General features: G+C 61.4%; 41 protein-coding genes and 2 pseudogenes (1 of these 43 running past the window's edge). 18 read left to right on the plus strand and 25 right to left on the minus strand.

The genetic code is table 11. The features are described from left to right. Positions 1 to 793: nitrogenase iron protein (nifH, locus tag MESCI2_RS0122550; protein ID WP_027038414.1), on the minus strand; the 793-nt coding region annotated here is incomplete at its 3' end. A 995-nt stretch (positions 794 to 1,788) separates the two neighbouring features. Further along, on the minus strand, positions 1,789 to 2,733 hold the full coding sequence (locus MESCI2_RS0122555; protein ID WP_027038543.1) for a LysR family transcriptional regulator: 945 nt from the start codon (positions 2,731 to 2,733) through the stop codon (positions 1,789 to 1,791). 347 nt (positions 2,734 to 3,080) lie between these two features. Here MESCI2_RS0122555 and MESCI2_RS0122560 point away from each other — a divergent pair, with 347 nt between their 5' ends. Together MESCI2_RS0122560 and MESCI2_RS0122570 are read left to right on the plus strand one after the other, a co-directional pair. Then, positions 3,081 to 4,070 carry a nodulation protein NodZ gene (locus MESCI2_RS0122560; protein ID WP_027038544.1) on the plus strand — a complete coding sequence of 330 codons (990 nt, stop codon included), beginning with the start codon at positions 3,081 to 3,083 and terminating at the stop codon, positions 4,068 to 4,070. Between the two features lie 759 nt (positions 4,071 to 4,829). After that, complete coding sequence (locus tag MESCI2_RS0122570) at positions 4,830 to 5,783, plus strand: GDP-L-fucose synthase family protein (protein ID WP_027038545.1); 954 nt, start codon at positions 4,830 to 4,832, stop codon at positions 5,781 to 5,783. Positions 5,784 to 6,745: 962 nt separating this feature from the next. Here MESCI2_RS0122570 and MESCI2_RS01000000135150 read toward each other — a convergent pair. The 6 genes and pseudogenes from MESCI2_RS01000000135150 to fabG form a co-directional block, all read right to left on the minus strand. After that, entirely contained in the window at positions 6,746 to 7,420 is a 675-nt protein-coding gene (locus MESCI2_RS01000000135150) for a glutathione S-transferase family protein (RefSeq protein ID WP_081738852.1), read from the minus strand. Between the two features lie 5 nt (positions 7,421 to 7,425). Continuing rightward, a pseudogene (locus MESCI2_RS1000000138045) lies at positions 7,426 to 7,705 on the minus strand (transposase); the annotation flags it as partial. Between the two features lie 188 nt (positions 7,706 to 7,893). Beyond that, complete coding sequence (locus MESCI2_RS0122585) at positions 7,894 to 9,102, minus strand: beta-ketoacyl-[acyl-carrier-protein] synthase family protein (RefSeq protein ID WP_027038546.1); 1,209 nt, start codon at positions 9,100 to 9,102, stop codon at positions 7,894 to 7,896. After that, the gene (locus MESCI2_RS0122590) at positions 9,103 to 9,384 is read right to left on the minus strand and encodes an acyl carrier protein (RefSeq protein WP_027038547.1); all 282 of its coding nucleotides are present in this window, start codon (positions 9,382 to 9,384) and stop codon (positions 9,103 to 9,105) included. A 288-nt stretch (positions 9,385 to 9,672) separates the two neighbouring features. Beyond that, a complete protein-coding gene (locus MESCI2_RS0122595) occupies positions 9,673 to 10,263 on the minus strand; it encodes a NodA family N-acyltransferase (protein ID WP_027038548.1) in 591 nt (196 codons plus the stop codon). A 1,001-nt stretch (positions 10,264 to 11,264) separates the two neighbouring features. After that, a complete protein-coding gene (gene fabG, locus MESCI2_RS0122605; RefSeq protein ID WP_027038549.1) occupies positions 11,265 to 12,002 on the minus strand; it encodes a 3-oxoacyl-[acyl-carrier-protein] reductase in 738 nt (245 codons plus the stop codon). A gap of 475 nt (positions 12,003 to 12,477) precedes the next feature. Here fabG and istA point away from each other — a divergent pair. Both istA and istB read left to right on the plus strand, forming a co-directional pair. Then, positions 12,478 to 14,044: pseudogene (istA, locus tag MESCI2_RS0122610) on the plus strand (IS21 family transposase). Beyond that, complete coding sequence (gene istB, locus MESCI2_RS0122615; protein ID WP_027038551.1) at positions 13,977 to 14,705, plus strand: IS21-like element helper ATPase IstB; 729 nt, start codon at positions 13,977 to 13,979, stop codon at positions 14,703 to 14,705. The pseudogene istA and the gene istB overlap by 68 nt, the downstream one beginning before the upstream one ends. 980 nt (positions 14,706 to 15,685) lie before the next feature. On the opposite strand, the gene MESCI2_RS0122625 is transcribed toward istB, so the two are convergent. Beyond that, positions 15,686 to 21,256, minus strand: coding sequence for a DUF3320 domain-containing protein (locus MESCI2_RS0122625; protein ID WP_027038552.1), 5,571 nt, complete (start codon positions 21,254 to 21,256; stop codon positions 15,686 to 15,688). 640 nt (positions 21,257 to 21,896) lie between these two features. Between MESCI2_RS0122625 and MESCI2_RS1000000137220 the strand changes: the two genes are divergently transcribed. Both MESCI2_RS1000000137220 and MESCI2_RS1000000137225 read left to right on the plus strand, forming a co-directional pair. Next, positions 21,897 to 22,346, plus strand: a complete 450-nt coding sequence (locus MESCI2_RS1000000137220) for a MucR family transcriptional regulator (protein WP_081738855.1) — start codon at positions 21,897 to 21,899, stop codon at positions 22,344 to 22,346. 219 nt (positions 22,347 to 22,565) lie between these two features. Continuing rightward, positions 22,566 to 23,216, plus strand: coding sequence for a thermonuclease family protein (locus MESCI2_RS1000000137225; protein ID WP_245270428.1), 651 nt, complete (start codon positions 22,566 to 22,568; stop codon positions 23,214 to 23,216). A gap of 35 nt (positions 23,217 to 23,251) precedes the next feature. Here the strand turns inward: MESCI2_RS1000000137225 and MESCI2_RS01000000135160 are convergent, their stop codons facing one another. From MESCI2_RS01000000135160 to MESCI2_RS0122650, 5 genes are read right to left on the minus strand one after another with little or no spacing between them, the layout of a single operon-like run. Continuing rightward, positions 23,252 to 24,412 (minus strand): DUF4236 domain-containing protein, encoded by a 1,161-nt coding sequence (locus tag MESCI2_RS01000000135160; protein WP_050596638.1) that lies wholly within the window; start codon positions 24,410 to 24,412, stop codon positions 23,252 to 23,254. A 57-nt stretch (positions 24,413 to 24,469) separates the two neighbouring features. After that, positions 24,470 to 25,525: a hypothetical protein gene (locus tag MESCI2_RS0122635; protein WP_245270430.1), complete on the minus strand. Its 1,056-nt coding sequence runs from the start codon at positions 25,523 to 25,525 to the stop codon at positions 24,470 to 24,472. Next, the gene (locus tag MESCI2_RS1000000136240) at positions 25,513 to 26,826 is read right to left on the minus strand and encodes a hypothetical protein (protein ID WP_050596639.1); all 1,314 of its coding nucleotides are present in this window, start codon (positions 26,824 to 26,826) and stop codon (positions 25,513 to 25,515) included. The genes MESCI2_RS0122635 and MESCI2_RS1000000136240 overlap by 13 nt, the downstream gene beginning before the upstream one ends. Next, entirely contained in the window at positions 26,826 to 27,644 is an 819-nt protein-coding gene (locus MESCI2_RS0122645) for a hypothetical protein (protein WP_027038554.1), read from the minus strand. The genes MESCI2_RS1000000136240 and MESCI2_RS0122645 overlap by 1 nt, the downstream gene beginning before the upstream one ends. Beyond that, positions 27,637 to 29,076, minus strand: coding sequence for a hypothetical protein (locus tag MESCI2_RS0122650; RefSeq protein ID WP_027038555.1), 1,440 nt, complete (start codon positions 29,074 to 29,076; stop codon positions 27,637 to 27,639). Before MESCI2_RS0122650 ends, MESCI2_RS0122645 begins: the two co-directional genes overlap by 8 nt. A gap of 932 nt (positions 29,077 to 30,008) precedes the next feature. Here MESCI2_RS0122650 and MESCI2_RS0122655 point away from each other — a divergent pair. Continuing rightward, entirely contained in the window at positions 30,009 to 30,449 is a 441-nt protein-coding gene (locus MESCI2_RS0122655; RefSeq protein ID WP_027038556.1) for a hypothetical protein, read from the plus strand. A 378-nt stretch (positions 30,450 to 30,827) separates the two neighbouring features. Next, on the plus strand, positions 30,828 to 31,166 hold the full coding sequence (locus tag MESCI2_RS0122660) for a hypothetical protein (protein WP_081738853.1): 339 nt from the start codon (positions 30,828 to 30,830) through the stop codon (positions 31,164 to 31,166). Positions 31,167 to 31,199: 33 nt separating this feature from the next. Here MESCI2_RS0122660 and MESCI2_RS0122665 read toward each other — a convergent pair whose 3' ends face one another. From MESCI2_RS0122665 to MESCI2_RS0122675, 3 genes are read right to left on the minus strand one after another with little or no spacing between them, the layout of a single operon-like run. Beyond that, a complete protein-coding gene (locus MESCI2_RS0122665) occupies positions 31,200 to 32,099 on the minus strand; it encodes an alpha/beta hydrolase (RefSeq protein ID WP_027038558.1) in 900 nt (299 codons plus the stop codon). 23 nt (positions 32,100 to 32,122) lie between these two features. Next, positions 32,123 to 34,174 carry a Fe(3+)-hydroxamate ABC transporter permease FhuB gene (fhuB, locus tag MESCI2_RS0122670; protein ID WP_027038559.1) on the minus strand — a complete coding sequence of 684 codons (2,052 nt, stop codon included), beginning with the start codon at positions 34,172 to 34,174 and terminating at the stop codon, positions 32,123 to 32,125. Continuing rightward, positions 34,167 to 35,042, minus strand: a complete 876-nt coding sequence (locus MESCI2_RS0122675) for an ABC transporter substrate-binding protein (RefSeq protein ID WP_032901213.1) — start codon at positions 35,040 to 35,042, stop codon at positions 34,167 to 34,169. The genes fhuB and MESCI2_RS0122675 overlap by 8 nt, the downstream gene beginning before the upstream one ends. Before the next feature lie 500 nt (positions 35,043 to 35,542). Here MESCI2_RS0122675 and MESCI2_RS01000000135170 point away from each other — a divergent pair, with 500 nt between their 5' ends. Then, positions 35,543 to 35,890, plus strand: coding sequence for a hypothetical protein (locus MESCI2_RS01000000135170; protein ID WP_032808338.1), 348 nt, complete (start codon positions 35,543 to 35,545; stop codon positions 35,888 to 35,890). Positions 35,891 to 35,976: 86 nt separating this feature from the next. On the opposite strand, the gene ggt is transcribed toward MESCI2_RS01000000135170, so the two are convergent. From ggt to MESCI2_RS0122695, 3 genes are all read right to left on the minus strand, one after another. Further along, positions 35,977 to 37,716 carry a gamma-glutamyltransferase gene (gene ggt, locus MESCI2_RS0122685; protein WP_027038562.1) on the minus strand — a complete coding sequence of 580 codons (1,740 nt, stop codon included), beginning with the start codon at positions 37,714 to 37,716 and terminating at the stop codon, positions 35,977 to 35,979. Positions 37,717 to 38,027: 311 nt separating this feature from the next. Continuing rightward, positions 38,028 to 39,317 carry an L-rhamnose catabolism isomerase gene (gene rhaI / locus MESCI2_RS0122690; protein ID WP_027038563.1) on the minus strand — a complete coding sequence of 430 codons (1,290 nt, stop codon included), beginning with the start codon at positions 39,315 to 39,317 and terminating at the stop codon, positions 38,028 to 38,030. 12 nt (positions 39,318 to 39,329) lie between these two features. Beyond that, on the minus strand, positions 39,330 to 41,432 hold the full coding sequence (locus MESCI2_RS0122695; protein ID WP_027038564.1) for a bifunctional rhamnulose-1-phosphate aldolase/short-chain dehydrogenase: 2,103 nt from the start codon (positions 41,430 to 41,432) through the stop codon (positions 39,330 to 39,332). Between the two features lie 185 nt (positions 41,433 to 41,617). Here MESCI2_RS0122695 and MESCI2_RS0122700 point away from each other — a divergent pair, with 185 nt between their 5' ends. The 7 genes from MESCI2_RS0122700 to MESCI2_RS0122730 all read left to right on the plus strand — a co-directional run bounded on the left by MESCI2_RS0122700 (position 41,618) and on the right by MESCI2_RS0122730 (position 48,757). Beyond that, a complete protein-coding gene (locus MESCI2_RS0122700; protein WP_027038565.1) occupies positions 41,618 to 42,427 on the plus strand; it encodes a DeoR/GlpR family DNA-binding transcription regulator in 810 nt (269 codons plus the stop codon). A 55-nt stretch (positions 42,428 to 42,482) separates the two neighbouring features. After that, positions 42,483 to 43,478 carry a rhamnose ABC transporter substrate-binding protein gene (gene rhaS / locus MESCI2_RS0122705; RefSeq protein ID WP_013533599.1) on the plus strand — a complete coding sequence of 332 codons (996 nt, stop codon included), beginning with the start codon at positions 42,483 to 42,485 and terminating at the stop codon, positions 43,476 to 43,478. An 84-nt stretch (positions 43,479 to 43,562) separates the two neighbouring features. Next, a complete protein-coding gene (locus MESCI2_RS0122710; RefSeq protein WP_027038566.1) occupies positions 43,563 to 45,104 on the plus strand; it encodes a sugar ABC transporter ATP-binding protein in 1,542 nt (513 codons plus the stop codon). Continuing rightward, complete coding sequence (locus tag MESCI2_RS0122715) at positions 45,101 to 46,075, plus strand: ABC transporter permease (RefSeq protein ID WP_027038567.1); 975 nt, start codon at positions 45,101 to 45,103, stop codon at positions 46,073 to 46,075. Before MESCI2_RS0122710 ends, MESCI2_RS0122715 begins: the two co-directional genes overlap by 4 nt. After that, the gene (locus MESCI2_RS0122720; RefSeq protein ID WP_027038568.1) at positions 46,072 to 47,067 is read left to right on the plus strand and encodes an ABC transporter permease; all 996 of its coding nucleotides are present in this window, start codon (positions 46,072 to 46,074) and stop codon (positions 47,065 to 47,067) included. The genes MESCI2_RS0122715 and MESCI2_RS0122720 overlap by 4 nt, the downstream gene beginning before the upstream one ends. After that, a complete protein-coding gene (gene rhaM, locus MESCI2_RS0122725) occupies positions 47,067 to 47,384 on the plus strand; it encodes an L-rhamnose mutarotase (RefSeq protein ID WP_027038569.1) in 318 nt (105 codons plus the stop codon). Before MESCI2_RS0122720 ends, rhaM begins: the two co-directional genes overlap by 1 nt. Then, positions 47,381 to 48,757 carry an FGGY-family carbohydrate kinase gene (locus MESCI2_RS0122730; RefSeq protein ID WP_027038570.1) on the plus strand — a complete coding sequence of 459 codons (1,377 nt, stop codon included), beginning with the start codon at positions 47,381 to 47,383 and terminating at the stop codon, positions 48,755 to 48,757. Before rhaM ends, MESCI2_RS0122730 begins: the two co-directional genes overlap by 4 nt. On the opposite strand, the gene MESCI2_RS0122735 is transcribed toward MESCI2_RS0122730, so the two are convergent. From MESCI2_RS0122735 to galE, 3 genes are all read right to left on the minus strand, one after another. Further along, positions 48,758 to 50,584, minus strand: a complete 1,827-nt coding sequence (locus MESCI2_RS0122735) for an alanine racemase (RefSeq protein WP_027038571.1) — start codon at positions 50,582 to 50,584, stop codon at positions 48,758 to 48,760. Position 50,585: 1 nt separating this feature from the next. After that, on the minus strand, positions 50,586 to 51,836 hold the full coding sequence (locus MESCI2_RS0122740) for a D-amino acid dehydrogenase (RefSeq protein ID WP_027038572.1): 1,251 nt from the start codon (positions 51,834 to 51,836) through the stop codon (positions 50,586 to 50,588). Between the two features lie 310 nt (positions 51,837 to 52,146). After that, complete coding sequence (gene galE, locus MESCI2_RS0122745) at positions 52,147 to 53,142, minus strand: UDP-glucose 4-epimerase GalE (RefSeq protein ID WP_027038573.1); 996 nt, start codon at positions 53,140 to 53,142, stop codon at positions 52,147 to 52,149. A 268-nt stretch (positions 53,143 to 53,410) separates the two neighbouring features. Here galE and hemA point away from each other — a divergent pair, with 268 nt between their 5' ends. Continuing rightward, the gene (gene hemA / locus MESCI2_RS0122750; protein WP_027038574.1) at positions 53,411 to 54,688 is read left to right on the plus strand and encodes a 5-aminolevulinate synthase; all 1,278 of its coding nucleotides are present in this window, start codon (positions 53,411 to 53,413) and stop codon (positions 54,686 to 54,688) included. Positions 54,689 to 54,761: 73 nt separating this feature from the next. Here the strand turns inward: hemA and MESCI2_RS0122755 are convergent, their stop codons facing one another. Next, on the minus strand, positions 54,762 to 55,928 hold the full coding sequence (locus tag MESCI2_RS0122755; RefSeq protein WP_027038575.1) for a pyridoxal phosphate-dependent aminotransferase: 1,167 nt from the start codon (positions 55,926 to 55,928) through the stop codon (positions 54,762 to 54,764). A gap of 110 nt (positions 55,929 to 56,038) precedes the next feature. Beyond that, the gene (gene mscL / locus MESCI2_RS0122760; protein WP_027038576.1) at positions 56,039 to 56,461 is read right to left on the minus strand and encodes a large conductance mechanosensitive channel protein MscL; all 423 of its coding nucleotides are present in this window, start codon (positions 56,459 to 56,461) and stop codon (positions 56,039 to 56,041) included. A gap of 277 nt (positions 56,462 to 56,738) precedes the next feature. Between mscL and MESCI2_RS0122765 the strand changes: the two genes are divergently transcribed. Then, positions 56,739 to 57,671: the start of a PAS domain-containing hybrid sensor histidine kinase/response regulator gene (locus tag MESCI2_RS0122765; protein ID WP_027038577.1), read on the plus strand. 2,556 nt of this gene lie beyond the right edge of the window; the window shows 933 of its 3,489 coding nt (coding positions 1–933); the start codon lies at positions 56,739 to 56,741; its stop codon lies beyond the right edge, outside the window.

Here is a 57,671-nt window from a genome sequence, read left to right on the forward strand (position 1 = left end):
CCTCCATGGTGATCGGCGTCGGCACGGTGCCCTGCCCCGAATTGGCATGGATCTTCTCGGCCAGCGCGCGGTATTCGCCGGCCTGCTTGGAGTCCGGCGCATACTGGATCACCGACATCTTCCTGAGCTCGGCGTGCTGGACGATGTTGTCGCGCGGCACGAAGTGGANGAGCTTGGAATTGAGCCNNGAGGCCAGCGCTTCGGCGAGGTCGAGCTCGCGGTCGGTCTGGCGCTCGTTGCAGATCAGCCCGCCCAGCCGCACGCCGCCCGAATGGGCATATTTGAGGATGCCCTTGGCGATGTTGTTGGCCGCGTAAAGCGCCATCATCTCGCCCGACATGACGATGTAGATCTCCTGCGCCTTGCCCTCGCGGATCGGCATGGCGAAGCCGCCGCAGACCACGTCGCCGAGCACGTCGTAGGAGACATAGTCGACATCGTCATAGGCGCCGTTCTCCTCGAGGAAGTTGATCGAGGTGATGACGCCGCGCCCGGCGCAGCCGACCCCCGGCTCCGGACCGCCGGACTCCACGCATTTGATGCCCTTGTAGCCGATCTTGAGCACGTCCTGCAGCTCGAGGTCTTCCACCGAACCCTGCTCGGCCGCAAGGTGCAGCACGGTGTCCTGCGCCTTCGAGTTCAGGATCAGCCTTGTGGAATCGGCCTTGGGGTCGCAGCCGACGATGAGGATCTTCTGGCCGAGGTCGACAAGGGCGGCCAGCGTGTTTTGCGAGGTGGTGGACTTGCCGATGCCGCCCTTGCCGTAAAAGGCGATCTGACGCAGACCTGCCATAGTGCTTTCCTTCCTTCGTTCCTGCAATCGCGGTCGCCCGCCACATCAATGCCGTCGGCAGCTCTCGCCGCCTCACAGCCGAAGGACCTCAAGATCCATGCCAACTCGCCCGAGCCAGCCCGAGGAAAAACCAAGCGTTGCTCCTCAACGGCTTGGCTCGCCATCCGACAGCCATTGTCGGACGACCCATGTAGCGGAACCGACAAAGGGCGACAGATCGCGTGGGTCCCTTTATCTGCGACAGCATGGTCGAGCGGCACGGCGCACTGCGATCCCCACGCGCCGACATCGGCCCACTCGCAGTTCGCGGGCGGCTATCAGAGCGTGGCCATACGGTCGGCAGACGCCTCAGGAGCGGCTCGGGCGCGTTGTCGGCCGGCTGGAGCGCTCGAAACGCCCGCCCCGCGCTCGCGGAATAGTCGCACCTACGCAGCCCCACCCCCCTACACCACTCTCTCCTAAGTTCTCGGGATGTGGCGGTCGCGCGGAGTAAAACGTAGCGGAACGAACCCTGACCAGCGCAATGACGACCCGAATGGCGTGTCTTCCGCACCAAATTCGTTGGCAACAAACAGCGCCGGTGATGCATGTCTGGGATGGCGCACGTTGCCTCCAAGAAGTGGTCATTCCAGAGCTGGGCGTCAATCGAGAACTGAAGGACTAGGCCATTGCCGCGGTTGAAGTGTCACTGCATTTTCCGCGTGGTGTGCGACATGTTCCACCACACACTCGCAGGAGACGTTCTCCTTGTGCGAATTGACCGGTGTCGAACACATTCAAATCCGACGTTCTGGATTTATCCGGGTCCCCTCCCGCGAAGTTAGAACAACGACAGCCAGGTCCAGGCGTGTTGGACACAGCCTATGCGGAACCGTTTCCCGTTCGAGTTGGTCGAGGAAGCCCACGCGCTAGATGAGCTCGCAGGCGCAATTGCCACCAGCATCAATTTCGGGGCGGGCTATTGAGGAGAGAGCCGATGTGGGCGTTCAGCAAATCTAGGAGCGCCCGCCAGATGCTGGCATCTTGCTTGGAATGGCCATCCGCGACGTCTCCTGCAGCATTATTTCTCGCAACCAGATGCTTGCTGGATCACTGTTATGAATGGTGGGCCATTGGACTACCTCGGTGAATGCGGGCAGCGGGGTCGGAAGATCAAAGATCTGCAAGGGGATCGATTTTTCGAAATGATTGACCAGCCGGAAGGGCATGACCGCCAAGCGATCTGTGCCTGTCACCACGGGCGGGATCATGCTAAAGCCCTGCACGAGGACCTCTACCCTTCTCTTAAAGCCATGCTCATGCAAATACCAGTCCTCGATGGTAGGCTTCTGCGCTTGCCCGAACTTTACCGCCACGTGCTTCATCGATAGGTATCTCTCGAATGTAAGCTGCCGTGGCATCTGCTTGTTTGAGGGGCAGCCTACGCACACGAGTCTGTCGTCGAACAGCGGCACCCGCGAATGCGAGCTCGACATGAACATTTCCGGGACAATTAGAAAATCGACGTCACCGCGCCGCAGAAGTTCAGGGGTGTCATCGTCGATAGGCAGCAATTCGAAGCTGACGGCGGGTGCTACCCGCGCGACACGCTCCACGACCTTTTCAAAAAACACGAATATGACGAAATCGGAAAGAACGATCCTGAAATGGCGATCGGACCGAGCCGGGTCGAACGGTTCCAAAGATATGATCGAACGCTGAATCTGCCCGAGGACGGCGCGAACTGCGGGGGCGAGTGTTTCGGCGCGCGGCGTTAGAAAACGCTCGCGGCCGCTCATCGTATAAAGCTCATCGCGGAAGTAATCGCGCAGCCGGACAACGGCCGCGCTCATGGCCGGCTGACTCAGATTGATGCGCCGTGCAGCCGCCGTCAGATTATGCTCCGTCAGCAGCGCGTCGAGAACGACAAGAAGATTCAAATCAAGGCCGTTCAAACGCATGTCACGTCCACAGCCTCAAGCCATCCGCAGCGTGGATGCGCTTCATCGAAACAATTGATTTTACCAACTAAAACGCCGTCGTATAGGAGAACTCAATGACTAAGCCTGACGCAAATTATCGATTTGGCTTGGGCGCCGGGGGTGAACGCGGTTTGCGTCTAACATCAAGAGAGCCGCAAATCCAACCCTTCAAACGCTGAATGCGGACTCCGAGCAAATGGCCTCACAATTCCAGTGCGGCAAACGAAGAGTTCAACCTGGCCTGACTGGGGATTCTGATGGTTCAATCGGGCCAGGCTTTAGTAGCCCCTTCCTCCTAGACCCTGCGGTATTCCGGAACGATGCACATGCTTGTTGGTGACTCAGTGAACGATCGATTCGTTGTCTCTCGACGGCGCACTGGTTTCGGTGACTGCCTGTGGTCGCTCGCGGCAGCTTGGTCCTACGCACACCGGACAGGGCGGAGGCTAGTGATAGATTGGCGTGGCTCGAGTTACCTCACTGAACCCCTCACGAACGCCTTTCCGGTGTTCTTCGAGCCAATTCAGGACATCGCCGGCGTACCGGTCATTTGCGACGATCAGATAAACCAGCTCGCATTTCCTGGGCCTTTCTTCCCGCCGTGGTGGAATAAGCCGTCGGTCGACTGCGTCTACCGACCGGACGAGCAGATCTTCCGGGAACGCGACGAGCTGAGGGAGCTTTTCGAAGGCGGAAATGACACTGAAGCCAATACCGTAGTGTGTGATGCTTGCTTGATGTGGCGTTGTGGGGAAGATGCCGAACGACAAGTTTTTAAAAGTATCAAACCTAAGCCTGAAATCTCGTCCCGAATTGAAGCCATTTACGAGGAGCATTTCCAGGGGAACAGCGTAATCGGGGTTCATGTCCGGCACGGCAACGGCGAAAATATCATGGAGCACGCGCCCTACTGGGCTGATTCAGAGTCCGCCTTGCAGCAGGTATGCAATGCTATCCATAAAGCCAAAGCGCTCCCGCATCAAAGACCTACAAGGGTGTTCCTGTCTACCGACAGCGCGGAGGTGCTCAACAAGTTGTCAGGCGTCTTTCCCGACCTTTTTACAATCCCGAAACGCCTTCTGCCGGATCGCGCCGGGCCGCTACATATAGGAGCACTAGGGGCTGAGGGCGGCTTTTCTGCTCTCGTGGAGATGTATCTGCTTGGGCGCTGCGATACGGTTATTCGTTTTCCGCCCACTAGCGCCTTCTCACGATATGCCCGCCTGTTCGTGCCACGCATTGTCGAGTTCGATTTGAACAATCCGGGCCGTTTGATCGTGATTGATAACTCGTCCAAACCTCTCCCGGTTTCGTAAGGACACCGGTTAACCTCACCGGGAAGGTCCTTATTGCGCGCACAGCCTGCTCGTTAGAAGCAAGAGGCGAACGCCACCAATCTGATCGGCCATCATTACCATCCGGATCTGACGGGGGATCGCCTCAATCGATGGCCGGTCGAGAGCGATGGCCGGACCGATCCGCAAGCGGCAGGCGAAGAGGCACTCGGGGCGCCGGATTCAGGCGGAGCCATATCCATCGGTTTGGCCACTCGGCAAGTCTGGTGCCACGTCCCAGCCGACCGAAACCGCTGCGCACCTGGCAATGCTCGATTAGATTCGTGTGAGGTGGCATATATCGGCGCCCAGCGGGCCGAGCCGCCTCGGGGCCGGTGCATGCGCGGCGCCTCCCCGGTATCAGCGAAAACGCTTCCCGAAAATAGGACGCAGTATCGAACGTCTTGAGGCCCTCTTTCCCCGGCGAGGTTAAGATGATGCTGCCAGAAATTAGCATGCATCCACGGCGCGGATGTGTTTCATCGAAACAAACAATTTCACCACTGTAGCGCAACGTTGCATAGAGCGGAGGCGCAAGCCGCAAGAACGCGAACTGACGCGCAAGTGGACTCGGCCGGCTGTTGCGCGATCAGCGGACTACATCGGGTGGGCCGGATGGCGATGAGCCTCCCAAAATTGCGCAGGTCTAGCCGTCATCCAATTGCAGCCGACGCTACTCCGCGCATCGGATGAGTAATTCCGCCCGCAAGATCTTGGACGCAAGTAGATGAGAATTAAGGCATGAAAAAAGTCTATGTAGCAGGTCATCGTGGTCTCGTTGGATCCGCCACCGTGAAGGCGCTCGCCGCCGCAGGTTCGTATGAGATCGTAACGCGCACTCACGACGAACTGGATCTCTGCGACAGGAAGGCGACACGCGAATTCTTTATGTCTGAACGACCGGACTATGTTGTCATGTGCGCGGCAAAGGTTGGTGGCATTCTTGCGAACGCAAGCTTGCCAGTCGACTTTCTTCACAACAATCTTGCGATTCAAATTAGCGTCTTTGATGGGGCCCACGCAGCCGGCATCGAGCGTATGATCTTTCTCGGTTCCTCATGCATCTACCCACGCGATTGCCCGCAGCCTATACGAGAGGACTATCTTCTAAGCGGCCCGCTAGAAGCAACAAATCGTCCGTACGCTTTGGCAAAGATTGCGGGTGTGGAATCATGCTGGTCTTTCAACCGGCAGTATCAGACTCGCTATCTCGCGTTGATGCCGACAAACCTGTATGGTCCCGGAGACAATTATCACCCTGACACATCTCACGTTTTGCCCGCTCTGATGCGCCGCTTTCATGTTGCTAAAATGAACCGTGACCCCAGGGTCGTGGCCTGGGGATCCGGGATGCCTAGGCGAGAGTTCATGTACTCGTTGGATATAGGGGATGCCATCGCATTCCTGCTTGGCCTCCCGGCTTCGGATTTTGGGGCGTTGACATCTCCCGACATAGCGCCTCTGATCAATGTTGGCGTTGGAGAGGACATCACCATTCGAGAACTGGCGGAACTGGTTAAAGCCACCGTCTCCTATGAAGGCGATTTGATGTTCGACACCACCAAGCCAGATGGTACACCGCGTAAGCTGCTGGACGTGACGCGCTTGCGTACGCTGGGGTGGGAAGCCAAAACCTCGTTGGGTGTCGGGCTGCAAGCGACCTATGAGCACTTTTTGCGCGATCAGGAAGCTTGACGTTCATGCTGCCTGGTTAGCTCATGTCGGGCGCCACTGGGCGAACCATTGGCGTAGAGTTACCGCAGAGCCCTGTGATCGACGGCCAGACATCGACGAGCTCAAGCCCCCGCCCCGCCGCTATCGGCACTGAGCTGTTTCGCTCAGTAGCGTTGGTCTGCGGGGGTGCCCAGGCGAGGAGACTCGGGCTGTGCCACCAGGTGACTGCCGCCAACAGGGAAACCAGGCCTGAGTGCATATCTCGGCCAGCTACCTTGGTTCGGTAAAGGTGACAGCATCCGCCTGCAGACGGATGCGCGCCGATCACCGCCTGAGCCCATGCGACTGTGTTGAAGGCGGATCTCTTCTGAGAGCGATTGATACTATCGAACAGATTGGTCTTGCCGCCCGCGATTGCTCGTCAGAGGGCTGAGAAAGCGCCAATCGAGAAAATACGGTCGATGCGCCGCATCCGGTCTGCTCGGCCTCAAATCACCAGCAGCAGCCGAACATGCACGTGGTCCGCCAGATATATGAAAATCGCAGTGGGCGCTGCTCGTCCTGCTCCAAGACCCGTCCCCGTTTGCCGGATGACGCAGAGCTGGACTGCGTCGCCAAGTCATTCCGGGGCCGACGACGGAGCTCACATCCTGCCATGACGACCTAGCTATGAGCTTGGCGCGCGGAGCGCGGCGACGACGAGCCCCGTTGCCTAGTTCACGAGGGCTGCGCAATGCCATTCCGCAACATCGGCCCGACCTCCAGCCCTTTGCGCTTGGTCGCGGAGAGTTCCGGCTCCGTAAGTGGATCGAAGGGGAACGCCTGACCGGACAGCGGGCAACGGCTAGATCGCAATCGAGTGGTGAGCAGTCGCCTGCTGTGACCGGCACCAATGACGGCCATGCGGACAAACCAGGAGCCGGCAGGAAACACACTGACGGCGGTCGTTGGTTCGCTCTTGGCCAGAGCCCGCAGCGATGCAATCAGCGCTGATTTCTAATTCTGGAGGCTGCAACGGCTTCGGCGATTTTTCTAGTTCTGGAGGCTGCGATGGCTTCGGCCATTCGCTGCGGGGCCTTGGGACGAGCATACATCCCCTCGAGGTATGCTTTGAGATTTGGAAAGCCGTCAACCAGCCCGTATTCATTGCCCCAGTCCAGGACATAGGCTGTGACGCAATCGGCGATGGTTATGTTGTCGCCAACGATGAACGCACGCCCGTCCATGTGCTGTTCAAGCACCGCTGCCATCACCACGAAGTCTTCCCTGGCGAGGGCAATGTCTTGCGGCAGACGCTTGTCTTTGGGATACAAAAATGTGTGCTTGGCTATCCGCCAAAGCGGCTGTTCGAGTTCGGTAACCGCAAACAGAGACCACCGATATGCCTGCGCCCGCTCCTTTAGGTCGGCGGGCATCAGCCCTTTGGCGCCGTACTTCTCCGCCAAGTACATGACGATCGCGGCAGATTCGGTGAGCACGAAGTCACCGTCGACCAGCACCGGAAGTTTGCCGGCAGGATTGAGGCGAAGGAAGTCGGGGTGACGGTTTTCGCCGCCCGCAATGTTGACGGGCACAATCGCGAATTCCGCATCAAGCTCCTGAAGGGCCCAAACTGCGCGAAGCGCGCGCGTTGGACCTATCCCATACAGTGTCATCATCTTAGTTATCTCCTGCTTCTTCGATCATGCCCACTGGCGTGGCGCAACTGACAGTTTTGGTCGCCCGGCTCTCCGGCATGGTCCGGACTGATCAGCGTGCCCACCGCCGGCAGACTGATGAGCAGATCATCGTGGCTGATGGTTCCGGTGCTATATAGCGGGCCCGCTGCACGGCCCATTCATCGTTGTGCTCGAGCAGCAAGGTGCCGACGAGGCGGACAATGGCATCGTCGTTGGGGAAGATGGCAAGACGTCCGTGCGCCGCTTGATTTCCTGTCTCTTCCTCGCCGCGACTGATCGCCAAGAGCTCGGCTGCGACCTATAATGCTCTATGTAGCCCAAATGGCATTCGATGAGTTGTCCGACCAGTGGCGCTTGTACGGCCGTACCTCAGCAAGGAAGTGCTCATCGGCCCGGTGGAGTGATCCGGAAGCGTCTGGATACGGCAGGGTGATCTTTGCAATGCTTCGCTGCTACACCTGTTTGAATGCTAGAACTGCGTTCAGGCCCCCCATGGCAAAGGCGTTGCTCATGGCTACGCGGACCTTGCGCTCGCGCGCAACATTGGGTGTGACATCGAGATCGCACTGGGGGTCTGGCTCGCGATAGTTGGCGGTCGGCGGCACAACACCCTCGCGGATAGCCATCACACAGGCGATCACTTCAAGCGCACTCGATCCACCGAGACAATGCCCGTGGGTGGACTTGGTGGAAGAGACGGACAGCGAATTAGCATGGTCACCAAAGGCGCGCCTGATCGCCGCGGTTTCGATTTCGTCGTTGGCCTTGGTGCCGGTGCCGTGCGCGTTTAGGTAGTCGACATCCTTGGGATTTAGGCCGGCATCGGCAAGGCAGGCGCGCATCGCCGCCTCCGGCCCGTGGACCGCCGGCGCGGCGATGTGGAAGGCATCGGCGGAAAGGCCGACGCCGGCGATCTCGGCAAGAATCGTTGCACCGCGGGCAGTGGCATGCTCATAGCTTTCCAGCACGAACATGGCCGCACCCTCGCCCAGCACCACGCCCCTCCTGTCGGCGGAGAAGGGCCGGCAAGTATCGGGAGCGAGTACGCGCATCGCTTCCCATGCCTTCACCACAAAAAACACGAATGGTGTGTCGCTGCCACCGGCAAGCATCACGTCGGCCCGCCCGAACCTGATCTGGTCGACGGCCGAGGCGATCGCATGGTTGGCCGAGGCGCAAGCGGAGGTTGCGGCGAAAACCGGCCCGCGCAGGCCTAGGTTCATGCTGACGTGGCAGGCAGCTGCGCTCGGCATCAGCTTTACACCAGTCAAGAGATCCATGCGGGTCGCGCCGCCCAAAAGCAGGGAGCGGTAGGCTTTTTCCGTCGCGTCCCAGCCGCCGAAGCCGACGCCCACTGTCGCGCCGAAGCGGTGGGCGTTTCTCTCATCGCAGGAAAGTCCCGCCTGTCGCATGGCCTCGCGCGCGGCAAGCACGGCAAGCAGGCTGAAGCGGGCCATGGAGACGAGCTGCCTGCGGTCGATGTCGTGCTCAGGCAGCGCCTTAATCTCAGCACCGATCGTACCCTTCAGCTCATGAAGCTCTGCGTTGATTATCGGGCCAATGGCGGAGCGGCCTTCGCGCATCCCCGTCCAGATAGAGGCGGCGTCGGAGCCCAATCCGCAGAGCCCGCCTATTCCGGTGATGACGACGCGCCTGTGCATTCAAGCCACCTGAGCAAGCAAGGCACGCATCGCTTTCACCATGTCGCCGACATTCTGAAGATCCGACCACGCCTCGGCCGAGTTCATTTCGATCTTGATGCCGTAGGCTTGCTCCAGGTCCCAGAGGACGTCCGCTAATCCCAGGGAATCGATACCGAGCGCGGTCAGTTCGGTGGCAGTCGTTATATCACCTGCGATGGATGGGGTCGTCCCTCCACCGTTCTCCGATTCGACGCGCTTCTTGACTATGGCAATAATTTCCGTCGTGAGTTGGTCAGCCATTTTGTACCTTTCCATTTCAGCTTGTTTTGAGCGTGGATGCGGCTCAACTCCTGAGCGGGCAGAGTCGCGGAAGTAGCCATTCAGCTTGTGCAACCGACAAAGCCCAATGGTCATAAGAGCCGAATGAATTTCGGCCGGTCTGCGGGGTAGGAGCCGATGACGAGTAATCTCGCCAGCACCCCGATGTTGCGCCAGCATATCGAGGATCTGCGGTGTCCAAAAATGGATTGGCCTGTCGTCAAAGGTCGCGCCAGTGCACCATTTGGAACTTCACAAATACTTCCCTCTTCATAGTTCCGGGCCGTTTCGGTCGATCAGGGTGCCGGACGGCCACTCGTCCATCGAGCTTCCAATGGGCACAACGAAGAGGAGTACGTCCTCGACGCGGGTGGGGGGCAGGTCGAGATAGATATCTGCGAGGGTCGACCGTATGCGAACGCCTGACACAATCGTCGCCACACCGCCTCGGCAGAACCTCTCCATATGGTTGCGCATCGCGTGCCGAACCGTGCCGAAAGCGAATGGAACCCGAAGCTGCTGCAGCACTGGAAACACACCGCTCAGTGAAAAGCCGATTCCGTGTCGCTCAAGATCCGGACGGACCCCATACAACCCCAATTCGGCCACTAATAGATCGGCCTCGCCAACTTTAATGAACCGGCGCAGTATGCCGACATGAGCCGCTACGCCTTGCGCGTCGTAGCCGATTGCTCGGAATTCCGGCCTCGCACCGGCCCAGCTGCGGCCGCCTTCGAATGGCTTTGCATTGAAGGCCCCAGTCCGCCCATAGCTCTCTCGGAAGAAGTCGGAGAGTTCGGCATGGTCGGTGAGTTGCAAATCATTTTCCCAGCACAACCGCCACCTTACTTCAGAGCGCATGGAACGACCTCGTCTTTATTGCTGTTTTTGAGGTAAGCGCCTTTGCATGAAGAGCTTGTCGCATCAAAATGCTCCTCGGAACTGATGCAGACGTCGACAACTTCCTTCAAGGGCTTCCTTGAATTGCCCCTATGCGACGTTCTGCAAGCCCGGTAAAATCGTTTGTTTCGATTTGACGCATCCACATTATGGATAGCTAAAGGATCGGAATGGACATCAACGAAGCCGCGCGCGCTGGGTCAGCTTCATCCTCCCCGCACCAACGTATCGTCATTGCCAAGCCGTTCTCGCCAAAACGGGCCATCCATACTCGTCCTGCTAGGGGCACATCAGGCGAAGGTCATGTCAGCATTCTGCCGGTCCTTCCTCGAATTGACGCTCTTGTTGTCGGCGAGGCGGAGGCACGCGTTCCGCTGTTGCTTGGTGATATCCGCGCTCGCGAACCAGCGCCAATGGTGGGTGGCCACAGCGCGGTGCCCGCCAGCACGGGAAAATCTGCCTACTGTGCGCGTAATTTGCTCAGGGTCGATTCTAGATTATTTAGATGTGCTCCATCGTCCCTGCGCCTGTTTCTTCGTCACAGCGACGCTTAAACAAGGCCGATCCGGCAAGGTCAAAAAACTATGCCGAGTTTATAGCCCGGTGACCGCTATAGGGACCTACATCGGGGCCACAACTCGCCAGCAAGCAGGGTGAAGCGTCAACGCCATGCTGCCACGCTGCCGGCTCGCCCCCTGCTCAACTGCTGCAGGCAGCTTTTGTGGCCTCTCGTCGCGGCGTTCAAAACCCAACCGAAACCGCTCGCAGCCTGACAAGCTTCATTGTCACGACCGACTATGGACAAATGCCGCGCAACGGTCGGGCGACCTCAATACTGAGCCTGCTGACCGCAGTATTGATCAAGATGATATTGAGCGACACAGCCGCATCTGGCCAAGTGGACGGCGGACATCGTTTCTGGAGTAAGTTCTCCTGCTCCTATTCAGCTGTCTCGCTTAGGTTCAAATCATCGCTATGCCGCCATTGACGTGAATGGTCTGGCCGGTGACGTAAGCCGCCTCGTTGGAGGCGAGGTAGGCGACCGCGGACGCGACCTCGGCGCTGGTGCCCATGCGCCGGGTCGGGATCGCGGCCATGATCGCTTCTTTCTGCTTGTCGTTGAGCTTGTCGGTCATGGCGGATTCGATGAAGCCCGGGGCGACGCAGTTGACGGTGATGTTGCGAGTGGCAATCTCCTGCGCCAACGACTTGGAAAAGCCGATCATGCCGGCCTTGGAGGCACCGTAATTGGCCTGGCCGGGATTGCCGGTGACTCCGGTCACCGAGGTGATGTTGATGATGCGGCCATGGTGGCGGCGCATCATCGGATGGGTCAGTTCGCGGGTCAGCCGGAACACGGCGGTGAGGTTGACCTCGATCACGGAATCCCAGTCGGCATCCGACATGCGCACGAACAGGCCGTCCTTGGTGATGCCGGCATTGTTGACCAGGATATCGACGCCTTCTAGGTCGGCCTCCGCCTTCTGGCCGAGCGCCTTGACTGCATCGCGGTTGGTCAGGTCCGCGGGAAACAGTTTTACCCGATCGCCGAGTTCACTGGCCAGCGTCTCGAGCTTTTCGACGCGGGTGCCGTGCAGGCCAACGATCGCGCCCTGGCTGTGCAGCAACCTGGCGATCGCCTCGCCGATGCCTCCCGATGCGCCGGTGACGAGCGCCTTGCGGCCGGTCAGTTCGAACATTTTTTTGTCTCCTGATTTCAAAGAACACGCTTCACTCGGTGAGGTCAAATTGCCAGCTGGCTGTCCAAGCGCCGCCAGCGCACGCGAGCTAACTACCTGCGCCCGCTTGGCGCCCTTTTCCGTGCACAATCTCGAAGCCAGCCCCAGCGTCGGTTTAGCTTCGGAGATCACCAACTGGCCGCAGACATTGTCGTTAGCGATCTGGCATGAACGATTGCCAGCTGCTTGGCCGGTTTCAGCGCAAGCGATTTCGGCATCGCCCTGCTGCAGTTCGATGAGAGTTGTGGCGCGGCTTTGCCGGCGCGTTTCGTAATCCTTGTTCGCTCGGCCTGCAAGGCACGCGCTACGCGAATGTATTTATGTGAATCGGCGTGCAAAATTGACCCCATAAGCCGGGGAATCGGCGTCCAATTTGACCCCCCTGATGCTTTGATTTGCGACCATCAGCTCGTCGTGGCGAGCGGATGGTGTGGGGATGAAGTCAGTGGATACGATTGCCCGAGTTCGGCGCGCATTCCATGTGCAAGGATGGTCGCTCAAGCGGATTTGCCGCGAACTGCATGTGTCGCGGAACACCGTCCGCAAGATTCTCAGATCCAATGAGACATCGTTCTCCTACGAACGCGAGCGGCAGCCCAAGCCGAAGATCGGTCCGTGGCAGGATCAGCTTGACGGGTTTTTGAATGGCAACCGTGGCAAGGCGGCGCGCGAGCAACTGACACTGATCCGGATTTACGAAGAGCTTTGCAGTCTCGGCTACGAGGGTGGCTATGACGCCGTCCGCCGCTACGCGAAGAGCTGGGCGAAGGCGCAGGGGTCGGCGACGGCGGACGCCTATGTGCCGCTGTTCTTCGCGCCGGGCGAGGCCTACCAGTTCGACTGGAGCCACGAGATCGTCCTGATCAACGGCGTGACGGTGACCGTGAAGGTCGCCCATGTCCGGCTCTGCCACAGCCGCATGATGTTCGTCAGGGCCTATCCGCGCGAGACGCAGGAGATGGTGTTCGACGCCCATGACAGGGCCTTTGCCTTCTTCGGCGGCGCCTGCACGCGCGGCATCTACGACAACATGAAGACGGCGGTGGAAACGATCTTTGTTGGCAAGGACCGCCAATACAATCGCCGCCTCCTGCAGATGTGTAGCCATTATCTGGTGCAGCCGGTCGCCTGCACGCCAGCGTCGGGCTGGGAGAAGGGTCAGGTCGAGAACCAGGTCGGGCTGGTGCGTGAGCGCTTCTTCACGCCCAGGCTGCGCTTCAAGACCTATGAGGAGCTGAACGCCTGGCTGCAGGACAAGTGCGTCGCCTACGCCAAGGCGCACCGTCACGTCGAGCAACCGGAACGAACGATCTGGAACGTGTTCGAGGAAGAGCGCGGCAAACTGGTCGAGTATCGCGGCCCCTTCGACGGATTCCACACGGTGCCGGCTTCGGTGTCGAAGACCTGCACGGTTCGCTTCGACACCAACAAATACTCGGTCCTGTCGACGGCCGTCGGCCGCCCGGTCGAGATCCATGCCTATGCCGACAGGATCGTCATCCGCCAGGATGGCGTGGTCGTCGCCGAACATGCCCGCTCCTTCGGGCGGAACGAGACGGTCTACGATCCCTGGCATTACGTCCCTGTACTTGCCCGCAAGCCCGGTGCGCTGCGCAATGGCGCGCCATTCCGGGACTGGGCTCTGCCACCAGCGATGGAGCGTATCCGACGCAAATTGAAGGCGGCGCATGACGGCGATCGGCAGATGGTGTCAATCCTGGCCACGGTGTTGACCGACGGCATCGATGCCGTGGAGGCTGCCTGCCAGGACGCGCTCGATCAGAATGTCTGCTCATCCGCCGTCATCATCAACATCCTGGCGCGGCAGCGCGATCCGGCGCCGGCAGTCACCATTCTCACCCCGGACGCTCTTCGCCTGCAGCACGAACCGCAAGCCGACTGCGCCCGCTACGACAGCCTCAGGAGGGCAAGCTGATGGAACGCACGCAGGTTCTGGAACTAATGGGCACGCTGAAGCTCTACGGGATGCGGGGCGCCTATGACGAGGTCATGGCGACAGGCATCAAGCGCCAGCACGAGCCGCCGAGGATCGTCGGCGATCTGCTATCGGCCGAGATCGCCGAGAAGCAGGCCCGCTCCATCAAATACCAGCTCACCGTCGCCAAGCTGCCGATCGCCAAGGACATCGATGAGTTCGACTTCGACGGCACGCCAGTCAATGAGGTGCTGGTCCGGGACCTTGCCAACGGCACCTTCGTCGCCGACCAGCGCAACGCCGTGCTCATCGGCGGTACCGGAACCGGCAAGTCGCATCTGGCAATCGCCATTGCCCGCGCCCTGATCCGCAACGGCTCACGTGGCCGCTTCTTCAACGTCGTCGATCTCGTCAACCGGCTCGAGACAGAGCACCGCGGCGGCAAGCAGGGCCGTATCGCCGACTACCTCACCCGGCTCGACTTCGTCGTGCTCGATGAACTCGGCTATCTGCCCTTTGCCCAGGCCGGCGGTCAATTGCTCTTCCACCTGATCAGCAGGCTCTATGAACGGACCTCGATCATCGTCACCACCAACCTGGCGTTCGGAGAATGGCCCGCCGTCTTCGGCGACGCCAAGATGACGACAGCGCTGCTCGACCGTCTCACCCATCATTGCGAGATCATCGAGACCGGAAACGAATCCTGGCGCTTCAAAAACCGCGCCTGATCACCCCATCAAGCTGCCGAGCGCCATCCGCCGCGCATTACATAAAGGGGGTCAAATTTGGACGCCGATCGAGGGTCAGTTTTGGAAGCCGTTTGACAGCTAATGCAGGCGAAGATGGCAAAACAGCGCCTGCCGGCTCGGCGCCGCAGCCGGCGCAGTCAACTGGGCTTCGTGGGAAGCGGCAGCCTCTCGATTCCGATGATGTTGCCCTTATTTCGGGGCTTGAGAAGGCCCTCGAGGGCGGCGGGACCGCCGCGGGCACCGCAAGGAAGCATGCAGGTGTCCTTCGCAACTTTGCCAGCTGGCTCATCGTAAATAAAAAAGATCCCATTCACGGTCGACTCGCTCACGAGTCGACCACCTCGGAGCCGATCGGCAAAGGCTGCGAGAACGGCTGTGGGAGGAGCGCTTGCCGCACGAGCGGTAGGAACGGGAAGCTCGGCGGTAGCGAAGCCGTTCGCGAGCGCGCCCTCAACAGCGCCGTAGCGAGCGATCGGCTTTGCGGTGGTCATCGACAGTTCGCCGGTAGGTTGTTAATCACGCCAACCTGTTTCGAAGGAGGTGACCGACGAGATGATGAGTCTGCGCGCGCTCCCGGGAAGGCTCCAGCTTCCGATCTCCAGGTGCGAGCTCGCAGCTGATCCAATTGATCGACTTGCCCGCACTTGGCGTGCTCCCGGTGCTCCTTTCCCGGATGGTCGCATACGCCGAACATCATCTCCAGCGGGTGAACCGGACGGCACCGTCAGTGATCATACCGGTACGAATCCGTCGAGCCCCTCACCGGCGATAGGAAGCGGCGCGCCTAGGTCGTCGGAATATTCACCAACGACGACACTGTCGTCCGCCTCGCGGGCGCGATCCTGCTCGAACGTAGCGATGAATTGGCCGTGCAGCGCGCCAGATAGATGACGCTGAAACCATCAGCCAAATGAGCGATGATCCTCTCATCAGCCTGCTGGGAGTGGCGCGCTGATGTCTTACTGACCGTTTGCGCCGTCTATCAGCAGCCCGTCTTGGTATCGCAACGATCCCTTGGCTACAGCAGCGGCGACCGCCGTTGAAATCAATTGCCTCAATTGCGCGCTTGCGGCTTTGAAGCCCAGCATCCTGGCAATGCTCGTTCCAATTTCGGCCTCCGTCGCGCCGAGATTGGATCTGACCACCTCGATGGCTCCTTGGGCAACTTCCTCCGACGAGATCATTTCGGGCCTACGCAATCCAGGGGACATGACGCCGCTGCGGTCCCGTAGCTGAATAGGCGCGCCAGGCTTGAAGCAGAAGTCGCCTCGCCGCGCCACCGCTCCCCGCGCTTCGGCGACAACAAGCCCACGCTCAATTGCGTCCTGAATTCGACCGCCGGCCCGCTGTAGGCCCCACGCATCCCGGATACGCGATACGACCTCGTCGAGATGGATTGGCGTCTCCGCAGCCACGACTTGCTCGACCAACCCAGCCAGAAGACCGGTGGGCGTCTCGTGAAGTTCAAACTGGCCGGGCGGTTTCTGTACACTGGCTTCCGCGTAGGCCCGATCGGGTTCCGCGGCTCCGTTCGCGGTTTCCAAGCCGATTTCGGTGACGCTACCTCGGTCGACCGTCACGACTTGTACAGCCGCCGCACGGCTTCTCTGGTTTCCCAACTCCGCCCGTTCAGCAAGTTCTCTCGTTGCAGCCTCGATCGCCGCCACCGTCCGCTCGAGCTGCTCGCGCGGGCGTTGGAACCAATCGGCGCTCCAGATGCGATGTATGATCCAGCCATGGTCTTCGAGCACAGCCTGTCGCAGCCGATCCCGATCTCTGGCGGAGCGCGAGGAGTGATACTCGGCGCCGTCGCATTCGATCCCAATTAGATAGCGCCCTGGCCGCTCCGGATCAGCAACTGCAAGATCGATGAAGAAGCCTGCGATACCCACCTGCGCATGGACCTGATAGCCTCTTTCGATCAATGCGTTGGCCACCTGTTCCTCGAAGATGGAATCCATCTCTCGGGTCGTCGTCTGCGCAAGCGAGATACGTCCGGTCCTCGCGTAGTGCAAAAAGAGCTTGAAGGCGAAGACGCCCTTGCCCTTTGCTCGCTCTAGGTCGATGTCCTCATCTGTTATGGACGCGTACACCTCACAAGCTCGCTTGGCCCGGCTTATGAGGACGTTGAGACGACGCTCGCCGCCTTCCGAACCGAGTGGGCCGAAGCGCATGGCCATGTAACCCTGCGCATTCTTCGCGTACCCTACCGAGATCATGATCACATCCCGCTCGTCACCTTGAACGTTCTCCAGGTTCTTGACGAAAAACGGCTCGCTCGGATGGGCGTGGAAGAATTCTTCCGTATCCGGATTCAACCGCCGCAGCGCTTCGAGCTCATCTTGGATCGCACGGCGTTGGCTGACCGAAAAAGTCGCAACACCAAGAGACTCTTGCGGATTCGACTTCGCATGACGGATGATCGCTTCTGCTACAGCCCGCGCCTCAATCGGGTTCGTCCCTGTCCCGCCTGAATCGAACACTCCGTCCGGCACGTGATGGAACCGCAGCCCCATGCCGGCCTCTTGGGTATACGGACTTGGAACGATGAAGAGCCGGTTCTCGTAGAACTGGCTATTCGACACGGCGATGAGCGATTGATGTCGGCTGCGATAGTGCCAGCGAAGCATGCGCTGTGGCAAACCGCGGGCCGTGAAGAGCCCGAGAATGCTCTCGATGTCAGCAACCTGCGCACCCTCGCCCTCGTCATCTTCTGATTGCGAGCCCGTCATCTTCGCAAAGAATGTCGTCGGCGGCAGCTGGCGTTCATCACCAACGACGACCACCTGGTTCGCTCTGGCAATTGCGCCGAGTGCGTCCACCGGCTGGATCTGAGACGCTTCGTCCATAACCAGGAGGTCGAACGACATTCGACCGGGCGACAAGAACTGCGCCACCGAAAGTGGGCTCATCATAAATACCGGCTTCAACGCCTGGACAGCGGGCCCTGCCCTCAGCATCAACTGCCGGATAGGCATATGGCCTCTTTTGCGCGCCATCTCAGATCGAAGCAAACCGACAGGCCCAGCTCCGCCATCCCTTGACGGGATCTTGCGATGATGCGCGGTTACGACCTCGATGGCGCTAGCCTTGATCCTCTGCCGGTCCAAATCCGCAAAGTCGCGGACAGCCCTCGAATGTAGCTCGCCGTCAAACCTGCCGAGCTCCGGCTCCTTATTCGCCATCGCCGTGAGCATTTTCTCGTAAAAGCTCATGTCGAAGACCGATCGCGCCGATGCGATTGGAACCTGGCCGTTGGCTAGGCCGCCGATCAACTGTCCTAGTCCCGCCTTTTGGGCGCTCTCAGATCGTTCTTCGTAGGCAACCCATTTCGAGAGCTGTTCCTGATGCTCGACCCAGCCCTCCAATCGGGCAATCAACTCGGCAATCACGACCTCAGAGAAATCGCCTACTCCGAACAAAGACGAAGCATCCGCTTTCAAAGCCCCCGCAAGCGCCTTCAACTGCAGCGCCGCGGCTTGGGTCGCTTCTCGCGTCGCACGAGCCGATTTTGCGATCTCGACCCTGTCAGGCAGACGCGCGACCAGATGTCGGAGTGCACTTTTGTTTTTCAACCAGAGTTCAGCCTGCGTAAGCGCGGCCCAGTTGGATCCTCGGCCGAGCCAAGATGAGCCGAATGAGGACCTGCCAAGGCCTTCAGCAGCATCGATCTCTTGAGCAAGCTTCTGCAGCGCGCCCAGGCGCCGTACAAGCTCCAGCCGATGCGACAACTGATCTGGCACTCTGGCCAGAACCACTCGAGACGCTTCGTCCGCTTGAGCCACGGATCGCGCCTTGACCTCCATCAGCTGCAGCGAAGCCCGCTCGGCGGAAGCCACATCACCCAGCACGGACGGCGCGAGGTGGCCGAGATCGTTCCAGAAACCCTCGATCATCGGCCGGCCGATATCGATCACCTTGCGAACCCGGACCGCCCGCGCGCCCGCTTCGGAGCGCTCGGCCATCCGACCAGCAATAAGTCGCGGTTCCGAGCCAAGCCCCCTTAGCGTGCGCATCCATTCCACTAGAGCTAAGAGCGGTGCCGACGAGGATTTCTCACGGCGCCAATCTGCTCCAAAGGCGGAACGACCAAATGCGTCGCCATCACGAACCCTTGCGGCCGCGGCTTGCCCCTTCATCAACAAGTCTAGGAGACGCACTGTCTCCGTCGACGGCGCGTTGGGATCGACCAGAAGGGACCGCAGAAGGGCTTTGGCGCGACGGTAGTCGCCACTCAACGCCTTCAACAGTCCCGTATGGGTGGCGAGGGCTTGCCTTGTCGGTGCTACGTCCGTATTCCAGGCAGCATCGGCAACTTTTCCCTTCAGTTCTGCTTGAACCGCCTCAAGCGCCGCGACGCTCTCGGCAAGCTCCGCCGCTTGTTCAAGTCCTGAGTCCCAAACGGTTGCCGCAAACGCTTCGGGGCTTGCGTCAGGGGCGGCCGCAACTCTCTCCCCAGTCACGATTAGTCTAACGAGACCTGCCAGCGTGTCTGGTACAACCGTTGACCCCAGCTCTTGGTTCAACCGCTCCGCTTCATCCCGCAAGCGCGGGAGCAGAACGGTCAGCTGGTGCGCGCGAACAAAGCCGTCTTTGGGAAAGTCCGATGGCAGTGTTGCAAGCTCTGTCTCGAGATCTTCAATTGGCGTGTCGATCGCCGTCGTCGCCAAATGCTGCGAAAGGTCTTCGAATTTGCGGGCGAAATCCGATCCTGTCCAAAGAAGTGATGCAATCTCCTTAGGATGGTCATCCCACACCGGTGAGACCAACGCGTCGGCGGGGAGCTCTGGTGCGGACGCGAGCAGTTCTGCGCGATCTTCTATGTCGCCGCTGTCGCTGAGAATTCGCGGGGCCTCGGCTTCGATCCGCGCGGCAATGTCGATCAGCTTTGCCTGCACGGCCTTCGCCTGATCGAGCAACGACCCGATGCGCGGGACGAGCCGCTCGACGGTGGTTGGCAGTACGACATCCAAGCCTACCCCTCTCCAGGGGTGGTGGATGGGTAGCCCGATTTCGTTGATCCGTTGAGAGACCTCGTCGAGAAGCTTCCGGCGTGACGAAACGCCTTCACTCGTCCAATCGGTGGCACCTTCGAGCTCGATATCTACGGGCTTTTGCCCGTTCTGCCTCAGCCGGGTTAGCTGGCCGAAAACCTGGTAAGGGGTCAGGGAGGATGCGCCGAACGGAACATGCATCCGGTCGGCATGCGCATTGAGCTTGTCGCGCGCCTGCGACAACTGATCAGTGAGCGCAGACGGGAATTGTCCTCGAGGCGATCCGAGCTGCCAGGTACGACGCAGCTCCTCCAGCATCATGCGCTTGTTCGCCTTGTTGCTGTGGAGCTCCAGACACACGTCCCCTACCCCGGCATTGTCGAGGCGGCGCTTCACGACCTCCAGCGCGGCCATTTTTTCGGCAACGAAAAGCACGGTCTTTCCGTCGGCCACGGCCGACGCGATAACGTTTGCAATTGTCTGCGATTTTCCTGTGCCGGGGGGACCTTGGATCACAAGATCGCGTCCCTTTCTTACGTCGTGGATCGCGAGCGTCTGGGAACTGTCGCTGTCGACGATATGCAACATCTCCGCAGGCGCGATGTGCGGATCAATCGCGATATCATCCGACATCAACGGCTCGCGTGCTTCAAAGCCGTCTGAAAGGAGCGAGCAGATCTTCGGCTGCTCGATGATCTTGGAGCCCTCGGGCCAGATCTCGGGATCAAGGTCCCGGTACATCAAGAACTTCGCGAACGAAAAGAAGCCCAGGACCATGTCGTCCCGGAGCACCTCCCAACCCTCTTTGGTTGAAACCGCTTCGGCCACGGCACTGAGATACTTTGAGGCGTCGAAGTCGTCTCCCGCGTCGAAGCTCGGCATGGCGAGCTTGTGCATCCGATCGAGATAGAGCTCGAGGGAAAGGTTCGCGCTCTGATCCTCTGGCCTGGCGCGTAGCCGGAACTTCTCTCCAGCCGTTCCTCGCTCGAGCCGGACCGGCACCAAAATGAGCGGCGCTTGACGAATGTTTTCTTTGTTGTTGGGATCAATCCACTTCAGCATCCCCAGAGCTAAAAAGAGGATGTTGACGCCCTGCTCCTCTTCTAGAGTCCTGGCATCATGGTAGAGATCAAGAAGTCGACGTTGTAGCCCGGTTGGGGTCATCCGCGTCTGCAGCTTGGTGTCTGAATGTCGCGCAGACACCCCCCTATCGTCGACGTCATCGTCCTCTGGCTGAGCAAGGGAAATGGGGGAGAAATCAATGTCGTCTTCCGTGGCGGTACTTTCTTGGCCTGCCCTCGGTCTATCGGGCTTGCCGGCGAGGAAGGTAAAAACCTTCCCTTCGTTCGCCAGCAAACGATAGACCTCGGATGACCGCTCATCGACGATGTCGATCGTTTTCGCGCTCTTGGAAAACCGCGGCACGTTCAATAGCCGGTTGCGGGCGGAAAGATCGAGCAACTCCATCCTGGCGCGCTCGAGTTTCTCCTTCAGAGGCAGGTCGCTTTGGAAGACCGATTTTTCGACGTCAGACAACTACACCCCCCGCGCAGAACGAAACACATAGAACCTACGCAATGGCAGTCGCAACAAAAAAACCAGCCGCTTCTGAAATTTGTGAATAAAAGGTTTCATGCCGGCTAGGCCTCAATATTTGTGAAACCGATCCGACGGGCTGCCTTCTCCTCAAATCTCAAGCAATAGCTCCACTCCGGACGTATGGAACAATTGCCCAACCCAGAGACGCAATAGCACCACCTCACTTTGGCCCTGCTTGTCTCTCTTTTGTTCCAACCAACAGCACCAACCAACACTGTTTGGAACTTAATGATCTTATTGGAAAACTTTCGGGTTCCGCGGTCGCAAGCTCTGGCGAGCACTCGGCTGCCATCTGACAACACGATCTCTCCCGGGCGCCGTAAGGTTACCAGCGGGCGTGGAAGATTTCACTTTCTGCGCCCCTTACTTGATACCCTTAGTGTAGGATGGTGATATGCCTCTTCTCAAGCCGCGAGCTCGACTGTATACAGAGAAAATTGGCTCTCGCCAGGCTGGCCTCGCATTCCGTCCTCTATTAGTAAAACAATAGTTCGTGCAGGATTGGATTCGGCCGATCGGCCCTTTGAAATATGGTCGGAGACAACTAGCTGCGTTGGGTAATTTGTGGAGCATCGAATTGGCTGACGAAGATCATAACCACTTGGGATCAGTCGTCGAGCTCACGGCCAACATTGTTTCAGCTTATGTCAGCAAAAACGCCGTCCCTGTATCATCGCTGCCGGATCTCATCGAGAGTGTGAATTCGTCGTTGGCACGTATTGGTCGGCCGATCGAACCTGAAAAGCCAACACAGCTCCCTGCCGTTAACCCCAAGCGATCAGTGACGCCAGACTATATAATCTGCCTCGAGGACGGAAAGAAGTTCAGGTCGCTCAAGCGACACCTGACCACTCATTTCGGCCTCACACCCGACGAGTATCGGGAAAAATGGGGGCTGCCGCACAACTATCCGATGGTAGCTCCGAATTATTCGCAGAGCCGTTCGGCTCTCGCCAAATCGATGGGACTTGGACGTAAGGCAGCCGCGGCAGATAAGGCGCCGGCGAAGAAGGGAAAGACACGGTAGGTCAGGCACGCCTTTTCTCGTGCGGGGAGCTAGCAGTTGAAGAACGATCGGCAATCCCACCGACACCGGTCGCGTCTAAGGCGCGGTCGGCGAAGTTTCCTCAGCCACGTTTCCCGCGGCCGGACCGTTGCCATCGTATCCCTAGCAGTCGCTGGCTTGTCTGCTTCAGCCTACGCCCTTTTTTCCCTAACGGGAGGCAACCACAGGGAACTTGGCTCAGTGATCGCCGACTGGACCACTGCAAGCCGACCGACCATCATGGGGACGGCCTCGGTTGTGGATGGTGACACGGTCGAGATCCACGGTCAGCGTATCCGTTTCAACGGTATCGATGCACCCGAAAGCCGGCAGCTGTGCAAAGATGCTAATGGCCTGGATTATCCCTGCGGGCGTCGATCCGCCGAGGCTCTAGACACCTTTTTGGCCGGGTCTCGTCCGGCACAATGCACGTTCGTGGCATGGGACAGGTATCACCGCTTCGTCGGCGATTGTCGCCGGGCCGATGGCGCCAGTGTTGGTTCCTGGATGGTCAAACACGGTCAGGCTCTGGATTGGCCTCGCTACAGCCACGGCGCGTATGCTGAACAGCAGGCGCAAGCGAAAGCAGCGAAAGTCGGATTGTGGACTGGTGAGTTCGAAGCGCCATGGGACTGGCGCGCCGATCATTCTGACGATCCAAAGCCGTCAACGAACCGCAAGTTGGGTGTGATCACCCCAAGTAAGATAGCGCAGAGCTATTCCTGCCAGCCTCGACGCTACTGCTCTCAGATTTCCTCCTGCGAAGAGGCGCATTGGTACCTTAACAATTGCTCATGGGGCAGGAAGCTGGACCGTGATGGCGACGGGATTCCTTGCGAGGGCCTCTGCTAATCTGTCGGGGCGCGGATCGGGCCAGCTTCGCTCGTTTAGAAACCAGCCGTCAGGCTCCGCTGCCCCGCCGAAGGCGACGACGTTCGGGCTGCGCCATGCACTTGGGCCAATGCTAATATAGCCTGACAAAATGGCTGACTGACATTCGTTTTCGAGAATTCAACGAGTTCATTCAGCCCGCTCGCGCTAGACAGACGCAATGCCTCATATCGGCAGATCGGAATCTGCCGATTGTTTTTGAACCGCCTGTCGGGGCCGCCGCTTTTGTTTGGATGTGCCCAAGTATGTCCCACGACCTGAGCATCGGACGGAACTTGGCCGGTCTCGATGAAATTGCTCGGTGCAAATTGAGTTCGAAGGTCGCCATAGCCGACCGCGCCGTACCGGTTTCCGTCCTTTACAAGGACAAGGTCCGGCATGAAATAGAGCACTTGTCGGCCAACGTGAATTGAAGGCGGCGTGACATTGCTGCGAACAACGACCGGTAAGGTGCTTGCAAGTGTCGTCGGCTTTTTATCGACCAGCATGCTAGCGCCGGCGTTGCGCTTCCAAGTCGTCAGATCCTCGATCTTGCCCCCTGCCGCCACATGCCACCTTCCGGCGCAACCGGTGAGCGTCTCGAAAGCGGCCACCAGCCTACCATAGGCAGCCTCGGCGTCTTGTTCCAGATCATAGAAAAGCACGCTCACCCGGCGATAGCCGTCAAACCATTTGCCTATCAGCATGCCCGGTAGAAAGGCACCTGTCCCCAGCACCGGCCCTACACCTCCGATCGCTTTGCCGACGAGGAAGCCTACGATGCCGAATAAGACTGCCAGTATCACGGAGAGCCGCCTTTGGGACTGCCTGGCATTGATTTCGTCCAGCACATCGGAAGAGGTCTCATCGCGCATGTCCATCACGTCGCCGGACTCGATCTCCCTCATCATGACACCATCGGCGACGTGTTCCGGCGCTGACGGTTGCGGCTGTATCTGCGGCGTTTGAGGCGCCGGCTGTCGAGCGATGTTTTTTGCGCCGGCCTTTCCGAGCGTGCCGCGATAATAGAGACCGCCAACGCCGGCATGAATGTAATGGCCCCGTGGCCCTGTCCCGATCCGAAGGCCCTTCACGCCGATGGAGACGCCAACGCCGCCCGATGAAAAGTTGAACCGGAACGGTCCTGCGCTGACCGATTTGCGAAGGTAAAAACCCATCCCCCTGAGCCCCCATCTGATTGCTGTGAACGCTAGGTCACAAGCATTCTTTCCCACTCATGACTTCGATCCCTGAGCCGGCGCGAGGTCCGTTTCGTGGGAACGCTGTCTCACCCTAATTTCAATTCGCCGTCTTGCCTTCACGTCACCAGTCTGCGCTCCGTTCGTCAGATGGTCCCCAGGCAGGATCAACTGCCCCCCCGACATCGGCAGGATCGTGAAACCATCCAGGTCGTGCATCTCGCTGAGTACACGGGTAACCGATATCGCACGCGCAAGTCCAAGGCCCGCATTGTCGGCGGGGCGAAGGGAACCAACCTCAATTTTGCCGGCCAAAACCGACTGCAGCCCCTTGTCCATATTCGATGACTCGCCGGACATTGCCTGCTCGTCCGTGTGACCGATCACTTCGATTACGTCGACACCGTATGATGTTGCGATGCCCGCAATCGTCTTCGAGAGATCGCGCAGCTTCGTTTTGAACCGACCGGAAAGCTCCGCGCTTCCTGTATCAAAGTTATAGCCATCGAGTTCGCTAAGACTGATGATCGGCGGCCAATCGTGTGGTTTTGCAGCCAAGACAGGCTGTTCGGCTTTCTTCAGCGCTTCCGAAAGGTCATTCGATGTCTTGCCAGCGCCGACATAGCCAAACTCCTTCAGCACCTTCATATGCTCGATCATCACGTTGGCTTGCGCGGGGTCGACGTGATTGTCTGTAAGGATTTTGGTGACCCGGGCGTTTTTGGCCACTTCTTGGACCGTAAGGCCTGCCTTTTTGATCGTTTCCACGGCCTCTTTGGCCAGGACCAATTCACGCCATTCCTGGTCGGGCACATTGCCTCCCGTCGCCGGTTTTATCAATGCGTTCAGCTGGGCAAGCAGCCGCTTGTTTTCGTCGTCGAGCTTGCGAACCTTCTCCTCGACGGATTGGACAATCTTTTGCGCCTCCGCAGCCTCTTGCTCCTTCTTGTGTATGATGGCGCCGGCTGCCAACAGAAGGCAGAACACCAAAAGCAGCATTGTCTCGGCCATCGTCAAGCCAAGGATCAGCCCGCGGCCATAGCCCTTGCGCTCGAAAGCGACTGATGTTCCGCCGTCGCTCACCTGCCCCACCAACCGGATCTCCTCGGGGATTCAACCTTCTCTGTCTGGGGCGTGCCGCTCAAAGTTTCGAAGGAATCGTCGTGCGGGGTGTCGGAAATCTTGATTGGCGCCTCTTCGCCGACACTGGCGGGAGGCATCACCGGAGGCGTTGGGTCGATTGCTATTGGGCCGTTGGCGGAGTGGTTCGGGCGCGAGACCTGAAGACTCTTTTCCGCCAGCGTTGCAACGAGTTCACTGGTGTCCGTACTTTGCTTCTGCACTACCGCCGCAAGCGCCTCGGTCAATCGCTGCCCCGCCTGAACAGTCTCTGCGGTCTTCTCTGCCGCGGCTGCCGCCCGCTCCACGCCACTCGCCACCTTGGCGACTGCATCAGCCAGACCTGTCATACGCGCTTGCTGTTCCTGGGAGGCGGTCTCAGTCTTCACCGCATACTGCGCAACAGCGCTGCCCAGAAGCTTCACCATTGGCGCCAGGTCGTTCTTCAGTACCTCGTCCGGGACGACAACCTTCTCTAGTTTCATGGCTACGCTGTCGGCTTGCGCACCAAGCTTGCTCACCGACGAGGACATCGAGCCGTTGGCCTTGTCGAGCAAATCGGCGGCCGCCTCGACACGCTGCGCGATTGACGAGAATTGACTTTCGACCTGACCGAAGTTGTCCTTGAGCGCATCGCTCAGTTTGCCTGACGCCTCCTGGACCGGTTTGATGGATTCCATCGCAATCTTGTCGAGGGCGGATCTAATATGCTCGCCGTTCCGCTCGGCCTGAACGGCAATCTCCGCGAAGCCTTCTTCCAGCATCTGGTGGCTGACGCGACGAAAGTCGGCAAATTCCCTGGTCACGCTTTCCATCTCGGCTCTGACCCGCCGCGTCATATCTGCGAGTTCGTGCCTTGCCGTTCGCTCAATATCGGCAGGATCGCGTCGCATCTGATTGTAGAAAATTCTGAGCGCAATGCCGGTGATCGTCGACGTAACAGCGATACCGAAGTTCCTGACGATGGTCTCGGTCGAGCCTTCCGAGCCAAACTGAAACAGCGAGACCCCGAGGCTCGTTAGAGTGAACAGGAAGCCCATGTAATAGAGGTTGTCGCCGGTCTGCTCGTCGTGCAGCCTAAGCTTCCCCGTGAAGACCGATACACCCAAATAGAAGAACATCAGGCAAACCGGTATGCCCGACCCCACTATTGGGTTCACACCCGACAGCTTGGCAATGGCGATGAAGATGCAGCCGCCAAAGGTCAGCGCCGCAAATACAACGAGCGGAAAGCCCGGATGGCCCAACAGGGCATTGTCGCGCTTCCTGGCCATCAGTTTAACCCCTCTAAGCCAACCAGCTTCTCGAATTCTCCGTGATGGTTCTGGACCCATTGAGTCCAGAACTCGGCCTGGTCGAGCGACTTGAATGGCTTCTTTGCCCGGTCGATGTAGAGAATTGTGACGCTCACCCCGTCGAGCGAGGTGCCATAGGTCCGATCGGCAGCGCTTGCGAGGTACTTCTGGTAGTCGAGCCCCGATCGATACTGCGAATAAAGCGCCGTATGCTCGATCATGTCTGACGCAACCACCAAACGCTTTGCACTGTCCTGTTTGGCGAGGCCGCTATCGAAGAGCGACAGTTTGATCTTCTGGATGCCGGCCATGATTGGAGACTGGCTTGCTGAGTCACCATTCGGAATTTGGTCAGGGAGTTTGCTCAAAGGATCACCAAAGGCGTCCTCCCACTTCTTCTGGCGTCGCGCCGGATTGTTCGTCCAACTGTCCACCGTTGACCCATCGCCCGGATTGCATCCATCGAACATCACTGTCAGGTCGCCGGGGGCAGAGTTCAGAGTGTAAATCCTCACATAGCCGCCGGACTCTACCTTTCCGATGGTTTTGCGGAACTCATTCTTCAGATCGGTCATCGTCGTTGCCGAAATCGGATCCGTGGCGTCGATGAGAACCGCCGTAAGACTGGTTGGCCCGCCCAACGGGCAATTCGTGCTGGCGTCGATCTGACCCTTACCCGATCTTGACCAGATCCAGGCAAAGCCACCCAACATCGCGATGGACAGGATGCCAAGGAGGACAGCCGCGAAGATCGTGCCTGCTTGGCCCGTCTTGCGTCTGCGAGACCGCCTAGCCATTCACGTTGTCCGGATGGAGCTTGTCGAGGTCGCGGTACTGCTCAATCCCCCGCTCGCATTCCTGACCGATGAGGCGGACCTGAGCGTTGAGCTCGTCCTGCGCCTCGCGGATCGATGCGCCGACGTCACCCTCGCTCCACTCCCCGTCACCCGAAATATGCGGTTTTATGGGGTCGAGTTTGTAAGCCGCCCCGAAATGCTTGGGGGCAGGCTCGGTCCTGGCCTGGATATTTGCTTCCCTGTACTTTGATAGAAGTTGGTTACAGGCTCGCTCCAACTGGTCCTGATGCTGCGCAAAAAGCGCTAGAAGCCTCGAGCGATGATCGACAATCGCGCGGTGCTCCCTACGGCGGCTGCCAAGTTCCTTGACGATCTCCTCAACCTTTTCGTTGTGGTCGTCGCGAACGTCTTGAAGCTCCTCAATCAGTTCCCTCTTGCGATCGATATAGTCCTCGCGCCTGGCGACCAGCCGATTTTCGACGCCAGCGTACCCGGGATAAGGATCGAACACGAACCAGCCGTCGATAAACGCGAAAATCGAGAACATGAGGCCGATGGCGAAGAGCAACCATGACTTCACGTCTGTGAGGCCCGCTGGATTCGCGATCATATTGCGAATGACCTCTGTGCCGGCACCATCCGCGAGCGAGCCACTCACCTCTCGATAGTGCGCCAATGCGAGGTTTATGGTGACGGCCAGGGCGACGTAAAAAATGATCGATGCTATCCCCACCAGCTTTCCTAGCACCGCCCGGTGGGTGACCAGGCGAGCGCAGAAAACCGACAGTAGCAAGGCAGCGCCGATGTTGATGAAGGAGAATGCCGCGGCCTCGAGAATACCGCCAAACAGACCCTGCTCGTTACCCTTGGCAAGGAAACTGCCGTTCATTGCGGTCTCGATAAGAAACAGAAACAGCAAAAGCGAGAGCCTAAAGACGTGAGCCGCCCCGTGCTGAACCCGCGCGGCACGAACCAATCCGTGCTTTCCCTTAAACCAAGCGTGCTCTTTCTCTGCGTCGTTGAGAGCCCTTCTCAGTCCGTGGAGTTCGTCCAGACCGACGGCTACAGAAGCTTTGAAGTCCGACACGCTGGCTGCGTTCGCCTGGCGGATCAGACCGAACTGTTCTTCGAAATCCAGACCGGCGAGGCGCCCGCCGAGAAGCTGCAAACTGTCCTCGAGAGTATGATAGGAAGCCTTCTTCTCGTCCTCGACTCGTTCGATGATGGCATGTTCGACATCATCGAGATTCTTGGCGGTCTTTGGCGGCTGGTTCGCCTCGCCACGTTCCTTCCCGCGACCAGCGAGATCCATATCGCGATCAATCTTTGCGACGTCTAAGCTACTGAAAAGCTGGGTACTCGCACGAAAATCATGGTTGGACTCGCGCAGAGACTCGCGCAACCTATTTAGTTTTTCGAATTTAGAACCCACGCCCTACTACCCAACCCTGTATAGCCCGCAGCATAGTGCTTCTATGCACAGTGGAAGCAAAGGGCAACAGCGCATCCACAAATGTCCACTTGGTTGTCACGGGTGTGACTTGTCGCCGTGCCCTTTTGACGGTTCACGCCCCCTTGTTGCCCGCGACTGCCAAAGTTGCGGATAATGTGAAGCTCGGCCACCGAAGCAACTGGGACGATGGGACCAGCGATCCGAGGGTCAGGGTTTAGGCATGGCCGCGGCTCCCGTCGAGCGACGACGTCCAGCTTTAGGCGCGGTCAAGCCGCGAATGGAAGGAGCACCGAGCCTTGTCCCTGTGGTGAGCGGCGGAGTCCCGGGTATTATTGCGCACCGCCGCGTGAAGCCCCGCTTTTCCATCTGACTCACTGGATGCTGATCCAGTTTTCGTTGTTGCAATTACCGAGCCTCAATCGAGCCTAAAGCGTCACGCGCTCAGATGAAGCCCATTGGAAGGTTGGCATCGATCCCATCTGGAAAGGATCGGCCAAATGAGCGATGATCCCTGATCAGCCTGCCAGATCGCACGCTGATCAGCCTGGCCAATGCTAGAGAGCACGGCGACCAGTGCTGCCAACTACACCATGCCGAGGGGCACGACATATGGATGCTTCGAGAGTCATCGGGAATCGAACCCATCCACAGAAATATTTTGTTGGTATTTCCGTTGGTAGTCCTTGCCACGGCGTGGCCGTAGTTGTTTGAAAATAAAGTTAGATTTCCTTCACTTGGATTCCGCCTCTGGGCACCATTCTCCCAAGGTCCGTTCTGGACACCCCGTCGCGCCGCCGCCCACATTTGCCAAGTGGAATCACTTTGCGCACATTAGCCCGCCGGCGGATTTAATTTGCTTGGCCACCCCTCAACCCTAGGGCAAACTGCCTGCCGGGGCGTCAGGAGGAGAAATGAGAGCACGCGCAGCAACGCTTGGGGATCTGGAGGATGTCTTTCGCGGTCTGTCCAAGCGGATGTCGGACGAATATGTGGCGGCCGGCAAGGACAGCAAGATCGCCTACGACAATCTGATGATGAATTTGAAGGAGGGCCGCGCGCACGCGCTTGTCGAGGGCGACAAGGCCGTGGCAATTATCGCCTGGCATGAGAACAGCGACGCCGCCGACACGCTGTTCGCCGCACGGGAGGACTTCTTCCGTGCCGCGACCGTTCGCTTCTGCAAGCGGCATATCAAGCACATCCAGGCGCTCGCCGGCAACCTCGCCATCCACTCGCGCAGCTGGCTCCAGGGGCCTGATGTCGCAAGATGGTTCGGCGTTATCGGCTATGTCGAGCGCGGCCGGGAGAACGGCGCCACTTTGTTCGAGCTGCCGCCGGCTCGCATCGGCTAGGGAACGCTGGGCTGGTGAATATCCCTTGCCGCAAACACCGCCACCCCCTCGCCATCGCCCGCACAGGTTCGTCGATGCGGGTCACCGTCTTCGGCTCCAGGCGCCCTTGCTCGGCGGCCTTTTGAACCGCCTTGGCAAGCGGCTTGCGCCAGGCGCCGATTGGCGGGATGTTATGGGAGGGCAACCGGGGGGCAAACCGGCACGCCGAGACAGATATGGCTGCTGGAAATGTCACGAGCTTGCTTCGCCTTTCTTGCCTTTGTTGCCTTGTTGAGGCCCGTAGAGGCAGGCGAGTGGACGTCTCATCTGCTTGACCGCTCAAGCCTGGCAACCGCCTATTTTCGCCAAGCGGATCTTGTGACCGCATACGCGACGGCAATGGCGCGCTTCCGTCTGCAGCTCGCAGGGCGAGCCGGCGAAACCAACCTTGCGGCCCCTCTCGAACCACTGCTTTTGCGGGCGGAATTCCGTGCGCGGACATGGCGCTCGGCGGACGGCAGCCTGTTGCAGGGCTTCGCCGGCAAGGGCGGCTTCCGGCTGACTATCGGGAACTGCCTGGTGCGCATCTGCGCTGCCAGAGAATGCAGCGATGCCGGGTGGCCGGTTTACGCCTGCAGCGACGGAGGCAAGCGCAAGATGTCCGTCACGGATTTTGTGACGGCAAACTTCGGCGGCGTCTCCTATCGCCGATTGAGCGCCTCCCCTTTACAGGAATGACAGCGCGAGGCGCCGATCGCCTTGCTGCGGCGTTCAGCAAAGGGCGGTATCCTTCCGCACCGCAAACGCCGCCTGTACCGCGCGATTGACCGTGACCGGCAGGATCGACATGTGGTTTTCCCCGGCATGCAGTTCGAAGCTGGCGCACATGCCCGGGACGGCATCGAGACGCTCCGCCATCGCCCGCGCCAATGCGTCGGTGCGTGTCACCTTCTTCTGCTGCAGGCGCTTTTCCTCGTCCTCGGCGCCAATCTGGAACGGCGCCAGCTTCTCGGTCTCGTATTCGCCGGCCGACAGGATCATGGTCGCCGCCAAACCATCGGGAACGGCGGCCTCGAAGGTTTCGAGGAAGCGGTCGATGGCCCGCTCTTCCCAATAGATGGCGGGGCTCGCCGCGATCCAGGTCTGAAAGGAAGAAGGCCGCGTGAACAGGGCGTAGAGCGCAAACAGGCCACCGAAGGAATGGCCGTAAAGCGTCTGGCGGCTAGCATCGACCGTGACCCGACTGGCAACCCACGGCTTCAGCTCGTCCTCGATGAAGGCAAGGAATTGCCCTGCCCCACCGGTCCGGACTTCGGGCGTGCCCTCGTAGAAGGGCGGATAGGTCTTGCCCGGCGGCGGGCCGAGATCCCAGGATCGGCGCAGCGGGTCGTACGCGCCGTCGACGGGATAGCCGATGGCGACGATGACGCCCCAGCCGACATTGGTGCCCGTGGGATAGAAGGCCTGCGCGCGCATGGCGTCGACCGCCGTGCCGATGACGGCGTTGCCGTCGGTCATGTAGAGGACCGGCCAGCCGGCCTCGGGCACCGCCCCGGACGGCACATGCAGGAATATCCGCCAGGGGGCGCCGCCCTGCGCCGGGACAAGATCGTGGACCGTCGTGTTGGCGATCAGGGCTGGCGTCGCGTTGGACATGGATATCTTGGACATGGATATCTCCAGGGGCAAAACGGTCAGCGGCGGCGCAGCAGCCACATCAGCACCGGGCCGCCGATGAGCGTGGCGACGAGACCGGCCGGGATCTGGCGTGGGAAGATGGCGGTGCGGCCGATCCAGTCGGCGGCGACCATGATCAGCGCGCCGGCGAGCACCGCGCCAACGGCCTGCGGCAGCGCACGGGAGAGGCCAAGGCGACGGGCAAGGTGCGGCGCCATCAGGCCGATGAAGGTCAGCGGACCGACGATCAGCGTCGAGGCCGCGGTGAGTGCCGCGACGGCCAGCAGCACGAGAAGCCGCGTCCTCTTCAGGTTGATGCCAAGGCCTTGAACGGCGGCGGAGCCGAGCGGCAGGATGTCGAGCCAACGCATGAAGAAAGGCGCGAGCGCGAAGAGGCAGACGGCGATACCACCGGTCAGCAAGGCATCACCGACATCGACGCCATAGGTCGAGCCGGTCAGCCAGTTGAGCAGCAGCATGGCACGCGGATCGCCGGTGGCGGTGAGCACCAAGATCAGCGCGTCGAACAAGGCCGTCAGGGCAACGCCGGCGAGCAGCAGCCGCTCCGGCGCATAGGCGGCACGGCGGCCGATCGCCAGCGTCACCAGCAAAGCGGCGAAGGCGCCTATGGTTGCCGCCGCCGTCTGAACCGGACGTCCGGCATCGACGAGCGCAAACAGCGCCACCATCATGCCGAGCGCGGCACCGGCGCTGATGCCAAGCACTTCGGGGCTCGCCATCGGATTGCCGGTCAGCCGCTGCATCATCAGCCCGGCAAGCGCCAGCATCGCCCCGGCACTCAGCGCGGCAAGCACGCGAGGCCACCGCCACGACAGCAAAGGCTGCAACTCGTCGCCGAAGGCGAAGGTCCAGCCATGCGGACCCGGTCCATAGAGCAGGGCCAGCCCGAGCAGCAGAAGCAGAGCCAGGCCGATCGCCGCCAGCATAAGGCCGGGCCGGCTTGCGCGCGGCAGGCGCGCGGCCATGAAGGACGGGGCTTCCGAGCCAAGCGCAAGGCGCGGCAGCAGCCAGAGAAGCAGCGGTGCGCCGAGAAGTGCCGTGATCGCTCCGGTCGGCAGCAGGTCGCCTTGCGGCCCGGTAGCGATCTGCACGGCCTGGTCGGCAGCCCACAACAGCGCCCCGCCGATCAACGGCGCCATCACCAGTTGCTGGCCCAGCCGCCGGGCACCGCCGATGCGCGCGAGCGTCGCCGCGGCCAGGCCGACGAAGCCGATGACGCCGACAGCGGCAACGACAAAGGCAATCAGCGCGACGGCGGCAGCCAGTCCGGCGAAGCGATAGGCGCCGAGCGGCACGCCAAGGCTGCGCGCGCCTTCATCGTCGAGGCCAAGCAAGGTCAGGGGCCGCACCATGAGGAAGATCGCCAGCGCAGCAGTGCCGATGCGTGGCAAAAGCCACAGCGTCGTCGACCAGTCCTGCTGGCCGAGCGAACCGGCGCCCCAGATGAACAGGCTGGCCAGCCATTCATGCCGCAGCACAATGAGAGCGGCACCGATGGCGCCGGCATAAAGGCTGACCACAAGCCCCGCCAGCACCACCGAAAGCGGCGACAGGCCCTTGTGCCAGGAGAGAGCGAAGACGGCGGCAAGGGCCATGAATGCGCCAGCCAGCGCCACCCATTCGCGGCCGAAGGCAAGCAGGGAAGGCGACAGAAGCGTCGCCAGCGCCAGCGCCAGATAGGCGCCGGCCGAGACGCCGACCGTTTCGGGCGAGGCGAGCGGGTTGCGCAGAACCTGTTGCAGGACGGTTCCGGCAAGCCCGAGCGCGGCACCACATAAAAGGCTGACGGCAAGCCTGGGCAGGAAGGCGTAGTGGACGAGCACCTGCCGCATGTCATCGATGTCGGGGGCGGCGAGCGATTGGAGCCAGAGCGCCGATGGCAGCTGCACGGTGAGGTTCGAGACGGTTGCCGCTGACGCTGCCGCGAGCAGCACCGCGCAAAGCAGGATCGCGCCTACCGGCTGATTGCTGAAAAAGCGCCACGCGGAGGCCCGGCCGGCAGATGCATGCTTTCCCCCTTGGGCAATGGCCGCAGCATCCTCAGCCACGGGCGGCCTCCGCGGTCATCGCCGACGCCAGGACCCGAGCAAAACGGGTGGCGGAGGGAAGCGCGCCGAACATCAGGACGGCGGGAAGGCGCATGATCGAGCGGTTGCGCACGAAGGGCATGGCGTTCCAGACCGGACTTTCGGTCAGCGTGCCGCCGGCGCCCTCAGGCAAGGGTTCGAGATAGGCGAGGCGCGCATCGCTGGATGTTGCCAGCCCGTCGATGCCGACGGTCGAAAACCCCCAATAATTGGTCTCGGCCGTCCAGGCGTTGCTGAGCCCGATGCGGTCGAACACCTCCTGAAACAGGCTCTTTGCGCCGTAGACGCGCACATTGCGCGGGTCCAGGAAGCTGACGACATAGATCGGCCGTGCCGAAAGCGGCGCCAGTTGCTGGCGGATCTCCGTAAAATACGCGTCTGCCGCCGCGATCAGCGCTTCGCCTTCGCTTCCCTTGCCGACAAGCCCGGCGAGCTGGCGCGTCGCCTCGAGCGCGCGCCGATAGGGCTGCCCGGCTTCGGTGTAGAGTCCGATCGTCGTCACCGGAGCCACGCGTTCGAGCAGCGGCTTGATGCCGTCGAGATATGGCATGGACAGGATGATGTCGGGCCTGAGCTGCTGCAGGAATTCGAGATTGGGCTCGAGCAGCGTGCCGAGATCGGCGATGTCGGGCGGCAGCCGCGGCTCGACCACCCATTTCTCCCAGACCTCCCGATCGGCAATGGCGACCGGGCTGACGCCGAGCATGAGCAAGGTCTCGGTCAACCCGTCATCCAGGCAGACGATGCGCAACGGACGGGCTTCAGCCGTGGAAGACCCCATGCCGGCGAACGGCAGCATGAAAAGCCCGAGCGCATGGCGTCGGGTCATTCGGCTGCGCAAGCGATCGGGCGCGGCTCTCTGCTGGGGCTCTCGATCTCTCTGCAATACGGCGTGCCCTGCTTTTCGGGATATGGTCTCCAGTGACCACTGCCCGGTGACTATGAAACATGAGTTTAGTAGTCAACATTTAGACGGGCTGACAAGTCAAACTTTCACGCAACCGCATCTCAGGCGCGGCCGCCACTTGGCCGCAAGGCGATTCGCCCGCACGACAGCGCTGTGCGATGTGGCCGCCCAAAAAATCACGGCCCGCGAAGCTCAATCCGCGCCCCGCATCATTTTTCCTCCACGAATGCGTTCCAGGATGGATGGTCCCGCCATCAGGGCAGGCCGCTCTGGATTGGATCGCCTGAAAAGGCAACGAATCAAAAAACCGGCGGCGGTCGTCGCCAGAAGGTGTAGAAGACCGTACCAAACGCATTGAGGGGAGTGCGATCGGGTTGCGCTCGGCAAGGCTTGATGGTTTGTTGCCGCTATACGGAGAATGAATGATGCGAGAGCCTGCCGGTCAAGACGAATACGGGTCGACGAACCCTTTCGATCCGGACGACCTGCCAACCTTGAACGCAATCGGCCCGAGCATGGGAAGCGGCAATGATTTCGAGAGATATGCCGTTGCCGTGATCATCGTGTTCGGTGCGCTGATCATCGGCGGGCTGATGGCCGCATCGATGGTCTTCGGGCACCGCAACGGCTTCCTCTTCGCGCTTGGCGGCGCCACGTCCGCCTGGATCTCCGGAAACGCGCTGCTGCTCGACCGGCCGCGCATCTATGCGCTGTTCGTCGGCATTGCCGCCTTGATGCTGGTTGCGTCCACCCTCACGCTGGTTTTGTGACGGTCACATCGGTGTGAGCCAATCCACTTGAGCAGCGGGCGATCAACCCGAATCGCCACGCTGCACCAAGCTTTTCCTCCGAGCTATCAGTATCCGAGCGCCTCGCCGGAGGCCGCGCGGCTGTCGATGGCGCCGTTGTAGCGCGCGCCGCCGCCTTTCTCGATTTCCGCCAGGCTCTTGCCGCCGACCAGAATACCGGCCGCCTGCCCCCAGGTCTGGTCAGCGAGATCGAGGTGATATCCCATGCCGGCCAGCAGCTTTTCTGTGTCCGGCGACAGGCCGAACGGCTCGACATAGACCTTGTCGGGCAGCCATTGATGGTGGATGCGCGGCGCGTCGATCGCCTCCTGGATGTTCATGCCGTGGTCGATGACATTGACGATCGCTTCCAGCGTGATGGTGATGATGCGCGAACCACCCGGGCTGCCGATGACCATGAACGGCTTGCCGTCCTTGGCGACCACGGTCGGGCTCATCGATGACAGCGGCGTCTTCTTCGGCTGGATGGCGTTGGCCTCGCCCTGGACCAGGCCGTAGAGATTGGGCACGCCGGGTTTCTGGGTGAAATCGTCCATTTCGTTGTTGAGCAGGATGCCGGTGCCGTCGGCGACGACGCCGGCTCCAAAGGAGCCATTCAGCGTGTAGGTGACCGCGACCGCATTGCCTTCATCGTCGATGATCGAATAATGCGTCGTCTCCTTCGACTCTCCAAAGCCCTTCGGCATCAGATCCTGCGACACGCCGGCCCGGAACGGGTCGATCTTGTCGCGGATATCCCTGGCATAGGCCTTATCAAGCAATTTGGAGACCGGATTGACGACGAAATCGGGATCGCCGAGCGCGGAATTGCGGTCGACATAGGCATAGCGCATCGCCTCGACCATGACGTGGACCGTCTCGGCCGAACCGGCACCGAGATAGGATAAGGGATAGCCCTCCAGCACGTTGAGGATTTCGCAGATGATGACGCCGCCGGAGCTGGGCGGCGGCGAGGAGGTGATCTCGTAGCCGCGATAGGTGCAGGTCACGGGCTTGAGTTCGCGCACCGCATATTGCTCGAAATCCGGTTTGGCGAGAATGCCGCCCTTGGCGCCGCTCGCCTTGACGATGGCATCGGCGATGGCGCCTTTGTAAAAGGCATCCGTACCCCTTTCGGAAATGGCGGCGAGCGATGCCGCGAGGTCGGGCTGGACCAGCCGCTCGCCGATGCCATAGGGCTTGCCGTCGGGTTTCAGGAAGATGGCGGCGGCCGCGGGGTCCTTCGCCAGCCTGTCGGCGCTGCCGGCAAAAGAGGCGGCGTCGCCCTGGTTGAGGATGAAGCCTTCCCTGGCATAGCCGATTGCCGGCGCCATCAAATCCTGTCGGGACAATTTGCCGTATTTTTCACGGGCCATCTCCAGACCGGCCACCGAGCCCGGCACGCCGACCGCGAGATAGCCGTCGAGACTGGCGCCCTTCACCGGTTTGCCGTCCTTGTCGAGATACATGGTTTTTGTCGCCGCCAGCGGCGCCCGCTCGCGAAAATCGAGGAAGGTCGACTTGCCGTCCTTGAAGCGGATGGTCATGAAGCCGCCGCCGCCGATATTGCCGGCATTGGGGTAGACGACCGCGAGCGCATAGCCGACGGCAACCGCAGCATCGACGGCATTGCCGCCCTTTTTCAGCACCTCGATGCCGACTTCGGACGCCAGATGCTGGGCCGTCACCACCATGCCGTGCTCGCCCTTGGCCGGCGCCGGCGATGCGGCGAAGACGCTCGTCAACGGCGCGAGGGCGAAGGTGATGGAAAGACTGGCGGCGATCAGTGTTCTGCGGGTGAGCGGCATGACGGTTCTCCGGGCGGGGGGATGCCTAGAAGACCGTGTTGGACGGATCGAGTCCACTAACAATTGAGGGAGCACGAGAAAGAGCCCCCTCNCCCGGATTGCCAACCGAATTGCGAAGGGCAGTTCGGGGCAATCCGACCTCTCCCCGAGGGGGAGAGGAGGTTGTCAGCGCTGACGCCAGTCTCTTCTCCCCAGCGAGGGTGAGGCGTGGTCCGCGCAGCGGACGAAAAGCCAACTGCTTGGCTTTTCGAACAACGAACGCCCGAAGGGCCGTGGCCGCAAAGCGGCCGGATGAGGGGGCCGGCTCGGCCTCAGACAATGCCGCCCGAGCCACCGGCAACTGCCGGCCGTTCAGCCGCGACCTTGGCACGGTAGCCCGCCGCCCTATAGGCAGCGACCGGGTCGATGGCGCCACCTGTCTTCAGCCGCGCCATGGCCAGGATCGGCTCGACATCAGTTCGGTAAGCGGCCTTCAGCGTCTGCGTCGCCATCAGCGCGTCGTTCAAGTCCTGAAAACCTTCCAGCGCCTTGCGGTCGACAAGCAGCGCCTGCGCATAGGCGCGCTGCACCTCGACCGCCGACAGCATCAGGCTTTCGATCGGATCGGTGACGTTGTGGCTCTGGTCGAGCATGTGCGCCGGGTCGAAACCCTCGGCGCCGGAAAGTTCGGCATCGACCAGTTCGTTGAAGACGAGGAACAGCCGGTAGGGGTCGATCGAACCGGCATCGAGATCGTCGTCGCCATATTTCGAATCGTTGAAGTGGAAGCCGCCAAGCTTCTTGAACTGGATCAGCCGCGAGACGATCATCTCGATGTTGACGTTGGGCGCATGATGGCCGAGGTCGACCAGGCAGAACGCCTTGTCGCCCAACTCCCTGGCGATGATGTAGTTGGTGCCCCAGTCCTGCACGACGGTGGAATAGAAGGCCGGCTCGTACATCTTGTGCTCGCTGAACAGCTTCCAGTCGGCGGGCAGTCCGGCGTAAACCTCTTTCATGGCGTCGAGATAGCGCTCGAACGCCTTGGCGAAATTGACCTGTCCGGGGAAGTTCGAACCGTCGCCGATCCACACCGTCAGCGCCTTGGAGCCCAGCGTCTTGCCGATCTCGATGCATTCGAGATTGTGCTCGACCGCTTGCCGCCGCGTGCCGGCATCGGCATGCGACAGCGAGCCGAATTTGTAGGAAAGCGCTTGGTCCTTTGCATCGGAAAAAGTGTTGGAATTCATGGCATCGAAGCCGAGGCCAAAGCGCGAAGCCGCCTGCTTCAGCCGGTTCGGGTCGGCCTTGTCCCACGGAATGTGCAGGGAAACGGTCGGCGTCGCCTGCGTCAATTGCTGGATGACGGCGCAATCCTCGATCTTGTCGAAGATGTCGCGTGGCTCGCCGGCACCGGGAAAGCGGGCAAAGCGCGTGCCGCCGGTGCCGACGCCCCAGGACGGGATCGCCACCGCGAATTTCTCGACCTTGTCACGGATGGCATCGATGGCGATGCCGCGACGGTCGAGCCGCTCGCCGAGCGAGGCGTAGTCGCGCTCGAGGTTGGGCTTACGCACGGCGTTGTCCTTGTCGACGAGGTCGGCGGAGATGATGTGTTCCATCGTCCCCTCCGCTCAGCGCGTGAACGACTGGGCGTTGCCCGCGTCGACATTGATGATGTTGCCGGTCGACTTGGCCGACATGTCGGACGCCAGGAAATAGATCGCTTCGGCGATGTCTTCCGGGAAGACCGAGCGCTTCAGCATCGAACGCGAGCGATAGTGCTCCTCCAGATCGTCGGTCGACATCTTGTAGGCGGCGGCGCGCTGTTCCTTCCACTCCCCGGTCCAGATCTTCGAGCCGCGCAGCACCGCGTCCGGGTTGACGACATTGACCCTGATCTGCGCCTCCGCGCCCTCCAGCGCCAGACAGCGGGCGAGATGGATCTCGGCGGCCTTGGCGGTGCAATAGGCGGCGGCGTTGGGCGATGCGGCAAGGCCATTCTTGGAGGCGACGAAGACGACGTTGCCGCCAATCTTCTGGGCGCGGAACAGCCGGAACGCTTCCCGCGAGACCAGGAAGTAACCGGTCGACAGGATGTCCATATTCTTGTTCCACAGCGCCAGCGTCGTCTCCTCGATCGGCGCCGAGGAGGCCAGCCCTGCATTCGACACCAGAATGTCGATGCCGCCGAACTCGACCGCCGTCTCGGCAAAGCCCGAAATGACCTGGTCCTCCGAGGTGACGTTGATCAACACCGGGCGGACGAAATCCTTGCCGTAGACTTTCGCCAGTTCGTCATTGGCGCTGGCCAGCGCTGTCTCGTCGATGTCGGCCAGCACCACGCAGGCGCCTTCGCGCAGCAGGCGGTTGGCCGTGGCGCGGCCGATGCCGCCGGCGCCACCCGTGACCAGGGCGATCTGGCCGGCAAGCGACTTCGGCTTCGGCATACGCTGCAGCTTCAGATCCTCGAGCAGCCAGTACTCGATGTCGAAGGCTTCCTGTGCAGGCAGGCCGACATAGGACGATACGGTGGAGGCGCCGCGCATGACGTTGATGGCGTTGACATAGAATTCTCCCGAAATGCGCGCCGTCGCCTTGTCGCCGGCGAAGGTGAACATGCCGACGCCGGGCATCAGGTAGACCACGGCATTGGGATCGCGGATGGCGGGCGAGTCCGGATGCTTGCAGCTGTCGTAATAGGCCTGGTAGCCAACGCGATAGGCTGCGATGTCGTCGGCAAGCCGCGCAATCACCGCATCGACATCGGGCTTGGCCGGATCGAATTCGATGACCAGCGGGCGGATCTTGGTGCGCAGGAAATGGTCGGGGCATGACGTGCCGAGTGCCGCCAGCGGGCGCAGATCCCTGGAGTTGACGAATTCGAGCACAGCAGTGGAATCGTCGAAATGGCCTGTTTTGTGGCTCTTTTCGGAGATCAGGCCGCGAATCCTCGGCATCAATTTGGCCGCGATGGCACGGCGCTCAGCGGCGTCGAGTGCCTTGACCACTTCACCGCCGAAGATGGCGACACCCTCGGAGCGGCGCTCGAACCATTCGATCGCCTGGTTGATCACCGAGATCGTCGTCTCGTAGCATCCCCTGGGGGTGTCGCCCCAGGTGAACAGACCGTGGCTTTCCAGGATGACACCCTTGGCGGCGGGATGTTCGAGGCAGAATTTCTCCAGCCAAAGACCAAGTTCGAAGCCCGGGCGCTTCCACGGCAGCCAGCCGATGGCGTCGCCGAAGATTTCTTTCGTCAGCGCCTTCGAATCCTTTGCCGCGGCAATGGCGATGATGGCATCGGGATGCATGTGGTCGACAAAAGGCTTCGGCACGTAGGCATGCAACGGCGTGTCGATAGAGGCCGCGCGCGGATTGAGGTTGAAGGTGCAGTGCGGCAGGAAGCCGACCATTTCATCTTCGTGCTCGACGCCGCGATAGAGACCTTTGAGCGCGCGCAGCTTGTCCATGTAGAGCGTGGCAAAGCCGTCCAGCTTGATCGAGGCGCTGTCGCCGCCCGATCCCTTGACCCACAGCACTTCGACATCCTCGCCGGTGAGCGGGTCTTTCTGCCAGATCTTCGACGACGTGTTGCCGCCGCCATAGTTGGTGACGCGCTTGTCGGAACCGAGCGTGTTCGAGCGGTAGACCAGAAGTTCCGGCCCGCTCATAGCGTGAGCCTTGGCCTCATCCCACAGATTGGCGAGGCGCGCGCCGGTGCGCTTGTCGAGCATAAGAAATCCTCCCGAAGGCACGCAAAAGGCGCGGCCATTTGGTCCCGAATTTCCACGGAAGCGGCTGGCTTGTCAATCACAAACAATCAATATCGATCATATTGCACTGCACAATGTAATTATATGATCGGAAATGATTGACACTGCGCGTTTTGGGTGCCTAAATGCTCGGGCAGGGAGGAACCATGCACGAAAAAGAGCGCCACAGGATCATTCTGTCCGCCGTCCAGGAAAAGCCTGTGGTGACGGTGCAGGAGATGGTCGACCTGACGGAGTCTTCCGAGGCGACGATCCGGCGCGATATCGCGGCTCTCCACGTCCAGAAGCGGCTGCGCCGTGTGCGCGGCGGCGCCGAGGCAATCTCGCCGCCGCAGTTCATCGGGCTGGCCGGCCGGCCCTTTTCCGTCAACGAAACGATCAACGCCTCGCAGAAGCGGGCGATTGCGCGTGAAGCGGTCGAGCTATGCAAGGACGGCGAACCGATCATCATCAATGGCGGCACCACCACGTTCCAGATGGTGCATTTCCTGACCGGCCGCCGCATGCCGATCTTCACCAATTCGTTCCCGATTGCCGAGCATTTGCTCAAGCACTCCAAGAATACGGTGATGCTGTCGGGCGGCACCATCTACCGCGAGCAGAACATCATTCTGTCGCCCTTCGACAATGACGTGACGCGCAATTTCTATGCGCGCCGCATGTTCATGGGCGCACAGGGGCTCGGCCCGCTCGGCCTCATGGAAGGCGATCCGCTTTTGATCCAGGCGGAGCAGAAACTGATCGACCAGGCCGACGAGTTGGTGGTGCTGGTCGATTCCTCGAAATTCCGCAAACGCTCCAGCCTGATCCTGTGCGGCCTGTCGCGCATCGCCACCGTCATCACCGATGACGGCATCGAGGATCGCGAAGCCAAGATGCTGGAGACCGCCGGCGTGACGCTGATCGTCGCCCGCGCATCCGCAACCAACAAGGAAGAATCTTCACTGCAGGCCTGAGACACCCTCACGCCCGCGGCGACGATGGAATGCAACGCTCAAGGGAGGAAATTCGATGAGCTTCTTGAAGAAATTGATGGTGACGGCTGCATTCTCAGCCGCCATGTTCGTGAATGCCGCCTATGCCGAGAACGTCAAGATCGCGCTGGTGGTGAAGTCGCTGGGCAACGGCTTCTTCGATGCCGCCAACAAGGGCGCCGAAGAGGCGGCCAAGGAACTTGGCGACGTCGACATCATCTACACCGGCCCGACCAAGGCGACCGCCGAAGCGCAGATCGAAGTGGTCAATTCGCTGATCGCGCAGAAAGTCAACGCCATCGCCATTTCGGCCAATGACGCCGACGCTCTGGTGCCGGTGCTGAAGAAGGCCATGGAGCGCGGCATCACCGTCATCTCGTGGGATTCGGGCGTCGCCAAGGAAGGCCGCCAGCTTCACCTCAACCCGTCCGATACCGGCCTGATAGGCGAGACCATCATCAAGCTCGCAGCCGACCACCTGCCGGAAGGCGGCGAGGTCGCCATCCTGTCGGCCTCCTCGACCGCGACCAACCAGAACGCCTGGATCGACGCGGCCAAGAAGATCCTGCCGGAGAAGTTCCCCAAGATCAAACTCGTCGCCACCGTCTATGGCGATGACGATTCGGCCAAGAGCACCGACGAAGCCAAGGGCCTGCTGAAGTCCTATCCGAACCTCAAGGCGATCATCGCGCCGACCACCGTCGGCGTCGTTGCCGCCGCCCAGGTCGTCACCGACGAAAACCTGATCGGCAAGGTCAATGTCACCGGTCTGGCACTGCCGTCCGAGTTCAAGAAGTTCATCGACAACGGTTCCAGCCAGGCGGTTGCGCTGTGGAACCCGATCGACCTCGGCTACTCGGCCGTCTACCTCGCCCATGATCTGGCGGTGAAGAAGGAAGAGGCAAAGCCCGGCGCCACGCTATCGATCGGCCGCGTCGGCAAGGTGACGCTCGACGACACCAACTCGGCTGCGATGGCTCCGCCCTTCCAGTTCGACAAGTCGAACATCGAAAAGTTCTCCAAGATCTATTGATCTGGAGTTCTCTAGAGCTGACGCGGCGGGGCTCACGTCCCGCCGCGACTTTAAACGAACCTTGTTTCAGGGCTTGATACGATTATGGACACGACAGCCCAACACGGCGCGGTGAAGGAGCGGCCTCCGGCCCCGGCTCCACGCCTGACGCTGACCGGCATCTCCAAGAGCTTTCCCGGCGTGCGCGCGCTGCACAATGTCAGCCTGTCTCTCTACCCCGGGCAGGTGACGGCGTTGATCGGCGAAAACGGCGCCGGCAAGTCGACGCTGGTCAAGATCATGACCGGTATCTACCAGCCCGACGGGGGCACAATCAGTATCGACGGCCAGACCGTCACCCTGCCCAGCGCGCATGCCGCCTTCGGCCACGGCGTCACCGCCATCCACCAGGAAACCGTGCTGTTCGACGATTTGTCGGTCGCAGAAAACATCTTTCTCGGCCATGCGCCACGCACGCGTTTGCGCACCATCGACTGGCGCACGATGCGCAAAAATGCACGCGAAGTGCTCGACACCATGCATGCCGGCCATATCGACGCCGACGCGCGGTTGAAGGACCTCGGCATCGCCAACAAACATCTGGTTGCCGTTGCGCGCGCCATGTCGATCGACGCGCAGATCGTCATCATGGACGAGCCGACCGCAGCACTCTCGATGAAGGAGATCGAGGAGCTCTTTTTGCTGATCGAGTTCCTCAAGAGCGATGGCAAGGCGATCCTGTTCATCAGCCACAAGTTCGACGAGATCTACCGTATCGCCGACCGCTACACGGTGTTCCGCGATGGCGAGATGGTCGGCGAAGGCCTGATCAGGGATGCCGGCCAAAGCCAGATCGTGCGCTTGATGGTCGGCCGCGCGGTCGATCACATCTTCCCGCAGCGCAAGGCCGAGATCGGCTTGCCGGTGCTCTCCGTCTCCGGCCTGTCGCATCCGACCGAATTCAACGACATCGGCTTCGAACTGCACAAGGGCGAGATCCTCGGCTTCTACGGCCTGGTCGGCGCCGGCCGCAGCGAGGTGATGCAGGCGATATCGGGCATCACCCGCACATCAGCCGGCACGATCACGCTGGAAGGCAAGACGCTCGCGCCGAAATCGGCTGCGGATTCGATCGATGCCGGCATCGTCTACGTGCCGGAGGAACGCGGCAAGCAGGGCGTGGTGATCGGCCTGCCGATTTTCCAGAACGTCTCGCTGCCTTCGCTCAAGCGCACGTCGAAGTCTGGGCTGCTGCGGCTGTCGGAGGAGTTCGATCTGGCCCGCTCCTACACCGAGCGGCTCGACCTCAGGGCCTCTTCGCTCAGCCAGGATGTCGGCACGCTGTCGGGCGGCAACCAGCAGAAGATCGTCATCGCCAAATGGCTGGCGACCACGCCCAAGGTGATCATCCTGGACGAGCCGACCAAGGGCATCGACATCGGCTCGAAGGCCGCCGTGCACGGCTTCATGGCCGAGTTGGTGGCGCAAGGCCTGTCGGTGATCATGGTGTCCTCCGAGCTGCCCGAAATCCTCGGCATGTCCGACCGCGTCGTGGTCATGCGCGAGGGTCTCGTTGTCGCGGTCTACGACAACAAGGGGCTGGACGCCGAGACGCTGGTTCGGACGGCGGCGGGGATCGCGGCATGAAGGCTTTCCTCAAATATCGCGAAATCTGGCTGTTCGCGGCCATCGTCGTGCTGATCGGATTGATCTCGACGCGCTTCCCGGCCTTCGCCGACCCCGGCAATCTGCGTCAGGTTTTCAACGACACCTCGATCCTGATGATCCTGGCGCTTGGCCAGATGGTGGTCATCCTGACCCGGTCTATCGACCTGTCGATGGCCTCCAACCTCTGCTTCACCGGCATGGTGGTGGCGATGCTGAATGCCGCGCATCCGGCAATCCCGATCCCGCTGCTGATCGTCATTGCGTTGGTCGTCGGGCTGGTGCTCGGCGCCATCAACGGCCTGCTGGTCTGGCGGCTGAACATCCCCTCGATCGTGGTGACGTTGGGCACGCTGACCATCTATCGCGGCGCCACCTTCGTCCTGTCCGGCGGCGCCTGGGTCAATGCCGACAAGATGAGCCCGGATTTCATCGGCTTTCAGCGCGCCGCCTTCCTCGGCATTCCGGTGCTGTCGTGGATCGCCATCCTGGTCATTGCGCTGTTCTTCGTCCTGATGACGCGCACCGCGCTCGGGCGCTCGATCTATGCCATCGGCGTCAACCCGACGGCTTCCGTCTATGCCGGCATCGATGTCGGCCGCACGAAATTCATCGTCTTCTGCATCTCCGGCATGATCGGCGGCCTGTCAGGCTATCTCTGGATCTCGCGCTATGTGATCGCGTCGGTCGAGGTCGCCAACGGCTATGAGCTCAACATCATCGCCGCCTGCGTCATCGGCGGCATCTCGATCGCCGGCGGCATCGGCTCGGTCGGCGGCGCGGTGCTCGGCGCACTGTTCCTCGGCATCATCTCCAACGCCCTGCCGGTCATCAACATCTCGCCCTTCTGGCAGATGGCGATTTCGGGCAGCGCCATCATTCTGGCCGTCGTGCTCAACGCGCGCGGCGAACGCCAGCAAGGCCGCATCATCCTCAGAAAGGTGGAGGCGTGACCGACATCCCTGCCCCGCGCCATATTCCCGACCGGCTCGACAAGCCGCTGCGTTCGGCGATCTTTTCCTGGGAAGCGCTGCTGGTCGTCGTGGCTGTCGCCATCTTCGCCATCAACAGCTTCGCCTCTCCCTATTTCCTCGACCCGTATTCGCTGTCCGATCTGACCTTCAATTTCACCGAGAAGGGCCTGATCGCCTTCGCCATGGCGCTGCTGATCATTTCGGGCGAGATCGACCTGTCGGTTGCCGCCATCATCGCGCTGGCGTCGACGATGATGGGCATGGCCGTGCAGGCCGGCGCCGGCACGCCGGTGCTGGTGGCGATCGGCATCGTCGTCGGGCTCGGCTGCGGCGCTTTCAACGGTCTGCTGGTGACAAGGCTCGGCCTGCCGTCGATCGTCGTCACCATCGGCACGATGAGCCTGTTTCGCGGCATCGCCTTCATCATCCTCGGCGACCAGGCCTACAAGGGCTATCCCCAAAGCTTCGCCTTCTTCGGCCAGGGCTATGTCTGGTGGGTGGTGTCGTTCGAGCTGGTGCTCTTCCTCATTGCCGCCGTCGTCTACTGGTTCTTGCTGCACCGTACGAGTTTCGGGCGACGCGTCTTCGCCATCGGCAACAATCCGATAGCTGCGCAGTTTTCCGGCGTGCGCGTCGGTCGCACCAAGTTCATCCTGTTCTGCCTGACCGGGCTGATGTCGGGCATCGCCTCGGTGCTGATCACATCGCGGCTCGGTTCGACGCGGCCCTCGATCGCACAGGGCTACGAGCTGGAAGTCATCACCATGGTGGTGCTCGGCGGCGTCAGTATCCTCGGTGGCGCCGGCAGCATTCTTGGGGTAGTGCTCGCGGCCTTCATCATGGGGCTGGTGACCTTCGGGCTCGGCCTGCTCAACGTGCCCGGCATCGTCATGTCGATCTTCATCGGCCTGCTGCTGATCATCGTCATTGCCTTGCCGATCGTCTGGCGGCGGCTGCGCGGAGGGCGTTGATGGCCGAGAAATACGCACTCAAGATGAAGCTGAAGCCCGGCATGAAGGCCGAGTACAAGAAGCGCCATGACGAGATCTGGCCGTCGCTGGTCTCACTGCTGAAGCAAGCCGGCGTCTCCGATTATTCCATCCATCTCGACGAGGAGACCAATATCCTGTTCGGTGTTCTGTGGCGGCGTGACGACCACGGCATGGACGAATTGCCAGGGCATTCGGTGATGCAGCGCTGGTGGGCTGAAATGGCCGACATCATGGAAACCAGAGAGGACAACGAGCCGGTGGCCGTGAAGCTGGAAACAATGTTCCACATGGCATGAGTGCGACGCGTCACATCGCCGTCATCGACATCGGCAAGACCAACGCCAAGGTGGCGCTGGTCGGCCTCGCTACGTTGAGCGAGGTCGCGCTGCGCCGCATGTCCAATGCGCCGGTGCGACAGGCGCCTTACCCGCACCACGATGTAGAGGCGCTATGGGCATTCATCCTCGAAAGCCTTGCCGGCCTCCACCGCGAACAGCGCATCGACGCCATTTCGATCACCACCCACGGCGCGACGGGCGTGCTGGTCGACGCGGCGGGTGAACTGGTGCTGCCGGTGCTCGACTATGAGTTCGATGGCCCCGACGGGCTGGCAGCGGATTATGACGCGATCCGCCCGCCCTTCTCCGAGACCGGCACGCCGCGCCTGCCGCTCGGCCTCAATCTTGGTGCTCAATTCTTCTGGCAGCAGAAGAGCTTCCCGGCGGAATTCGCCAGGGCCGCCGCGATGCTGATGTACCCGCAATACTGGGCGTTGCGGCTGACCGGCATCGCCGCCAACGAGGTCACCTCGCTCGGCTGCCACACCGACCTGTGGAACCCGTGGACGGCGGATTTCTCATCATTGGTCGACAGGCTGGAATGGCGCGGCCTGATGGCGCCGGTGCGGCCGGCCAGCGATCGCCTCGGCCCGATCCTGCCCGCTGTTGCGATGCGAACCGGACTGGATCCGCAGACGCCGGTGTTCTGTGGCCTGCATGATTCCAATGCCTCGCTGCTGCCGCATCTGCTGTCCGACAAGCCGCCTTTCTCCGTAGTCTCGACCGGCACCTGGGTGGTGTCGATGGCGGTCGGCGGCAAACAGATTGCGCTGGCTGCCGCGCGCGACACGCTGGTCAATGTCAACGCACTCGGCAATCCCGTTCCCTCGGCGCGCTTCATGGGCGGCCGCGAGTTTTCCGTGCTGACAAAGGACCAGCCGGAACAGTGGACCGAAGACGATGTCGGCACCGTGTTGGCGCGAAAGATGCTGCTGCTGCCGTCGACCCAGCAAGGCTCGGGGCCGTTCCCGCACCATGCCGCAATATGGCTTGATGCCGAGGGCCTGAACAGCGGCCAGCGCTTTGCCGCCATCTCGTTCTACCTGGCATTGATGACGGCAACCTGCCTCGAGCTGATCGGCGCGGACGGTCCGACCACGGTCGAAGGCCCCTTTGCCCGCAACCGGCTCTTTGTCGGCATGCTGGCGGCAGCCACGGCGCGCGCCGTGGTTGCGTCCGAGGCCGCCACCGGCACCAGCATCGGCGCCGCGCTGCTGGCATGCGATCGGCCGGCGACGCACGGCAAGGGCGAAAGCATAGAACCGCCTATAGACCCGGCCTGGGCCGACTATGTCAGTGCATGGCTGGCGGCAGTGGACGTGCAGGGCTGATCAGAGAATCCGTTTGCCGAAAGCCGACATGACGAAGTTGACCGCGTCGGTGCCGATCCGCGGCTCCAGATCCGCCGTCAGGCCCGACACATCCATCGACAGCAGCCCGCCGGAGAGCGCGATCGCCTCCATCGCCTGATGCGTCTCGCGCACCGTCAGCCCGCCGGAGCCCGCAGCCCAGCCGGCGAATTCGGTTGCGGTCGGCGAATAACTGACATGAAAGCCTTGCGTGCCTGAGGTGGCGATGCGGATCGCTTCATGCATCAGGTCGCGCATGCCCATGGCGTCGATATCGGTCATGGTGAAGGCCGCAACGCGCGAATCCTTCAGCACCCGCACTTCGGCCGGATCGGCGTGACGCAGGCCGACGATGACGACATTTTCCGGCGACAGCTGCGGCTGCAGCGCACCCGCCTTGTGGTCGAGGCCAAGCGCCCGCGCCAGGACCGAGCGTTCCGGCAGGTCGATGCCGTCCTCGTCCTCGGGCATCAGGGCGGCGATGGAATCGATCCAGATCAGGCCGAAGGAATGCGTCGCGCGCGCCGTCGCGGTCAGCGCCTTGTGCGCGATGCGACGGTCGGCGCCGGCGATCAACCGGACCAGCCCCGATGGCGGCCGCTCGACATCGGCCAGTTCCACCACGTCGAAGTTCATCGCTTCCAACCGCGCGCCGGTGCTTTCCCGGGCCAGGATGCCGGCAGCTCCCTGCCCGGCGGTGATCTGCACCATCTTGCGGCCCGAAAAATCCTCGACGTCGTGCATCGGGGCCTTCTCGACATATTCCGAGGTCATCGCCAAAAGCATGGCGCCATAGCTCATGCGGAAGGCGACGCGGTCGCCGACGGAAGGCGGCGGATCGGCATCGGCGACATCGAGCAGCAGATGGTCGCTGGAGGCGCCGAGCACGCGTATCCCCTTGGCGATCGGCGTCAGCCCCTCGACCAGCACGTCCTCGCGGCCGATATTGGCAATGGCGCGCAGCCTGTCACCCTCGTCGGGGAAGACCGGCTGGTTGCCGAAGGCGTCGTAGCCCGATTGGCCGATCGGCCGTGACGGCTTGAGCTTGACCTCGATGATGTCGCTGGTCAGCCGGCAGGCATCGGGTTCGAGCTCCGCCCACGGCGTGTCCCGGAAGGTCTCGACACCGCCTTGCAGGATCGCCTCGCCGACGCGCAAATTGTTGATGCCGGCCGGCAGTCTGCCTTCGAGCAGCAGTGGCAGCGACGACGAAGCGCCGCCGGAAATCACGTCGAGGCTTTTGCCGGACAGACGCTCGGTCTTGTAGGCGTGGGCGACGAGCTGGCCAAGATTTTCCGGCGTCGGCATGATGGCGCCGAAGCAGCCGAGATTGGTGCCGATACCGGCAATGCGCACGCCCTTGAACTGCAGGATCTGTTCGACCGTCGGGATCAGGTCATTCGGCCAGATGCCTTCGCGGAGATCGCCGAGATCGATCATCAGCATGATGTCGTGGACGCGGCCCATGCGCTCGGCGATGCGCGAAATTTCGCGGATGGTGGCGAGTTCCGACTGCAGGCTGATGTCGACGGTGCGCACCACCTCCTCGACACGCGCCATCGGCGGGCTGCGCAACAGCATGATCGGCGCGTTGATGCCGCTGTCGCGCAGCCGGCGGATGTTCTCGAAGCGCGATTCGGCGATGCCGGCGACACCGCCGCGCAGCATGGCGCGCGCCACTTGCGGCATGCCGCAGGTGCCCTTGGTGACGCCGAACACTTTTATGCCCGACAGCGCGCAACGTTCGACGATCGTGCGTGCATTGCGCTCGATGCGGCCAAGATCGATGGCGACTTGCGGTCCCGACATCCTATCCCCCGTAAACCAACCCTTGCGGGTCGATCTCCGGCTTGCGGCCGGCAACGAGGTCGGCGAGGAATTTGCCGGAGCCGCAAGCCATGGTCCAGCCGACATGGCCATGGCCGGTGTCGAGATAGAGGTTTTTGTAGCGCGCCTGGCCGATGACCGGCACCGAGTTCGGCATCATCGGCCGCAGGCCTGCCCACAGATCGGCCTTCCTCTCGTCGAAGGCACCGGGGAACAGATCCCTGCCCGTCCTAAACATGGCAGCGAAGTCGCTCGGTCTATGGCTGCGGTCGAAGCCGGTGAATTCGGCGGTCGAGGCGAGCCGCAGCCGGTTGCCGAGCCTGGAATAGGCGATCAGCTGGTCCTCGTCGGCGCCGCCCATGGTCGGGCCTTTGCTCTCGTCCTCAAGGGGGATAGTCGCGGTATAACCCTTCACCGGATAGACAGGCAGGTCGATGCCGTAACGGCGCCCGAGCAGGCCGCTTTCCGGCCCCATCGAGATGACCACGGCATCGCCGGCGACCGGGCCGGCCGAGGTCGTCACCGCACGCACCCGGTCGCCCTCGATATCGAGGCCCTCGACCGTGGTGCCGTAGAGAAATTTCACGCCGAGTTTTTCGGCCGAGTGGGCGGCGAGCCTTTCCACGAACTGCCGGGAATCGCCGGTCTGGTCGATCGGCGAATAAACGCCGCCGGCGATCTTTTCCTTCACGCCGGCAAGACCAGGTTCGAGCTCGACCAGCCGCTCGCGGCCGACGATCTCGATCGGCAGGCCGTGCTCGGCCAGGTAGCGATAATTGTCGGTGCCGGTGTCGAGGCTGTGCTGCGTGCGGAAGAAATAGAGGATGCCCTTCTTGCGCTCGTCATAGCCGATGCCGGTATCGGCCGAGATGGCGTTGATGCAGTCGCGCGAATAGAGCGCCAGGCGCAGCTTGACCCGGCTGTTGGCGCGCAGGCGCTCTTTCGTGCATTGGCGCAGGAAGCGCAGGCTCCAGGCAAGGAAGTAGGGATCGAAGCGCAGCCGGACCTTGATGCCGAGATTATGGTTGTAGAGCGCACGCAGGAATGTCTTCAGCGCCGCCGGCGAAGCCCAGGCGGTGGCATCGCCCGGCGAGACCAGGCCGGCATTGGACTGGCTGGTGCCGCGCGCCGGCGCCGCATGGCGCTCGATCACGGTGACGTCGTGGCCGTCGCTGGCCAGATAATAGGCGGCCGCCGTACCGACGACACCGGCCCCGAGCACTAAAACCTTCATGCCTTCCCCCAACCGTCAACCCTGACGAGCCTAGCGCGTCTCAGCGGGCGGCACGAGCCCCTACGGCTTCGTGTAGGCCAAGCCGATTTTCAAAGGCTGCGCTGCCCCTCATCCGCCTGCCGGCACCTTCTCCCCGTATAGTGACGGGGAGAAGGGACTAGCCGACTGCCTTTCCTAGCAACGCTGGTGATTGGCGAAACCGCCGATGAGAGCGTCCCTCTCCCCGTCACTATACGGGGAGAGGATGCCGGCAGGCAGGTGAGGGGCGGCGCCAACGGGCCGAGAAAGGCCTCTTGCCAACGAAGGCGTCTCAGCCCCGCGCGGAGTTCTTGCCGGTCAGGATGCGCTCCCAGGCGAGCGCGTCGGCGACGATCTGGTCGAGATCGTCGCGTTGCGGGGTCCAGCCGAGCTCGGCGCGGGCGAGATCCGAATTGGCAACCACCGCCGCGGCGTCGCCAGGGCGACGATCGCCCATCTTCACCTCAAAATCATGGCCGAAGGCGCGGCGCACGCTGTCGATGACCTCGAGCACCGAATAGCCATGGCTGTAGCCGCAATTTGCGACGAGGCTGGTGCCCCCGGCACGCAGCCGTTGCAGCGCCAGGCGATGCGCCGCCGCCAGGTCGCTGACATGGATGTAGTCGCGCATGCAGGTGCCGTCCGGCGTCGGATAATCGGTGCCGAACACCTGCATGAACGGCCGCTTGCCAAGTGCCGTCTCGCAGGCGACCTTGATCAGATGGGTGGCGCCCGGCGTCGACTGGCCGGTGCGGCCCTTCGGGTCGGCGCCGGCGACGTTGAAGTAGCGCAGCGCGGTATAGCGCAGGCCATGCGCGATCGACGCGTCGCGCAGCATCCACTCACTCATCAGCTTGGACAGGCCATAGGGCGATTCCGGCGACAGGCGAGCGTCCTCGCGCACCGGCTCCAGCCCGGCGCCGCCATAGACGGCGGCGGTCGAGGAAAAGATGAAGTTGGGCACGCCTTCGCGCACCGCGGTTTCGATCAGGGTGCGCGTCTTGGAGGTGTTGTTCTCATAGTAGCTGAGCGGGTCGGCGACCGATTCCGGAACCACGATCGAGCCGGCGAAGTGAATGATCGCGTCGACCTTGTTATCCCTGATGACCCCGCCGACCAATTCCCGGTCGGCAACGTCGCCAACCACCAGCTTTGCCTCCGGCGCCACCGCCCATTCGAAACCGGTGGAAAGGCGATCGAGGACGACCACGCTCTCGCCGGCGTCAAGCAACTCCCAGACCATATGGCTGCCGATGTAACCGGCGCCGCCTGTCACCAAAACCGTCATCCGCGTCCTCGCTTATCCAAGATTTATCGGAAACTCTCTCAACCCCCGCTCTACTGGAAAGCCCGCCGCATGGCCATTGGAACCCGTGGTAACCGGCATTGCCGGCCAGTGGCATTGTCCTGAAACAAAGTTGATCCACATCAAGGGAATAGGCCACGATCCGTGATCGTTAGGAACAGGTCCGGGGCGTGGCATTTTGACCAAAAAGGCCAGGTGGACGACCAACAGGCCAATGATTATGATCCCGCGCAAAAATTAGGAAGTCGACATGAACTATCAGCGGTTCTTCGAGGAAGCGATCGACCAGCTCCATGCCGAGCGTCGCTACCGCGTTTTCGCCGACCTGGAGCGTATCGCGGGCAAGTTCCCGCGCGCCATCTGGCGTTCCAATGGCCGCGCCGAGGAAATTACCGTCTGGTGCTCCAACGACTATCTCGGCATGGGCCAGCACCCCGACGTCATCGCCGCGTTCCAGAATACCGCCGGCAAGATGGGTTCGGGCGCCGGCGGCACCCGCAACATTTCCGGCACCTCGAACCCGCTGGTCGAGCTCGAGGTGGAGCTTGCCGACCTGCACGACAAGGAAGCGGCACTGGTCTTCACTTCCGGTTTCGTCTCCAACGAGGCCTCGATCTCGACCATCGCGAAGCTTTTGCCCAACTGCCTGATCATCTCGGACGAATTGAACCACGCCTCGATGATCGAAGGCGTGCGGCGTTCCGGCGCCGAGAAGAAGATCTTCCGCCACAACGACGTGGCGCATCTGGAAGGCCTTTTGCAGGCGGCGGGGCGCGAACGCGCCAAGCTGATCGTCTTCGAAAGCGTCTATTCGATGGATGGCGACATCGCGCCGATCAAAGAGATCGTCGAGCTCGCCGAGCGCTACAACGCCATGACCTATATCGACGAGGTCCATGCCGTCGGCATGTACGGGCAGCGCGGCGGCGGCATCACCGAGCGCGAAGGCCTGGCCGACCGCATCGACATCATCGAAGGCACGCTCGCCAAGGCGTTCGGCACGCTGGGCGGCTACATCACCGGCACCAGCGCCGTGATCGACGCCGTGCGCTCCTATGCGCCGGGCTTCATCTTCACCACGGCACTGCCGCCGGCGATCGCTGCCGCCGCGACCGCGTCGATCCGCCATCTCAAGCGCTCGCAGGCCGAGCGCGACGCCCAGCAGCAGCAGGCGAGCCGAACCAAGCAGATCCTGTCGGCCGCCGGCCTGCCGGTGATGGACTCGCCGACCCACATCGTGCCGCTGCTGGTCGGCGATCCCGAGGCCTGCAAGATGGCCAGCGACCGCCTGCTCGGCGTGCACGGCATCTACATCCAGCCGATCAACTACCCGACCGTGCCGCGCGGCACCGAGCGGCTGCGCATCACGCCGACGCCGTTCCATTCCGATGCGCTGATCGCCGAATTGCAGGATGCGCTGGTCGAGACCTGGGATGCGCTCGGCATTCCCTATGGCTCCGCCGGGCGACCTTCGGTGGCCAAGAGCGACCGCATCATTCCCCTGCTGGTGCCCAAGTCAGGCGGCTGAAGCCGTTTGGAACTCTACTCCGGCGGCCATCTGGCTCGCCGGAGCGATTTGCAATCCGCGCTTCGTCGGCGGCTCAAATAGCCTTCATCCAATTTGCCAGCCGGTGTGCGGCTTCCTCGACCTGGTCGAGGCGGCGGTGGAAACACAACCGCAAAAACGCTTCGCCGCCGGAGCCGAAAGCGGTGCCTGGCGCCAGGCCGACATTGGCCTTGTCGACAATGTCGAAGGCGGCGGTGCGTGAATCGGTGATGCCGTCGACAGTGAAAAACAGATAGAACGCGCCCTGCGGCACCGTAAACCGCGCGCGGCCGGTGGCGCCGAGGATGCCGCAGACAAGGTCGCGCGCCTTGCGCGCCCGCTCGACCTGTTCGGCAACGAAGGCATCGCCCTCGTCAAGGGCGGCGGCCGCGCCGCGCTGCATGAACTGGGCGACGCCGGAATTCGAATACTGGATCAGGTTCTCGAACACCTGCTGCAAGCTCGGATGCGTCTTGATCCAGCCGACACGCCAGCCGGTCATCGCCCAGTTCTTGGAGAAGGAGTTGACGTACAGGATGCGGTCTTCCGCCGACGCGATGTCGAGGAAGGACGGCGCGCGGCCATGGCCATAGTGGAAAAGCGAATAGATCTCGTCGGCGATGATCCAGAGGTTTTTCGCGCGCGCCAGATCGAGGATGGCCTGCAAGGTCTCATGATCGGCGGTCCAGCCGGTCGGGTTCGACGGCGTGTTGATGAACAGCGCCTTTGTGCGCGGCGTGATCGAAGCCGCGATCTTCTCGACGTCGCAGGACCAGCCGTTGCCGGAATGATCGAGCGTGACCGCGACTGGAATGGCTCCCGCTATCGCTGCCGCGGCATCGAAATTCGGCCAGGCCGGCGACAGATAGACAACCTCGTCGCCCGCGCCGGCGAGCGCGTCGAGCGCCAGCTGGATGGCATGCATGCCGGAGCCGGTGACGATGAATTCTTCCTCGGGGAAGGTCTTGCCGAAATGCCTGGCATAGTAGCGGGAAAGCGCCTGCCTGAGATCGGGGATGCCCCTTTGCCAGGTGTAGAATGTCTCGCCACCGGCCAGCGCCTTCGACGCGGCATCGGTGATGAAGGCTGGCGTCGGAAGGTCGCCCTCGCCGGCCCAGAGCGGAATCATGCCTTCGCGCAGGCGGCCGTAATTGACGACGGCGACAATGCCGCTTTCGGGTGCCGCACGGGCCTCGGTGCGCAAGCTGTCGATCAGGGTCATGGGCGGATCCGTTTGGTCTGCGTTTTCGTCAGCGGTCCTTACCAGATGCGAAAACAGAAAACCCCGGCCGCGAACGACCGGGGTTTTGGTCCAGCAAATGCCGGCCGCGGTCAGCGCCTGGCGAGCAGATCGCGAATTTCGGTGAGCAGCGCGACGTCGGCAGGCGGCGGAGCGGCCGGTGCAGCGGGCTTCTCGCGCTCAAGCCGCTTGCGCATGTTGTTCACCGCCTTGACCATCAGGAAGATGATGAACGCGAGAATGAGGAAGTTCAGCGCCACGGTGATGAAGCTGCCATAGGCAAAGACCGCGCCCTGCTTCTTGGCATCGGCCAGCGAGGTCGCGTTGACGGCTGAGGACAATCCGAAGAAATAGTTGTTGAAGTCCAATCCGCCGAAAATCGCACCGACGATCGGCATGATGATGTCATTGACAAGGGAATCGACGATCTTGCCGAAGGCCGCGCCGATGATGACGCCGACCGCAAGGTCCATCACATTACCCTTGGAAATAAATTCCTGGAATTCTTTCAGCATTCGACCCTCCTTGTCGTGACTGGCCGAGCTGCCGTTTCCGTCCTTGCGACATCGACCTGAGACAACATAACAAAAACCTCCGGTTGCAACATCGGCAAAAAGGAGAAAGCAACCGGTTTCTCCTTACCTCACGGCACTTTGGGCGGCACCTTGACCAATGCTGGCAGAATATCGGGGCCGCGATCATGCTGCCAAAGCCGCAATGGACTCGGACGCCAAGCTGTGGTTGCGTCCGGGCAAGCCGGATAGAAAGACGGCAGAGGAGGAAAGTCCAAGCGTGCAGGGCTTGTTCATCGTCATCATCGCGGTCGCCTATGTGACGCTGCTGTTTGCCATCGCCAGCCTCGGCGACCGCCGCTCGGCCATCTCCGAGCCGAGCCGGGGGCGGCCTTTCATCTACGCACTCAGCCTCGCGATCTACTGTACGTCCTGGACTTTCTTCGGCTCGGTCGGTCTCTCTTCCGAACGCGGCCTCGAATTCCTCGGCATCTATACGGGCCCGGTGCTCGTCTTCGTGTTCGGCTTCCCGCTGCTCAACCGCATCGTACGGCTGGCCAAGACCGAGAAGATCACCTCGATCGCGGATTTCCTCGGCGCACGCTACGGCAAGAGTTTTACAGTTGCGGCGATCGCCACCCTGATCGCCACCATCGGCGCGGTGCCCTATATCGCGCTGCAGTTGAAGGCTATCTCCGGTTCGGTCAGCCTGATGGTCGAGCACTATACGGGATCGCCGCCTTCGTTCGATCCCTTCGTCAGCGACATCTCGCTGGTCGTCGCCATGCTCCTGGCGCTGTTTGCGGTGCTGTTTGGAACCCGTCACGCCGACGCCACCGAGCACCAGGACGGGCTGGTGCTGGCGGTGGCGGTCGAAACCGTGGTCAAGCTCGCCGCTTTCCTGGCGATCGGCCTGATGGTCACCTTCCTGATCTTCGGCGGCCCGGGCGACATGTTCGACAAGCTCGCTGAGAACGCGCAGGTCCGCCAGGCGATGAGCTACAACACCTCGCTCGCCACCTGGCTGGTGCTGACGTGCCTCAGCGGCTTTGCCATCATCATGCTGCCGCGGCAGTTCTACGTCACCATCGTCGAGAACCGCGGCGAGGCCGAACTGCGCACCGCGACCTGGGTTTTTCCGCTCTACCTCGTGGCGATCAACCTGTTCGTGCTGCCGATCGCCTTCGCCGGCCTGTCGCTGGTCGGCACCGGA

Origin of the sequence: Mesorhizobium ciceri WSM4083 (assembly GCF_000519305.1) — a bacterium.
GTDB lineage: Bacteria > Pseudomonadota > Alphaproteobacteria > Rhizobiales > Rhizobiaceae > Mesorhizobium > Mesorhizobium ciceri_B.

Coding starts and splice junctions, on each gene's coding strand:
- MESCI2_RS01000000135170 (WP_032808338.1), top strand. CDS start 35,543: ATGATGCGAGAGCCTGCCGGTCAAGACGAATACGGGTCGACGAACCCT.
- MESCI2_RS01000000135160 (WP_050596638.1), bottom strand. CDS start 24,412: ATGGGTTTTTACCTTCGCAAATCGGTCAGCGCAGGACCGTTCCGGTTC.
- MESCI2_RS01000000135150 (WP_081738852.1), bottom strand. CDS start 7,420: ATGATGACACTGTATGGGATAGGTCCAACGCGCGCGCTTCGCGCAGTT.
- MESCI2_RS0122645 (WP_027038554.1), bottom strand. CDS start 27,644: ATGGCTAGGCGGTCTCGCAGACGCAAGACGGGCCAAGCAGGCACGATC.
- MESCI2_RS0122570 (WP_027038545.1), top strand. CDS start 4,830: ATGAAAAAAGTCTATGTAGCAGGTCATCGTGGTCTCGTTGGATCCGCC.
- MESCI2_RS0122585 (WP_027038546.1), bottom strand. CDS start 9,102: ATGCACAGGCGCGTCGTCATCACCGGAATAGGCGGGCTCTGCGGATTG.
- rhaI (WP_027038563.1), bottom strand. CDS start 39,317: ATGGAACACATCATCTCCGCCGACCTCGTCGACAAGGACAACGCCGTG.
- rhaS (WP_013533599.1), top strand. CDS start 42,483: ATGAGCTTCTTGAAGAAATTGATGGTGACGGCTGCATTCTCAGCCGCC.
- MESCI2_RS0122675 (WP_032901213.1), bottom strand. CDS start 35,042: ATGACCCGACGCCATGCGCTCGGGCTTTTCATGCTGCCGTTCGCCGGC.
- mscL (WP_027038576.1), bottom strand. CDS start 56,461: ATGCTGAAAGAATTCCAGGAATTTATTTCCAAGGGTAATGTGATGGAC.
- MESCI2_RS0122665 (WP_027038558.1), bottom strand. CDS start 32,099: ATGTCCAAGATATCCATGTCCAACGCGACGCCAGCCCTGATCGCCAAC.
- MESCI2_RS0122590 (WP_027038547.1), bottom strand. CDS start 9,384: ATGGCTGACCAACTCACGACGGAAATTATTGCCATAGTCAAGAAGCGC.
- fabG (WP_027038549.1), bottom strand. CDS start 12,002: ATGTTCGAACTGACCGGCCGCAAGGCGCTCGTCACCGGCGCATCGGGA.
- MESCI2_RS0122710 (WP_027038566.1), top strand. CDS start 43,563: ATGGACACGACAGCCCAACACGGCGCGGTGAAGGAGCGGCCTCCGGCC.
- MESCI2_RS0122560 (WP_027038544.1), top strand. CDS start 3,081: ATGCTTGTTGGTGACTCAGTGAACGATCGATTCGTTGTCTCTCGACGG.
- MESCI2_RS0122695 (WP_027038564.1), bottom strand. CDS start 41,432: ATGCTCGACAAGCGCACCGGCGCGCGCCTCGCCAATCTGTGGGATGAG.
- MESCI2_RS1000000136240 (WP_050596639.1), bottom strand. CDS start 26,826: ATGGCCAGGAAGCGCGACAATGCCCTGTTGGGCCATCCGGGCTTTCCG.
- MESCI2_RS0122700 (WP_027038565.1), top strand. CDS start 41,618: ATGCACGAAAAAGAGCGCCACAGGATCATTCTGTCCGCCGTCCAGGAA.
- MESCI2_RS0122595 (WP_027038548.1), bottom strand. CDS start 10,263: ATGCGCTCTGAAGTAAGGTGGCGGTTGTGCTGGGAAAATGATTTGCAA.
- MESCI2_RS0122660 (WP_081738853.1), top strand. CDS start 30,828: ATGGCGCGCTTCCGTCTGCAGCTCGCAGGGCGAGCCGGCGAAACCAAC.
- istB (WP_027038551.1), top strand. CDS start 13,977: ATGGAACGCACGCAGGTTCTGGAACTAATGGGCACGCTGAAGCTCTAC.
- MESCI2_RS0122730 (WP_027038570.1), top strand. CDS start 47,381: ATGAGTGCGACGCGTCACATCGCCGTCATCGACATCGGCAAGACCAAC.
- MESCI2_RS0122555 (WP_027038543.1), bottom strand. CDS start 2,733: ATGCGTTTGAACGGCCTTGATTTGAATCTTCTTGTCGTTCTCGACGCG.
- hemA (WP_027038574.1), top strand. CDS start 53,411: ATGAACTATCAGCGGTTCTTCGAGGAAGCGATCGACCAGCTCCATGCC.
- ggt (WP_027038562.1), bottom strand. CDS start 37,716: ATGCCGCTCACCCGCAGAACACTGATCGCCGCCAGTCTTTCCATCACC.
- MESCI2_RS0122755 (WP_027038575.1), bottom strand. CDS start 55,928: ATGACCCTGATCGACAGCTTGCGCACCGAGGCCCGTGCGGCACCCGAA.
- MESCI2_RS0122715 (WP_027038567.1), top strand. CDS start 45,101: ATGAAGGCTTTCCTCAAATATCGCGAAATCTGGCTGTTCGCGGCCATC.
- rhaM (WP_027038569.1), top strand. CDS start 47,067: ATGGCCGAGAAATACGCACTCAAGATGAAGCTGAAGCCCGGCATGAAG.
- galE (WP_027038573.1), bottom strand. CDS start 53,142: ATGACGGTTTTGGTGACAGGCGGCGCCGGTTACATCGGCAGCCATATG.
- MESCI2_RS0122735 (WP_027038571.1), bottom strand. CDS start 50,584: ATGTCGGGACCGCAAGTCGCCATCGATCTTGGCCGCATCGAGCGCAAT.
- MESCI2_RS0122740 (WP_027038572.1), bottom strand. CDS start 51,836: ATGAAGGTTTTAGTGCTCGGGGCCGGTGTCGTCGGTACGGCGGCCGCC.
- MESCI2_RS0122655 (WP_027038556.1), top strand. CDS start 30,009: ATGAGAGCACGCGCAGCAACGCTTGGGGATCTGGAGGATGTCTTTCGC.